The sequence below is a fragment of the Acidovorax sp. 94 genome, from assembly GCF_003634645.1.
Classification (GTDB): domain Bacteria; phylum Pseudomonadota; class Gammaproteobacteria; order Burkholderiales; family Burkholderiaceae_C; genus Acidovorax; species Acidovorax facilis.
The window spans coordinates 5,319,581-5,372,473 of record NZ_RBJA01000001.1; the positions used below are offsets into that span (position 1 = coordinate 5,319,581).

42 protein-coding genes and 1 pseudogene (1 of these 43 running past the window's edge) are annotated in these 52,893 nt (G+C 65.7%); 25 read left to right on the forward strand and 18 right to left on the reverse strand.

What is annotated here, in order from left to right:
• The 3 genes from C8C94_RS24490 to C8C94_RS24500 form a co-directional block, all read right to left on the reverse strand.
• A protein-coding gene (locus tag C8C94_RS24490) for an IS110 family transposase (protein WP_121419543.1) crosses the window boundary here: on the reverse strand, window positions 1–988 show its 5' portion. The gene continues 131 nt to the left of window position 1, outside the view; the window shows 988 of its 1,119 coding nt (coding positions 1–988); its start codon is at window positions 986–988; its stop codon lies beyond the left edge, outside the window.
• 114 nt (window positions 989–1,102) lie between these two features.
• Complete coding sequence (gene recJ, locus C8C94_RS24495; protein WP_121422570.1) at window positions 1,103–2,818, reverse strand: single-stranded-DNA-specific exonuclease RecJ; 1,716 nt, start codon at window positions 2,816–2,818, stop codon at window positions 1,103–1,105.
• Window positions 2,815–3,771, reverse strand: a complete 957-nt coding sequence (locus C8C94_RS24500; protein WP_121422571.1) for a phosphoglycerate mutase — start codon at window positions 3,769–3,771, stop codon at window positions 2,815–2,817. The genes recJ and C8C94_RS24500 overlap by 4 nt, the downstream gene beginning before the upstream one ends.
• Window positions 3,772–4,117: 346 nt before the next feature.
• On the opposite strand from C8C94_RS24500, the gene C8C94_RS24505 reads away from it, so the two are divergent.
• On the forward strand, window positions 4,118–5,371 hold the full coding sequence (locus tag C8C94_RS24505) for a lipoprotein-releasing ABC transporter permease subunit (RefSeq protein ID WP_121422572.1): 1,254 nt from the start codon (window positions 4,118–4,120) through the stop codon (window positions 5,369–5,371).
• Window positions 5,364–6,053, forward strand: a complete 690-nt coding sequence (gene lolD / locus C8C94_RS24510) for a lipoprotein-releasing ABC transporter ATP-binding protein LolD (RefSeq protein WP_121422573.1) — start codon at window positions 5,364–5,366, stop codon at window positions 6,051–6,053. The genes C8C94_RS24505 and lolD overlap by 8 nt, the downstream gene beginning before the upstream one ends.
• A 919-nt stretch (window positions 6,054–6,972) precedes the next feature.
• Here lolD and xdhB read toward each other — a convergent pair.
• Together xdhB and xdhA are read right to left on the reverse strand one after the other, a co-directional pair.
• Window positions 6,973–9,405 carry a xanthine dehydrogenase molybdopterin binding subunit gene (gene xdhB / locus C8C94_RS24515; protein WP_121422574.1) on the reverse strand — a complete coding sequence of 811 codons (2,433 nt, stop codon included), beginning with the start codon at window positions 9,403–9,405 and terminating at the stop codon, window positions 6,973–6,975.
• Window positions 9,402–10,910: a xanthine dehydrogenase small subunit gene (gene xdhA / locus C8C94_RS24520; RefSeq protein ID WP_121422575.1), complete on the reverse strand. Its 1,509-nt coding sequence runs from the start codon at window positions 10,908–10,910 to the stop codon at window positions 9,402–9,404. The genes xdhB and xdhA overlap by 4 nt, the downstream gene beginning before the upstream one ends.
• A 104-nt stretch (window positions 10,911–11,014) precedes the next feature.
• Between xdhA and C8C94_RS24525 the strand changes: the two genes are divergently transcribed.
• From C8C94_RS24525 to C8C94_RS24580, 12 genes are all read left to right on the forward strand, one after another.
• The gene (locus C8C94_RS24525; protein ID WP_121422576.1) at window positions 11,015–11,947 is read left to right on the forward strand and encodes a LysR family transcriptional regulator; all 933 of its coding nucleotides are present in this window, start codon (window positions 11,015–11,017) and stop codon (window positions 11,945–11,947) included.
• 79 nt (window positions 11,948–12,026) lie between these two features.
• On the forward strand, window positions 12,027–13,613 hold the full coding sequence (locus C8C94_RS24530) for an ABC transporter ATP-binding protein (RefSeq protein ID WP_121422577.1): 1,587 nt from the start codon (window positions 12,027–12,029) through the stop codon (window positions 13,611–13,613).
• Window positions 13,606–14,676: an ABC transporter permease gene (locus tag C8C94_RS24535; RefSeq protein ID WP_121422578.1), complete on the forward strand. Its 1,071-nt coding sequence runs from the start codon at window positions 13,606–13,608 to the stop codon at window positions 14,674–14,676. Before C8C94_RS24530 ends, C8C94_RS24535 begins: the two co-directional genes overlap by 8 nt.
• On the forward strand, window positions 14,676–15,596 hold the full coding sequence (locus tag C8C94_RS24540; protein ID WP_121422579.1) for an ABC transporter permease: 921 nt from the start codon (window positions 14,676–14,678) through the stop codon (window positions 15,594–15,596). Before C8C94_RS24535 ends, C8C94_RS24540 begins: the two co-directional genes overlap by 1 nt.
• Before the next feature lie 110 nt (window positions 15,597–15,706).
• A complete protein-coding gene (locus C8C94_RS24545; protein ID WP_055401936.1) occupies window positions 15,707–16,873 on the forward strand; it encodes a BMP family ABC transporter substrate-binding protein in 1,167 nt (388 codons plus the stop codon).
• Window positions 16,874–16,981: 108 nt separating this feature from the next.
• Complete coding sequence (locus tag C8C94_RS24550) at window positions 16,982–17,962, forward strand: aromatic ring-hydroxylating dioxygenase subunit alpha (RefSeq protein WP_121422580.1); 981 nt, start codon at window positions 16,982–16,984, stop codon at window positions 17,960–17,962.
• A complete protein-coding gene (locus tag C8C94_RS24555) occupies window positions 17,962–19,014 on the forward strand; it encodes an adenosine deaminase (protein WP_121422581.1) in 1,053 nt (350 codons plus the stop codon). Before C8C94_RS24550 ends, C8C94_RS24555 begins: the two co-directional genes overlap by 1 nt.
• A gap of 225 nt (window positions 19,015–19,239) precedes the next feature.
• Window positions 19,240–20,814, forward strand: a complete 1,575-nt coding sequence (locus tag C8C94_RS24560) for a methyl-accepting chemotaxis protein (protein ID WP_055401418.1) — start codon at window positions 19,240–19,242, stop codon at window positions 20,812–20,814.
• 158 nt (window positions 20,815–20,972) lie between these two features.
• Window positions 20,973–22,073, forward strand: a complete 1,101-nt coding sequence (locus C8C94_RS24565) for a BMP family ABC transporter substrate-binding protein (RefSeq protein WP_121422582.1) — start codon at window positions 20,973–20,975, stop codon at window positions 22,071–22,073.
• A 112-nt stretch (window positions 22,074–22,185) separates the two neighbouring features.
• Window positions 22,186–23,484 carry a guanine deaminase gene (gene guaD / locus C8C94_RS24570; RefSeq protein ID WP_121422583.1) on the forward strand — a complete coding sequence of 433 codons (1,299 nt, stop codon included), beginning with the start codon at window positions 22,186–22,188 and terminating at the stop codon, window positions 23,482–23,484.
• Window positions 23,485–23,565: 81 nt separating this feature from the next.
• Window positions 23,566–24,138, forward strand: a complete 573-nt coding sequence (gene dcd / locus C8C94_RS24575) for a dCTP deaminase (RefSeq protein ID WP_055401412.1) — start codon at window positions 23,566–23,568, stop codon at window positions 24,136–24,138.
• Between the two features lie 153 nt (window positions 24,139–24,291).
• Window positions 24,292–24,660 carry a hypothetical protein gene (locus C8C94_RS24580; RefSeq protein WP_055401424.1) on the forward strand — a complete coding sequence of 123 codons (369 nt, stop codon included), beginning with the start codon at window positions 24,292–24,294 and terminating at the stop codon, window positions 24,658–24,660.
• Between the two features lie 71 nt (window positions 24,661–24,731).
• Here C8C94_RS24580 and C8C94_RS24585 read toward each other — a convergent pair whose 3' ends face one another.
• The 3 genes from C8C94_RS24585 to pcp all read right to left on the reverse strand — a co-directional run bounded on the left by C8C94_RS24585 (window position 24,732) and on the right by pcp (window position 28,135).
• Entirely contained in the window at window positions 24,732–26,429 is a 1,698-nt protein-coding gene (locus C8C94_RS24585; protein WP_121422584.1) for a diguanylate cyclase, read from the reverse strand.
• Window positions 26,426–27,391 (reverse strand): delta(1)-pyrroline-2-carboxylate reductase family protein, encoded by a 966-nt coding sequence (locus C8C94_RS24590; RefSeq protein WP_121422585.1) that lies wholly within the window; start codon window positions 27,389–27,391, stop codon window positions 26,426–26,428. Before C8C94_RS24590 ends, C8C94_RS24585 begins: the two co-directional genes overlap by 4 nt.
• Before the next feature lie 66 nt (window positions 27,392–27,457).
• Window positions 27,458–28,135: a pyroglutamyl-peptidase I gene (gene pcp / locus C8C94_RS24595; RefSeq protein WP_121422586.1), complete on the reverse strand. Its 678-nt coding sequence runs from the start codon at window positions 28,133–28,135 to the stop codon at window positions 27,458–27,460.
• 144 nt (window positions 28,136–28,279) lie between these two features.
• Between pcp and C8C94_RS24600 the strand changes: the two genes are divergently transcribed.
• From C8C94_RS24600 to C8C94_RS24610, 3 genes are all read left to right on the forward strand, one after another.
• Complete coding sequence (locus tag C8C94_RS24600) at window positions 28,280–29,152, forward strand: neutral zinc metallopeptidase (RefSeq protein WP_121422587.1); 873 nt, start codon at window positions 28,280–28,282, stop codon at window positions 29,150–29,152.
• Window positions 29,153–29,319: 167 nt separating this feature from the next.
• A complete protein-coding gene (locus C8C94_RS24605) occupies window positions 29,320–31,455 on the forward strand; it encodes a SulP family inorganic anion transporter (RefSeq protein WP_121422588.1) in 2,136 nt (711 codons plus the stop codon).
• A gap of 162 nt (window positions 31,456–31,617) precedes the next feature.
• Entirely contained in the window at window positions 31,618–33,108 is a 1,491-nt protein-coding gene (locus tag C8C94_RS24610) for a DEAD/DEAH box helicase (RefSeq protein WP_121422589.1), read from the forward strand.
• Between the two features lie 81 nt (window positions 33,109–33,189).
• Here C8C94_RS24610 and C8C94_RS24615 read toward each other — a convergent pair whose 3' ends face one another.
• The 8 genes from C8C94_RS24615 to C8C94_RS24655 form a co-directional block, all read right to left on the reverse strand.
• Window positions 33,190–33,831, reverse strand: coding sequence for a nitrous oxide reductase accessory protein NosL (locus tag C8C94_RS24615; protein WP_233573559.1), 642 nt, complete (start codon window positions 33,829–33,831; stop codon window positions 33,190–33,192).
• 19 nt (window positions 33,832–33,850) lie between these two features.
• Window positions 33,851–34,435: a nitrous oxide reductase accessory protein NosL gene (locus tag C8C94_RS24620; protein ID WP_121422591.1), complete on the reverse strand. Its 585-nt coding sequence runs from the start codon at window positions 34,433–34,435 to the stop codon at window positions 33,851–33,853.
• Window positions 34,432–35,247: an ABC transporter permease gene (locus tag C8C94_RS24625; RefSeq protein ID WP_121422592.1), complete on the reverse strand. Its 816-nt coding sequence runs from the start codon at window positions 35,245–35,247 to the stop codon at window positions 34,432–34,434. The genes C8C94_RS24620 and C8C94_RS24625 overlap by 4 nt, the downstream gene beginning before the upstream one ends.
• A 2-nt stretch (window positions 35,248–35,249) precedes the next feature.
• Window positions 35,250–36,194 carry an ABC transporter ATP-binding protein gene (locus C8C94_RS24630; protein ID WP_199731344.1) on the reverse strand — a complete coding sequence of 315 codons (945 nt, stop codon included), beginning with the start codon at window positions 36,192–36,194 and terminating at the stop codon, window positions 35,250–35,252.
• Complete coding sequence (locus C8C94_RS24635) at window positions 36,169–37,446, reverse strand: nitrous oxide reductase family maturation protein NosD (protein WP_121422593.1); 1,278 nt, start codon at window positions 37,444–37,446, stop codon at window positions 36,169–36,171. Before C8C94_RS24635 ends, C8C94_RS24630 begins: the two co-directional genes overlap by 26 nt.
• On the reverse strand, window positions 37,446–40,067 hold the full coding sequence (locus C8C94_RS24640) for a NosR/NirI family protein (protein ID WP_121422594.1): 2,622 nt from the start codon (window positions 40,065–40,067) through the stop codon (window positions 37,446–37,448). The genes C8C94_RS24635 and C8C94_RS24640 overlap by 1 nt, the downstream gene beginning before the upstream one ends.
• Before the next feature lie 206 nt (window positions 40,068–40,273).
• Entirely contained in the window at window positions 40,274–42,199 is a 1,926-nt protein-coding gene (nosZ, locus tag C8C94_RS24650; protein ID WP_121422596.1) for a TAT-dependent nitrous-oxide reductase, read from the reverse strand.
• A gap of 21 nt (window positions 42,200–42,220) precedes the next feature.
• On the reverse strand, window positions 42,221–42,577 hold the full coding sequence (locus tag C8C94_RS24655) for a hypothetical protein (protein ID WP_121422597.1): 357 nt from the start codon (window positions 42,575–42,577) through the stop codon (window positions 42,221–42,223).
• A gap of 236 nt (window positions 42,578–42,813) precedes the next feature.
• On the opposite strand from C8C94_RS24655, the gene C8C94_RS24660 reads away from it, so the two are divergent.
• Together C8C94_RS24660 and C8C94_RS24665 are read left to right on the forward strand one after the other, a co-directional pair.
• Window positions 42,814–43,212 carry a cytochrome c5 family protein gene (locus tag C8C94_RS24660; protein ID WP_121423064.1) on the forward strand — a complete coding sequence of 133 codons (399 nt, stop codon included), beginning with the start codon at window positions 42,814–42,816 and terminating at the stop codon, window positions 43,210–43,212.
• A gap of 11 nt (window positions 43,213–43,223) precedes the next feature.
• Entirely contained in the window at window positions 43,224–44,270 is a 1,047-nt protein-coding gene (locus C8C94_RS24665) for an FAD:protein FMN transferase (protein WP_121422598.1), read from the forward strand.
• Window positions 44,271–44,286: 16 nt separating this feature from the next.
• On the opposite strand, the gene C8C94_RS24670 is transcribed toward C8C94_RS24665, so the two are convergent.
• Window positions 44,287–45,129, reverse strand: a complete 843-nt coding sequence (locus C8C94_RS24670; RefSeq protein WP_121422599.1) for a symmetrical bis(5'-nucleosyl)-tetraphosphatase — start codon at window positions 45,127–45,129, stop codon at window positions 44,287–44,289.
• A 104-nt stretch (window positions 45,130–45,233) separates the two neighbouring features.
• Here C8C94_RS24670 and C8C94_RS26095 point away from each other — a divergent pair.
• From C8C94_RS26095 to C8C94_RS24685, 3 genes and pseudogenes are all read left to right on the forward strand, one after another.
• Window positions 45,234–45,461, forward strand: a pseudogene (locus C8C94_RS26095) (hypothetical protein); the annotation flags it as partial.
• Window positions 45,462–45,635: 174 nt separating this feature from the next.
• Window positions 45,636–46,028 carry a hypothetical protein gene (locus tag C8C94_RS26100; protein WP_370449761.1) on the forward strand — a complete coding sequence of 131 codons (393 nt, stop codon included), beginning with the start codon at window positions 45,636–45,638 and terminating at the stop codon, window positions 46,026–46,028.
• On the forward strand, window positions 46,025–46,327 hold the full coding sequence (locus C8C94_RS24685; protein ID WP_055393525.1) for an H-NS histone family protein: 303 nt from the start codon (window positions 46,025–46,027) through the stop codon (window positions 46,325–46,327). The genes C8C94_RS26100 and C8C94_RS24685 overlap by 4 nt, the downstream gene beginning before the upstream one ends.
• Before the next feature lie 276 nt (window positions 46,328–46,603).
• Here C8C94_RS24685 and C8C94_RS24690 read toward each other — a convergent pair whose 3' ends face one another.
• Window positions 46,604–47,485 (reverse strand): helix-turn-helix domain-containing protein, encoded by an 882-nt coding sequence (locus tag C8C94_RS24690; protein WP_121423065.1) that lies wholly within the window; start codon window positions 47,483–47,485, stop codon window positions 46,604–46,606.
• A gap of 114 nt (window positions 47,486–47,599) precedes the next feature.
• Between C8C94_RS24690 and C8C94_RS24695 the strand changes: the two genes are divergently transcribed.
• The 3 genes from C8C94_RS24695 to C8C94_RS24705 form a co-directional block, all read left to right on the forward strand.
• Window positions 47,600–48,007 (forward strand): hypothetical protein, encoded by a 408-nt coding sequence (locus tag C8C94_RS24695; protein WP_121422602.1) that lies wholly within the window; start codon window positions 47,600–47,602, stop codon window positions 48,005–48,007.
• Between the two features lie 215 nt (window positions 48,008–48,222).
• The gene (locus tag C8C94_RS24700) at window positions 48,223–51,162 is read left to right on the forward strand and encodes an aconitate hydratase (RefSeq protein ID WP_121422603.1); all 2,940 of its coding nucleotides are present in this window, start codon (window positions 48,223–48,225) and stop codon (window positions 51,160–51,162) included.
• 160 nt (window positions 51,163–51,322) lie between these two features.
• The coding region (locus C8C94_RS24705) for an MASE3 domain-containing protein (protein ID WP_121423066.1) at window positions 51,323–52,893 on the forward strand (1,571 nt) is incomplete at its 3' end.

Below are 52,893 nucleotides of genomic sequence, written 5' to 3' on the forward strand. Positions count from 1 at the left end.
GTGTCAGTCGCAACTGCGCTGTCCATGCCATCCTTCGTATCGGCTCGGACAGATCTTGTTGCCTGATCTGCGCTTGTTTGCCGATGCGCGCCTTGAAGCGGTAGTTCCAGGCAGCTTCGGTCAGCAGCCGCCGGGCGTGTGCGTTGCCTGTCTTGGTGATGCTGCCCCGGCTCGTGCGCTGACCACTGGAGTGCTCCGCGGGAACCAGGCCGAGATACCCCATGAGCTTGCGGGGATGCGCAAAGCGCCCCAGATCTCCAATCTCTGCCACCAGACCAATCGCCGTGATCGCGGCAATACCACGCAGCGCCTGCAGCGCAGCCACCACGGGCTCAAAGCGCCAGCCAGTGATCGAGGCCTGTAGCGCCTTCGTCAGCCGGTCCACACGGTCATCTGCTGCCGTCACGGCTTGCCAGTATTCGGTAAATGCCGTCTGCGTGGCGCCAGCACCGAAGTTCAGTGTTCCCAGCCAGCGGTAGTAGGCGCCGCACCACGAAGTTTTGCCGGTGTAGCGCACGTCGTGGCGCAGCAAGAACCCCTTGAGTTGGTGGCGGGCCTGCACGCGAGTGTTGACCGCGTCTTCGCGCGCCCGCGACAGGTCGCGGATCGCTTCGTCCTCTGGGTCGGGGATCCACACGGCGCTCAACTGGCCAGCGCGAGAGCACTCGGCCAATTGAACGCAGTCGCGCCCGTCGGTCTTGATCCTGTCTCCCGGGCGGCGCGGGATCTGCGAGGGGGCAATGATCTCGCACAGGTAACCCTTGCTTTGCAAGGCGCGCTGAAGGCCAAAGCCGGTAGGCCCGGCCTCGTACACGATGTGCAGCTGATCGGCGTTGCCGACCTTGGTCAACACCTTGAACAGCTTGTTCACATCGTGCGTGACCTTGCCTATCAGGCGCCCAGGCATGCGCCCGGGCTCGGCCGCTGCGATGCTGATGCTGTCTTTGTGGACGTCCAATCCCACGTGAATCTTGCTACTCTCTTGCATGGTCGGTCTCCTTGTTGCTGACGACGCAAGTCACAGCATGTAGCTCTACGTCCTTGGACGCAACCTACGATGTGGGAGACCGGCCGCCTAGTCGAGGGGCGGCGACCATGATGTCTAGATCTGAGCCCCCTCGACCAAAAACTGCACCTTCCGCTCGCCTTTCCACTCGTTCACATCGAGGCGAAAGGCCAGCAGCACGCGCGCGGGCAGTTGCTCGGTGTGGCCGAACCAGATGGCGTCCACCGGGTTGCCCTGGTGCATGAGCTTGATCGACAGATGATTTTTGGATTCGCCCACCAGGCGCTGGCTCACGATCTGCACCTCTTCGCTGAAAGTGGGGGGCAAAAAGCCCTGGCCCCAGACCTCGCGGTGCAGGGTGTCCACCATGTCGGCGCGGCAGTATTCGGGGGCCAGGGGGCCGTCGGTTTCGATGCGGCGGGTGAGGGTGGCGGCGTCCAGCCATTCCTGGGCGACCTGGGCCAGCGCCTGCTCGAAGGTATCGAACGAGTCTGCGTCCACCGTGCAGCCGGCCGCCATGGCGTGGCCGCCAAATTTCAGCAACACGCCCGGGTGGCGTTTGGCCACCAGGTCGAGCGCGTCGCGCAGGTGAAAGCCGGGGATGGAGCGGCCGGAGCCCTTCAGCTCGTGCTCTTTGCCCGGCGCGCTGCTGGCCGCGAACACAAAGGTGGGGCGGTGCAGTTTGTCCTTGATGCGGCTGGCCACGATGCCCACCACGCCTTCGTGAAAGTCCGGGTCGAACACGCTGATGGCCGGGGGCGGTTCTTCGTCTTCCTGGAACAGGCTTTCGGCCATCAGCATCGCCTGGTCGCGCATGCCGCCTTCGATCTCGCGGCGCTCGCGGTTGATGCCGTCGAGCGTGCCTGCCAGTTCGGCGGCGCGGCCTGCGTCGTCGGTGAGCAGGCATTCGATGCCCAGCGTCATGTCGGCCAGGCGCCCTGCGGCGTTGATGCGCGGTCCTAAGGCGAAGCCAAAGTCGAAGGTGGTGGCCACGGGCGCCTTGCGGCCGGCAGCGGTGAACAGCGCGGCTACCCCGGCGGGCATCTGGCCTGCGCGGATGCGCTTCAGGCCCTGGGCGACCAGGCGGCGGTTGTTGGCGTCGAGCTTGACCACGTCGGCTACCGTGCCCAGCGCCACCAGGGTGAGCAGCGGGTCGAGCTTGGGTTGGGTGGTCGCGTCAAAAATGCCGCGCGCCCGCAGCTCGGCGCGCAGGGCCAGCAGCACGTAGAACATCACGCCCACACCGGCCATGGACTTGCTCTCGAAAGTGCAGCCGGGCTGGTTGGGGTTGACGATGGCATCGGCCGCGGGCAGCTCGGGGCCGGGCAGGTGGTGGTCGGTGACGACGACCCTGAGGCCCAGCGCCTTGGCCTCGGCCACGCCGTCCACGCTGGCGATGCCGTTGTCCACGGTGATGAGTACGTCGGCGCCGCGCTCGGCCACGCGGCGGGCGATGGATGCGGTGAGGCCATAACCGTCCGTCACGCGGTCCGGCACGAGGTAATCCACCTGTTGAGCGCCCAGCAGCCGTAGCCCGCGCACCCCCACGGCGCAGGCGGTGGCGCCGTCGCAGTCGTAGTCGGCCACGATGACGAGGCGCTTGTTCTGCGCCATGGCGTCGGCCAGCAGGCGCGCGGCGGTGTCAATGCCTTTGAGGCCCGCGGGGGGCAACAACCTGCCCAGGCCGTCGTCCAGCTCGTCCTTGGCACGCACACCGCGCGCGGCATACAGGCGCGCCAGCAGTGGGTGCACACCGGCCTGTTCCAGCGCCCAGGCGGCACGGGGAGGAATGTCTCTTGCTACTATTTTCATAGCTTATCGCACATGTCTGTAAAGCGCTGGGGCCTGAAAAGGCTCTGAAAACGCTGGGTCAGGGTCCGGGGGGCGGTGTGGAAGGCCAGCGTGTTGCGCTCGCCGCACAGGGTCAGTTGCACCGGCTCGCCGCCTTCGGACTTGCGCAGCAGATCGGCCACCGGGCCTGCGTCCAATGCGGTCCACGCGGCGGCCCAGGCGCGCCAGTCCTCGTTCAGTGCCGCATCGCGCAAGGTGGTGGGCACCGTCGGCGTGGGGAGGGCAGACGGGGCAGGGGTGGGAATTGGGCCGGTGCCATGCACCCAGAACGAGTTGATCACCGGCAGCCCGCGCTCCGAGCGGTCGTCGTTGAAGGCGTGGGTGTAGAGCAGCATCTGCATCTCGCTGTGCAAACGGTGCAGGGTCCGGGCCGCCTTGGCGTCCGGCATCCAGGCGCGCACATCGCGCTGCAGCACGCGCTCCAGCGAGGCGGTGGCCAGGTCGGCAAACAGGGGGCTGGTGGCCAGCCAGCGTGTGGGCTGGTCGTAGTGCAGGGTGATGCCATCTTCGGCAAACCAGGGTGAGACGATGGCCAGCAGCGCGCGCGACGCGGCGTCATCCAGCGCGAGGTGCTCGGGGTTGCGCAGCGTGACGTGGTCGGTGCTGACCTGCCACTGGCAGGGCGTGACAAACGCCCAGGCGTCACCTTCGGGTGACTGGCCTTGCTGGTGGCGGTGCCAAGCGGCCCAGGGGATGCGCCCGTCCTGCGCTGGCAGTCCCAGCGCGCGCGCCAGGGCGCGTTCGTGGGGGGCGGAGAAGCTGGTCTCCTCGCCGCTGTCACTGTGGGTGGGATGGGGGCTGAGCCGGGCCAGAAGCCGGTCCAGGTGGGGCAGGGCCAGGCCCTGCAGGGCTTGCTGGCATCCGGCGGCTGCGCTGGCGGCGTAGGGAACGAGCAAATGGTTGGTGTCCGACATGGCTAGAGCGAGTGGAACACTTTTACGTGCCCACGAAAGCCGGGGAAAGGCCCGGCAACAAGGCGCAGGACGCGCAGCGGTTGGGATACCGCAAGCGGACTGCAACGCAGTGGCCGGGCCTTTCCCCGGCTTTCCCGAAGGGTTGGGCCTCCAGGCCAGCGCTCGCGGCGTTGCGGACCTTGCCAAGGCATCCAGCCTTGGCAGCGGTCCGCGCCTTGCGATCACTGGCCTGGAGGCCCAACGTGGGTATGTAAAAGTGTTTCACTCGCTCTATTGTCCGGGATGCCACAATCTGGCCGGCCTGTGGCGTGCATTCCGCACTCTGCAGTGCCTTCTTTCCTTATCCATGCAAATCCCCTACGAACTGGCCCTGGGCTGGCGCTACACGCGCGCGGGCCGCGCCACGCGGCGCAATGGCTTTATCTCGTTCATCTCGGGCGTGTCCATGCTGGGCATTGCGCTCGGGGTGGCGGCGCTCATCATTGTGTTGTCGGTGATGAACGGCTTTCAGAAAGAGGTGCGCGACCGCATGCTGAGCGTGGTCTCGCACATCGAGATTTTTGCGCCCCAGGGCGCTGCCTTGCCCGACCCGGCGCGCACGCTGGCCGAGGCGAAGCAAAACCCAAACGTGGTGGGCGCAGCACCGTTCGTGGCCGCGCAGGCGCTGCTGGCGCGCGGCGAGGACATGAAGGGTGCGCTGGTGCGCGGCATCGACCCGGCGCTGGAAGGCGCCGTGACGGACTTGGCCGCCACCAACGAAAAGACACTGAATCTGCTGGTGCCCGGCGAATTCCGCGTTGTGCTGGGGGGCGAGCTGGCCCGTATGCTGGGCGTGCGCGCTGGTGATGTGGTCACCCTGATCGCGCCCGCAGGGCAGGTCACCCCGGCGGGCGTGGTGCCGCGCCTCAAGCAGATGACCGTGGCGGGCACGTTTGATTCGGGCCACTACGAATACGACTCGGCCTTGGTGCTGCTGCACCACGAGGATGCGCAGCGCATCTTTCGCCTGGAAGGCCCGACGGGCGTGCGCCTGAAGCTTAAAGACCTGCACCAGGCGCGCGAGGTGGCCCAGCAACTGGCGGGCAGTCTGAGCGGCCAGTTGCTCATTCGCGACTGGACGCAGCAGAACCGCACCTGGTTTGCGGCCGTGCAGCTCGAGAAACGCATGATGTTCATCATCCTCACCCTCATCGTGGCGGTGGCGGCGTTCAACCTCGTATCGACCCTGGTGATGACGGTGACCGACAAGCGCGCCGACATCGCCATCCTGCGCACCCTGGGCGCCAGCCCCAAGAGCATCATGGGCATCTTTGTGGTGCAGGGCGCCATGGTCGGCGTGATCGGCACGGCCGTGGGCCTGCTGCTGGGCCTGGGCATCGCGTTCAACATCGACGTGATCGTGCCCGCCATCGAGAAGGCGCTCAACGCGAGCTTCTTGCCCAAGGACATCTACCTCATCAGCAAGATGCCGAGTGAACCCCAGAGCAGCGACATCATGCCCATCGGCATCATCTCGCTGGTGTTGGCTTTTGTGGCCACCCTGTACCCCAGCTGGCGCGCCAGCCGTGTGAACCCCGCCGAGGCGCTGCGCTATGAGTGATCAGAAAGTTGGAGTGGTGGTATTGGAGGCCAAGGGCCTCACCAAGCGATTCACCGAAGGCCGCCTTGATGTGACGGTGCTCAAGGGCGTGGATCTTCAGATCCGCGCGGGCGAAACGCTGGCCATCGTCGGCGCATCGGGCTCGGGCAAGAGCACGCTGCTGCACCTGCTGGGCGGGCTGGATGCGCCCACGGCAGGCACCGTGCGCCTCAAGGGTGAAGAGATGTCTTCGCTGTCAGCAGAGCGCCAGGGCCAGCTGCGCAACCAGCACCTGGGTTTTATCTACCAGTTCCACCACCTGCTGCCCGAGTTCAGCGCGCTGGACAACGTGGCCATGCCGCTGCGCATCCGCCGCCTGCCGCTGGCGCAGTGCCATGCCGAGGCTGAGCGGGTGCTCACCTCCGTCGGTTTGAAAGAGCGTCTGATGCACCGACCCGCCGAGCTATCGGGCGGCGAGCGCCAGCGTGTGGCGATTGCGCGTGCCTTGGTGACGCGGCCCGCGTGTGTGCTGGCGGATGAGCCCACGGGCAACCTGGATCGCAGCACCGCCGACGGCGTGTTTGACCTGATGCTGCAGCTGGCGCGCGACCAAGGCACGGCGTTTGTGATGGTGACGCACGATGAGTCGCTGGCGGCGCGGTGTGATCGCGTCTTGCGGCTGGTGTCTGGGGTTTTGGGGTGATTTTGGACCCTGGCGCTTGTCTAGAGAGCGCGGGGTGCTATTGTTTTTGAAGTCTTGTGGTGCCCTCCTGTCCGTTCGGGCTGAGCTTGTCGAAGCTTGTTCTTGCTGGTTGGGACAGCATGCTTGGGTTGAGGGCGGAGGCCGGGAGTCGCCCGGCATGCGAGTAACTTTCTTTTGCTTCGCCAAAAGAAAGTCACCAAAGAAAAGGCGACCCCCAGTCTGCGACCCCTGCGCTTCGCTACGGGGCAAACCTGCGTCGGGGCGGTTGTGGGGTGCGCCGCAGAACTCACTGCGCGCCTGCGGCGCTCCGCTCGAACAACTGCGGCGAGTCAGAGCACGAAGCATGGGCGCTCCGACGCCCATGCCACCCCGCAACCGCCCCGCCGCAGGCGCAGCCAGCAGGGGGTTGGGCACCCGAACATCCAACATCCGAATAGCCACACGGGCCTTTGCTTCGCTCGGCCTCACCTCGCGGGCGCAAGCGCCACGCGCTGCGCAAACTGGGCCGAGCGAAGCAATGGCCCGAATGGATGTCCGCTCCCCGGGTTCCCTTCAGGATGCGCCGAGGAGCACAGCGGCCAGCGGATCAGGGCTCGCGATTGTCTGAGCGCAACGCAGTGGAGCGAGTTCGAGCGAGACCCCGCTGGACGTGAGCACCGCAGGTTGCCCGCAGCGAAGCGAAGGGACGCAGCGTGTAGGGTCGCCTTCTCTTTGGTGACTTTCTCTTGGCGACGCAAGAGAAAGTTACTGCGCCGCCGGGCGCACACCCCGGCTCCCGCCCTGAAACCAGGCATGCGGCAAATCCAGCGCTCAAACCCTGGCTTCGACAGGCCCGGCCCGAACGGTCAGGGTGACGCCCCGGCTTCGACGAGCTCAGCCCGAACGGATCGTGCGGTGAAACGGTCGGGAGGCAGGCCCTTCACGCGCCCAATTTACCCAAGGCGCGCAACACATTCTCCGCAGTCGCCGGTGCCATCAACACCACGGGCTCCGTAGCGTCCCGCCCCTCACGTCCCGCAGCCACCGCATTGCGCAGCGCCTCGTACACACTGATCGCCAGCATGAACGGCGGCTCGCCCACCGCCTTGCTGCCTCCCACGTTGTCTTCCTGGTTGGCCTCGGGCCACAGTTCCACCTTGAAGTGTTGGGGGATGTCCCCCGTCGCCGGGATCTTGTAGGTGCTCGGCGCGTGCGTGGCCAGATACCCTTTGTCGTTCCACACCAGTTGCTCCGTGGTCAGCCAGCCCATGCCCTGCACAAAACCGCCTTCGATCTGCCCGATGTCGATGGCCGGGTTGATGCTGTGGCCCACGTCGTGCAGGATGTCCACGCGCGCCACGCGGCTTTCGCCGGTCAGCGTGTCGATGACCACCTCGGAACAGGCAGCGCCGTAGCTGAAGTAGTAGAACGGCCGGCCCGTGAGCGTGGCCTTGTCGTAGTGGATCTTTGGCGTGCGGTAAAAGCCATCGCTCCACAGCTGGATGCGGTTGGCGTACGCCTCCTTCACCACATCGTCGAACGGGCGCACCTTCTTGGGCGAGATCACCTGGCCGCCCTCGAAGCGGATGGCGCCCGCGCCGCAGCCATCGAGCCCGCACACGAACGAGGCCAGGTTGTCCCGCACATTGCGGGCTGCGAACTGCGCAGCGCGGCCATTCAGGTCGGTGCCGCTGCTGGCGGCGGTGGCGCTGGCGTTGGGCACCTTGCTGGTGTCGCTGGCCGTGACCAGCACGCGGTGCAGCGGCACACCCAGTTCGTCGGCCACGATCTGCGCCACCTTGGTGTGCAGGCCCTGGCCCATTTCGGTGCCGCCGTGGTTCACCTGCACGCTGCCGTCGGTGTACACATGTACCAGCGCGCCCGCCTGGTTGAACAGCGTGGCGGTGAAGCTGATGCCGAACTTGACGGGCGTGATGGCCAGGCCGCGCTTGAGCACCGGGCTTGTGGCGTTCCACGCAGCGATGGCGGCCTGGCGCTGGCGGTAGTTGGCATCGCGCTCCAGCTGGGGCATCAGCGCGTGGAGGATGTTGTCCTCCACCGTCATCTGGTAGTGCGTGACGTTGCGGCCGCTGCTGGCGTCCTGGCCATACAGATTGACCATCCGCACGTCCTGCGCATCGCGACCCAGCGCGCGGGCGATGTCGCCCAGGATGGCCTCGATCACGATCACGCCCTGCGGTCCGCCGAAGCCGCGAAACGCCGTGTGGCTCTGCGTATTCGTCTTGCAGCGGTAGGAGGCGATTTCCACATCGCTCAGGTAGTACGCGTTGTCGGCATGGAACACGGCCCGGTCGGCCACGGGGCCGGACAGGTCGGCGCTGAAACCGCAGTTGGCGGCCATCTGAAGCTTCAGGCCCGTGATGCGGCCGGTGTCGTCAAAACCCACGTCGTACTCGTACGCAAACGGGTGGCGCTTGCCGGTGACCATGAAGTCCTCGTCGCGGTCCAGCCGCAGCTTGATGGGGCGGCCCAGCTTGTTCGCGGCCACGGCGGCCCACACAGCCAGGTGCCCGGCCTGGGTCTCCTTGCCGCCAAAGCCGCCGCCCATGCGGCGGCATTCCACCTTGACCGCGTGGTTGTCGATGCCCAGCGCGTGCGCCACCCAGTGCTGCACCTCGCCGGGGTGCTGGGTGCTGGAGTAGATCCACCACTGCTTTTGCTCCAGCGGCAGCGCGTAGGCGATCTGGCCTTCCAGGTAGAAGTGCTCTTGCCCGCCCACCTCGAACGCGCCTTGCAGGCGTTGCGCCGATTGGGCAAGGCCCGTGGCGGCGTCACCCCGGCGCACGAACACGGGGGGCAGCACGTAGCTTTCGGCTTTCAGTGCCTCATGCACGGAAAGCACGGTGGGCAGTGGGGCGATGTCGAGCTTCACGGCACGCACCGCACGCCGCGCCTGCATCACCGAGTCAGCCACCACCAGGCCGATGACCTGGCCGATGTGCTGCACGGTGTCGACTGCAAAAACGGGCTCGTCGTGCGCAAAGGCGGCCAGCAGCTTGTCGCCGGGCACGTCCGCAGCCAGCACCACGCCGCGTACGCCGGGCAGGGCCAGGGCGGCGCTGGCATCCACGCCGTTCAAGGTGCCGTGGGCCACGGTGGAGAGGATGGGCGCTGCGTACAGCGTGCCCTTCACCTCCGGTAGGTCGTCGATGTAGTGGGCCGCGCCCGCGACCTGGGCGCGCGCGCTTTCATGGATGTGCGACTGGCCCATGGCGCGGGGACTGGCGGGTGCGCTGGTCTGCTGCGGGGCTTGGGGCTCGGCGGCGTGGGCGTCGGCGGTGGCAGCCACCGGGTCGTCCACGGCGTCGCGGCTCACCGGGAGGTCCGTGGGGAGAGATTCGCGCTGGTTCATACCGCAGCCTCCAGTCGGAAGTTCTCCACGCTCACGGCCTCTTCGCCCTGGCTCTCCAGCCAGAAGCGCTGCAGCAGGCTGGCCAGCACCGTGCGGCGGTAGGTGCCGCTGGCGCGCATGTCAGAGATGGGGTTGAACTCGCCTTGCAGCGCTTGCGCAGCGCGGGCGATGGTGTCGGCATTCCAGGGCTGGCCGGTCAGCGCGGCTTCGGTTTGGCGCGCGCGGGCTGGTGTGGCAGCCACACCGCCCGCGCCGATGCTGGCGCGGCGCACCACGTCGGCTTCGATGTCCAGGTTGATGACAAGGCAGACGGCAGAAATATCGTCGTCGAAGCGCTTGGAAATCTTGTAGGCCCGAAGCACTTCCGTGACACCCGGCCTGGGCACCACGATGCGTGCCAGCAGTTCGTCGCGCGCCATCACGTTCTGCCGGTAGCCGGTGTACAGGTCTTCCAGCGCCATGGCGCGTTCGCCGCGCACGCTGGCCAGCACCACCTGGGCGCGCAGTGCAATCAAGAGCGGCATCGAGTCGCCAATGGGCGAGCCGTTGGCCACGTTGCCCCCCAGCGTGCCCGAGTTGCGCACGGGCAGGCCCGCAAAGCGCGTGGCAAAGCTGTGCAGCTGTGGCCACTGCGCGGTCAGTGCCGCAAAGGCGTCGGTCAGCGTGACGGCGGCGCCTATGGTGATGTGGTGTGCGTCCTGCTGGATCTGCCGCAGCTCTGCCGCGCGAGTCACATCCAGAATCTGCGCGTACTGTTTGTGCTGCTTGGTCACCCACAGGCCCACATCGGTGCAGCCTGCCACGACCTGCGCCGTAGGGTGCGCGGCGCGTGCGGCCAGCAGGTCGGGCAGCGTGGTGGGTGAAATATAAGAAGAATTGGCATCTGGCGCTTGATGGTCAAGCGCAAGCAGCTCTAATTTTTGTAGCAAAAGCGGCTCGTTCACCGCCATCGCTGGCAGGGCGGCCATCTGCTGTGCGGCGTCCAGGATGGGACGGTAGCCGGTGCAGCGGCACAGGTTGCCCGAGAGTTCTTCCTGCGCCAGCTCGCGGGTGATGGGTTGGCCATGGCACACATGGTTTTGGTACATGCCAAAGAGGCTCATCACGAAGCCGGGGGTACAAAAGCCGCATTGCGAGCCGTGGCACAGCACCATGGCTTCTTGTGCTGGATGGAGCGTGATGGTTTGACCAGGAGCCGTTGCGGCATCACCCACGGGCTGGATCAGCGGGTCTTCCGCCAGGTCCTCCACCGTCCACAGCGCCATGCCATCCACCGAATGCGCCAGGCGGATGCAGCTGTTCACCGCGCTGTAGTGCAGCTTGCCGTCCCGCGCCTCACCCAGCACGACGGTGCAGGCGCCGCAGTCGCCTTCGCCGCAGCCTTCCTTGGTGCCGGTGCAGCCCAGGTCTTCGCGCAGCACCTCCAGCAAGGTTCGGTCGGGTGGTACATTGCCCAGCGCCACGGGCTGGCCTCGGCGCAGGAATTGCAAGGGTCTTGTTGTCATGACAAACGCCACTTCGATCTTGGATGGAAAGGTTCAGCAGAGGGTAGAACGCAGTACCGTTACCGGCATATGCGCAAGCTTATGGCACCCATGCCCACACCGCTATGAGAGACCACGCCCTTTTCGACAAGATAGACCTCCATCTCATAAGGGTCTTGCACACCGTGCTCACAGAACGCAGCGTATCGAGGGCCGCCGTCCGCCTGGGCATGCACCAGCCGGCGGTGTCGGCTGCGCTCAAGCGGCTGCGCGACCTGGCGGGCGACCCGCTGCTCGTGCGCTCGGGCGCCAGCATGATGCCCACCGATGCTGCGCTGCGCATGGTGGAGCCTGCGGGCGCGATCCTGCGCTCGGCCGAGGCGCTGTTTTCAGACGCACGCGGGTTTGACCCGCGCACGGCCACCCGCACCTTCCGCGTGGCCGCCAGCGATTACCTCGACCCCCTTTTTCTACCCCAGCTCGTGGCCCGCATCAAGGTCGAAGCGCCCTTGTGCCCCATCGAGATCCTGCCCCTGTCGGCCGACACGCACTACCACGCGCACCTGGCGCAGGGTGAGGTCGATGTGGTGATCGGCAACTGGCCGCAGCCGCCGGACGACCTGCACATGGGCCGCCTGTTTGGCGACGATGTGGTGTGCCTGGTCGGCAAAGACCACCCCGCCGTGCGGCGCGGCTGGGACGTGGAAAGCTGGCTGGCCGCTGAACACATCGCGCCCACGCCCACCCACCCCGGCGCGCGCGGCGTGATCGACGCCCACCTGGACAGCCTGGGCATGCAGCGCCACATCACGGCGCGCTGTGCGCATTTCAGCCTCATCCCCAGCATCGTGGCATCGAGCTTGCTTGTGCTGACCACGGGCCGCCAGTACTGCGAGCGGTATGTGGACCAGCTGCCGCTGGCCATCCTGCCGTGCCCGGTGCCCTTCCCCCGGCTCATGTATTACCAGCTGTGGCATGCCCGCACGCACCACTCGGCGGCGGCCGCCTGGCTGCGAGATTGCGTGAAAACCGTGGCTGCTTCGCTACGAAAAGAATAGCTGCTTGAGCATGCTGAACAAGCGCCGTGAGGTATTTTCATTCTTATAACAAGTTGTAAAACTGAGAGACAATCCCCGCATGAGTTCTCCCCCCAATCCTTCAGCGCCTGGTGCGGCGCAGCCACGGCTGCAGCTGGTGGGCATCACCAAGCGCTACCCGGCCGTGGTGGCCAACAGCGGCGTGTCGCTCACGGTGCTGCCGGGTGAAATCCACGCCGTGCTGGGCGAAAACGGCGCGGGCAAGTCCACGCTGATGAAAATCATCTACGGCTCGGTCAAGCCCGATGAAGGCAGCGTGTTCTTCAACGGCCAGGCCGTGCAGGTGCGCAACCCGCAAGAAGCGCGGGCCCTGGGCATTGCCATGGTGTTCCAGCATTTCAGCCTGTTCGACACCCTGACGGTGGCCGAGAACGTGTGGCTGGGCCTGGACAAGAGCCTGACGCTGGCCGATGTCACGCAGCGCATCACTGCCAAGGCCGCCGAATACGGCCTTGACATCGACCCCCTGCGCCCTGTGCACACGCTGAGTGTGGGCGAGATGCAGCGGGTGGAAATCATCCGCGCGCTGCTCACCGCGCCTAAGGTGCTGATCCTGGACGAGCCCACTTCGGTGCTCACGCCCCAGGCGGTCGAAAAGCTTTTTGTGGTGCTGCGCAAGCTGGCCAGCGAGGGTTGCAGCATCCTCTACATCAGCCACAAGCTGCACGAGATCCGTGCGCTGTGCACCGCCTGCACCGTGCTGCGCGGCGGCAAGGTCACGGGCGTGTGCAACCCGGCGGAGGAATCCAATGCGTCCCTGTCGCGCCTGATGATTGGTGCCGAGCCGCCCGCGCTGGAGCACCGCGCAGTGCAGACCGGCGCCACCGTGCTGCGCGTCAAGGGCCTGTCGCTGCCGCGTGCCGACCAGTTCGGCGTGGACTTGATCGACCTGCAGTTCGAGGTGAAGGCGGGCGAAGTGGTGGGCATTGCCGGCGTGTCGGGCAATGGGCAAAAAGAGCTGCTGTATGCGCTGTCGGGGGAAGATCAGCGCGCCGAGCCTGCGAGCATCCAGGTCTCGGGCCAGAACGCAGGCCGCATGGGCCCCGGCCAGCGCCGTGCGCTGGGCCTGCACTTTGTGCCCGAAGAGCGTTTGGGCCGGGGCGCCGTGCCCACCATGGGGCTGGCGCACAACCTGCTGCTCACGCGCACCAACTCCGTCAGCGGCAGTGGCTGGATCAAGGTGGGCGCGCTGCAAAAGCATGCGGTGGACATCATTGCCCGCTTCAACGTCAAGGCGGGCGGCCCCAATGCAGCGGCCAAGTCGCTGTCGGGCGGCAACCTGCAGAAGTTCATCGTGGGGCGCGAGATTGACGCCAACCCGAAGCTGCTCATCGTCTCGCAACCCACCTGGGGTGTGGACGTGGGGGCTGCGGCGCAGATTCGCGGCTCCATCCTGGCGCTGCGTGATGCGGGCTGCGCCGTGCTGGTGGTGAGTGAGGAGCTGGACGAATTGTTTGAGATCTGTGACCGGCTGCACGTGGTGGCCAAGGGGCATTTGTCGCCTTCCGTGCCGCGCGCCGAGGCCACGGTAGAGCGCATTGGCGAATGGATGAGCGGGCTGTGGCATGCCGATGTCCAAGCGCACCTCGCACAACAGGCCAAGGCAGCGGAGGTGCAGCATGCTTAAGCTGGAACCGCGCCCCCAGGCTTCTGGCTGGTGGACCTATGGCTCGCCGCTGCTGGCGCTGGCCGTCACGGTGTTGATTGGTGTGGCCTTGTTCGTGGCGCTGGGCAAAGACCCGGTGCGCGGGCTGCAGGTCTTCTTCTGGGAGCCGATCAAGACGCCCTATGCCGTCGGTGAACTCATGGTCAAGGCCACGCCGCTGTTATTGATTGCGCTGGGGCTGGCCGTGTGTTTTCGCTCCAACGTGTGGAACATCGGTGCAGAGGGCCAGTTTGTCATCGGCGCCGTGGTGGCGGGCGGCGTGGCGCTGCTGGCCGACAAGACCACCGGGCCGTGGATCGTGCCCGCCATCCTGCTCGCCGGGGTGCTGGGCGGCATGGTGTGGGCGGGGCTCACGGCCCTGCTGCGCGACAAGTTCAACGCCAATGAAATCCTGGTGAGCCTGATGCTGGTCTATGTGGCCATGCTGGTGCTGGGCTATCTGGTCTATGGCCCGTGGAAGGACCCCATGGGCTACAACTTTCCGCAGACCAAGACGTTCGAGAAAGTCACGCAGATCCCGCGCCTGATGCAGGGCTCGCGCGTGTCCATCGGGCTGCTGCTGGCGCTGGCGGGGGCTGCGGCCTTGTGGGTGTTTCTGTTCCGCACACGGGCCGGTTTTGCCCAGCAGGTGGGCGGCCTGGCCCCGGCGGCGGCGCGGTATGCCGGGTTCTCGTCGCGCAAGGCGTTGTGGACGGCGCTGTTGATATCCGGTGGCGCGGCAGGGCTGGCAGGCGCGCTGGAAGTGGCGGGGCCGATTGGCCAGCTCACGCCGTACGTGCCCGCAGGCTACGGCTTTGCGGCCATCATCGTGGCGTTTGTGGGGCGGCTGCACCCGGTGGGCATGATTTTGTCGGCCATCCTCATGAGCATGTTCTACATCGGCGGCGAGCTGGCGCAGTCGCGCATGGGCCTGCCCAAGTCGCTCACGGGCGTGTTCCAGGGCCTGCTGCTGTTCACGCTGCTGGCCTGTGACACCTTGATCGCCTACCGCATCCGCTGGGTGGCCGCGAAGGGAGGCAAGTAATGGAATCCTATGCACTCCTGATCGGCGCCACGCTGAGCGCGGGCACCGTTCTGGCCATCGCGGCCTTGGGTCTGCTCATCAATGAAAAGGCCGGCATCGTCAACCTGGGGGCCGAGGGCATGATGCTCTGCGCCGCCATTGCAGGGTTTGCCACCGTGGTGCACACGGGCAACACCTGGCTGGGGTTTGCGGCGGGCATGGCCGCTGGCGCGCTGCTGGCGGCCATCTTTGGTGTGCTGGTGATCTGGCTCAATACCAACCAGTACGCCACGGGGCTGGCGCTCAGCCTGTTCGGCGTGGGTTTTTCGGCCTTTGCGGGCATCAGCTACGTTCAGGCCAAGCTGCCAGAGCTGCCCAAATACGTGATCCCGGTGCTGGGCGATGTGCCACTGCTCGGCCCCGCGCTGTTCCGGCAGCACCCGTTGGTGTACATCACCATGCTGCTGGTGGCAGGGATGATCTGGTTTTTGTACCGCACGCGCGCCGGGCTGGTGCTGCGCTCGGTGGGCGAGTCGCCCGAGTCGGCCCATGCACTGGGCTACCCCGTGCGCCGTATTCGCTTGGCCGCCGTGGTGGCCGGGGGCTCGCTGTGCGGGCTGGCCGGGGCGTACATCTCTACTGTTTACACCCCGCTGTGGGTGGAGGGCATGGTGGCCGGACGCGGCTGGATCGCGCTGGCCCTCACCACCTTTGCCACCTGGCGCCCGGCACGGGTGTTGCTTGGTGCTTATCTTTTTGGCGGCGTGACCATGCTGCAGTTCCACTTGCAGGCCACGGGCGTGCAGGTGGCCAGCCAGTTGCTGAGCATGTTGCCGTATGTGGCGACCATCGTGGTGCTGGCGCTGATCTCGCGCAATCCGGCGTGGATCCGCATCAACATGCCGGCATCGCTCGGCAAGCCGTTTTATCCGGGTTCGTGAACAAGCACTGGTCCCAAGAATTGCTGGTTACCCGGTGGTAGATCGCCCCATAATTAGTGTTTTCGTCCCTCAACCTTTGCAAGTCTTACTTCTTCAATAAGGAAACCGACATGACTGATCTGCAGAAACGCTCCATGCTCAAGGTGGCAGCGCTCTCCGCCGTGGCCGCTGCTGCCCTCGTGGGCTGTGGCAAGAAGGAAGAACCGGCACCGGCCCCCGCGCCCGCACCGGCTCCCGTGGCAGAAGCACCGGCGCCCAAGCCCGAGCCTCTGAAGATCGCGTTTGCCTACGTCGGCCCGGTGGGCGATGGTGGCTGGTCGTTCGCTCACGACAACGGCCGCAAGGCCATCGAGAAGGAATTTGGCGACAAGGTCGTGACGAGCTTTGTGGAAAGCGTGCCCGAGTCCGCCGACGCCGAGCGCGTGCTGCGTGACCTGGCCGGCCAGGGCAACAAGCTGATCTTCGGCACGACCTTCGGCTACATGGAGTCCATGCTCAAGGTCGCGGAAGACAACAAGGGCGTGAAGTTCGAGCATGCCACCGGCTACAAGACGGCCGAAAACATGCGCACCTACGACAGCCGCACCTACGAAGGCGCGTACATGGCGGGCATCATTGCCGGTGCCATGACCAAGTCCAACACGCTGGGCGTGGTGGGCTCGGTGCCGATTCCTGAAGTGATCCGCAACATCAACAGCTTCACGCTGGGTGCGCAGTCGGTCAACCCCAAGATCAAGACCAAGGTGGTCTGGGTGAACGAATGGTTCAGCCCACCCAAGGAAACCGAAGCCGCCACCAGCCTGATCAACGGTGGCGCGGACGTGTTGTTCCAGAACACCGATTCGCCTGCTGTGCTCAAGACCGCACAAGAGAAGGGCAAGCGCGCCTTCGGTTGGGACAGCGACATGACCGCCTACGGTCCCAAGGCCCACCTGGCTTCGGCCGTCATCAACTGGGGCCCTTACTACATCAAAGCCACCAAGGACGCGCTGGAAGGCCAGTGGGCCACGGGCCAGAGCTGGTGGGGCGTGAAGGAAGGCGCCATCGACATCGTCTCCATCGCCGAAGACGTGCCTGCCGACACCAAGGCCAAGGTCGAAGCCGTGAAGAAGGGCCTGGCCGACGGGTCGTTCCAGATCTGGAAGGGCCCGATCGTGGGTCAGGACGGCAAGGAAGTGCTGGCCAAAGACACGGTGGCCGATGACAAGTTTCTGGGCGGTGTGAACTTCTACGTCAAGGGCGTGGAAGGCAAGATCCCCGGCGGCGAGAAGAAGTAAGCACTTCTGACCCGTCATCAGGCAGCCTCTTGGGGCTGCCAGTTCAAAAGGGCTACCTTCCTGGGTGGCCCTTTTTCATTGTTGAGTGCTTTTTTTGGAGCAGGGACGATGGTCGAATCGACGTTGTGGCACCCCGTGGCACTGGCGGGTGATGTGGCGAACACCCCACTGGCCGTGCAGTTGCTGGACCAGCCGCTGGTGCTGTGGCGTGATGGCCTGGGTGGGGTGCAGGCCTTGGCCGATCGGTGTCCGCACCGGGGTGCGCGCTTGTCGCTGGGCCGGGTGACGGTGCAGGGGCGGCTGGAGTGCCCGTACCACGGCTGGCAGTTCGAGGGCTCGGGCCAGTGCACGCATGTGCCCGCACTGCCTGCGTTTGTGCCGCCCACCACGCACTGCGCCCGGCACCATGAGGCCTGCGAGGCCCATGGCCTGGTGTGGGTGCGCATTGCGCCGGGCAGTGCAGCGCTGCCCCCATTCGCCGCCGAAGGGGACTTGCGCTTGCGCAAGCTCAACTGCGGGCCTTACGACGTGGCGGCCAGTGCGCCGCGCATCATCGAGAATTTTCTCGATATGTCGCACTTTGGTTTTGTGCACGAAGGCTGGCTGGGCAGCCGCGACGTCCCTGCCATTGATGACTACCGCGTTGAGGCCACACCCACTGGCTTGCTGGCCACCGGCTGCAAGGCCTGGCAACCCCAGTCCAACCTGCACTCCACCGCCCCGGCCCAGGTGGAGTACACCTACGAAGTCACGGCACCCTACGCGGCCGTGCTGACCAAGGTGCCCGAGGCGGGCACCACGGCCGTGAATGGCTGGCAGGAGTCCATTGCGCTGTTCATCTGCCCGATCACCCCGGTGCGCAGCCGCGTGTGGTTTCGCTTGGCCGTGGCAGATTTCGATTCGCCCGATGAGAAGCTGCAGGCCTTTCAGCACACTATCTTCACGCAAGACCAGCCCGTGCTGGAGTCGCAGACGCCACAGTGTCTGCCGCTGGACCTGCGGGCGGAGTTGCATACCGCCGCCGACAAGGCATCATCTGCCTACCGCCGCTTCTTGCGCCAGAGCGGCATCACCTTTGGAGTCTGCTGATGTTTAAAGTGCCCCCCATTTCCGCCGAGCGCCTGCCCACGCTGCTGCGCGCCATGCCCAAGGCCGAGCTGCATATCCATATCGAGGGCTCCCTGGAGCCTGAGCTGATCTTTGCACTGGCGCAGCGCAACGAATTGACCTTGCCCTATGCCAGTGTGGAGGCACTGCGCAGCGCCTATGCGTTCACCAATCTGCAAAGTTTTCTGGACATCTACTACGCGGGTGCCAGCGTGCTGCTGCACGAGCAGGACTTTTATGACATGGCGCGCGCCTACCTGGGGCGAGCAGCGCGCGACAACGTGCTGCACGCCGAAATCTTCTTCGACCCGCAAACCCACACCGCACGCGGCGTTGCCATGGAGACGGTCATCAACGGCCTGTACCGGGCCTGTGAAGATGCACGCAGGGAGCTGGGCATCAGTGCCACGCTCATCCTGTGTTTCCTGCGGCACCTCAGTGAGGAGTCCGCCTTCGAGACCCTGGAGCAGGCGATGCCCCTGCTCGACAAGATCGTTGGCGTAGGGCTGGATTCCAGCGAACTGGGCCACCCGCCCGAAAAGTTTGCCCGCGTGTTCGCCCGCTGCCGCGAACTGGGCCTGCACCTGGTGGCCCATGCTGGCGAGGAGGGCCCCCCTGCCTACATCTGGAGTGCGCTCGATGTGCTCAAGGTCGAGCGCATCGACCACGGGGTGCAGGCGGTGCACGACGCGGCCCTGATGCAGCGCCTGGCGCAGGACCGTATTGCGCTCACGGTGTGCCCCCTGTCCAACCAGAAGCTGTGCGTGTTTCCCAACCTGGCGGACCACAACCTGGGCAAGCTGCTCGACGCCGGGCTGGCCGCCACGGTCAACTCGGATGATCCCGCTTACTTTGGCGGCTACATGAACCAGAACTTCACCCAGGTTTTTGCCGCCACGGGCCTCACGGCGAAACACGCCTACCAATTGGCGTTCAACAGCTTTGAGGCGAGTTTTGCCAGCAATGCCGACAAGCGTGTGTGGGAGCACAAGCTCAAGGAAACCTTTGAGCGGTGCGTGGAGCACGACTACTGAGCTTTGTGCGGCGGGCATAGCGCGGATTGCCAGTGCGAATCGATGGGTTGGTGCGCTGTCACCCGCGCGGCAGGGCGGCGGCGTGGGTAAACCCTTAAAATAGTAAGTATTCGTTCGAATTGCGTCCGGCCCAGGCCCACGGGGTGATCCACCACCATGGCCCTTATCCAGCGCTCCCTTGCGGAGTGCACGGGTGCCGTGTAGCCCCCTTTTTTGGAGCCTTCCATGTTTCTCAGTCAAATCTCCATTGGCAAGCGCCTGACCCTGGTGCTCGGCCTCATCCTGGCGCTGTTTTTTGCCAGCAGCGTGGTGGCCGTGGTCAAGCTCAGCCAGTTGGGCAAAGAGATCGACGCCATGGTCAACGACAACATCAAGACCGAGCGCGCTGGCTCGGACTGGCTGCGCCACACCACATCGGGCGTGCAGCGCGCGGCAGCCATTGCCAAGAGCAGTGATGCCAGCCTGATCCCCTACTTTGCGCCCGCCACGGCCGCGTCGATCCGCGATACCAACGAGCTGCAGAAATTCATCGAGTCCAAGATGGACACGCCGGAGAAGAAGCAGCATTTTGCCAAGGTGGGTGACCTGCGCAAGGACTACCTGGCGGCCCGCGAGGAAGTGAGCAAGTTCAAACAGGCAGGTGATGCCGAGAACGCCAACAAGGTCTTCACCGAGCGGTTTGAGCCCACCTCCCGCAGCTACCTGGCGGGCGTGCAGCAGATGGTGGATGGCCAGCGCGCTGAACTAGACGCTGCCGGCAAGCGAAGCGAGGAGCTGCGTGCCCAGACCACGCTGCTGCTGCAGATCTGCACCGGGGTGTCGCTGCTGCTGGGCGCCTTGCTGGCCTGGCTGCTGACCACCAGCATCACGCGCCCGCTGCGCAAGGCAGAGGCCATTGCAGAGACCATTGCCAACATGGACCTGACGGGTGCCCCCCAGGCGAGCTACGCCAATGACGAAACCGGCCACCTGCTGCGCGCCCTGGATGCCATGCGCAGCGCTCTGCACCGCTCGCTCCAGCAAGTGCGTGGCGTGGTGGACAGTATCTCCACCGCCAGCACCCAGATCGCCATCGGCAACCAGGACCTGAGCGCACGCACCGAGCAGACCGCCAGCAGCCTGCAAGAGACTGCCAGCTCGATGGAGGAGCTGACCAGCACCGTGCGCCAGAGCGCCGATTCGGCTGTGCAGGCCAACCAGCTGGCGGTGTCGGCCGCACAAGTGGCCCAGCGCGGCGGTGAAGTGGTGGCGCAGGTGGTGACCACCATGGACGAGATCAACACCAGCAGCAAGAAGATTGCCGACATCATCGGCACCATCGACGGCATCGCGTTCCAGACCAACATCCTGGCCCTCAACGCCGCGGTGGAAGCCGCCCGTGCAGGCGAGCAGGGCCGAGGCTTTGCCGTGGTGGCCAGCGAAGTGCGCTCACTGGCCCAGCGCTCGGCCCAGGCGGCCAAGGAAATCAAGACGCTGATCGGCGTGTCGGTGGAGAAGGTTGAGTCGGGTGCTGCCCTGGTGCAGAACGCCGGCACCACCATGGGCGAGATCGTGAGCTCGGTGCGCCGCGTGACCGACATCATTGGAGAGATCAGCGCAGCCGCGTCGGAGCAGAGCCAGGGCATTGGCCAGGTGAATGTGGCGGTAACCCAGCTGGACCAGATGACCCAGCAAAATGCTGCCCTGGTGGAAGAGTCCACCGCTGCGGCCGAAAGCCTGAAGGACCAGGCGTCGCGCCTGGCCGAGGTGGTGGGTGCCTTCCGCCTGGGCGCAGGCCCGCAGGCGCTGCGGCTGAACTGAGTTCCTATGGTGGGCTTTGCGCACTGCAGCAGAGCCTACCCTCCGGCTTCAATCCATACAGTTCCAACGTAGTTTCAGCGCAGTTTGATTCCCCTCGGCAGCACCGTCGTCCTGCGGTGCTGCCGTTCCATTTCATCAGGGCCATGTAGAGGAACACCATGTACAAAAACCTCGCTGCCACGCTCGTGGCCGCCTGTTTTTTCTCCCCCGCTTTTTCCCAGACCACGCCCGCCAAGGGGAGTCCGGCCGATCCGGTCAAAGCCGGTTTTGTCTATGTCTCGCCCATCACCGAGGCAGGCTGGACGCGCCAGCATGACGAAGGCCGCAAGGCCGTCGAGGCCGCGCTGGGCAATCAGGTGAAGACCACCTTTGTCGAGAACGTGGCCGAAGGCGCCGATGCCGAACGCGTGATCCGTGATCTGGCGGCCACGGGCCACCAGATCATCTTCACCCCCAGCTTTGGCTACATGGAGCCCACGCTCAAGGTGGCGCAGGACTATCCGCAGGTGAAGTTCGAGTCCATCACGGGCTACAAGACCACGCCCAATGTGGCCGCTGCCAACGCGCGCTACTACGAGGGGCGTTACCTCGCCGGTATTGCAGCGGGCCGCATGAGCAAGACAGGCGTGGCCGGTTTTGTGGCGGGCTTCCCCATCCCGGAGGTGCTGCAGGGCATCAATGCCTTCACGTTGGGCATGCGCTCGGTCAACCCGCAGGCCGCGGTGAAGGTGGTGTGGCTCAATGTGTGGTTCGACCCACCCAAGGAGCGTGATGCGGCCATGGCGCTGTTCAACCAGGACGTGGACGTCATTGCGTTCCACACCGGCTCCACCGCCGTGATGGCGGCTGCGCAAGAGCGCGGCAAGATGGCCGTGGCCTACCACTCCGACATGCGCAAGACCGGGCCTGACGCCCAGATCGTGGCCGTGACGCACCAGTGGGGCAGTTACTACACCGAGCGCGTGCGCGCCGTGCAGAACGGCACCTGGAAGAGTGCCAACCTGTGGGGCGGCGTGCGCGAGGGCATGATCCGCGTCGGCGACTTTGGCCCCCGGGTGCCAGCCGCCGTCCAGCAGGAGGTGCTGAATGCCCAAAAGGCCGTGGGCGCGGGCAAGCTGCACCCCTTCCGTGCGGGCAAGGCACCGGTACGCGACAACGAAGGGCAGGAGCGCATTGCTGCGGGCCAAGCGCTGTCGGATGCGCAGATCCTGCAGATGAACTGGCTGGTGGAAGGTGTCGTGGGCAAGGTGTCCCGCTGATCCTGCAAGGCATATCGCCCGTCGTTATCACCTGTCGGCGCTCCCCCAACCCCATAGCCACTATGGGGTGCTGCATATACAAACGGCGCCCCCTGCCGCTAAGCTTGCCGCCATGCCTGTTTACCGTTCCGCCCTTTTGCGTTTTGCCGACGATGGCCACGCCCTCTATGACGAAGATGGCCTGCTGGCCATTGGCCCGGATGCCCAGGGCCGCCAGCGGGTGCTGGCAGCCGGTGCCTGGCAGGCGCTGTCGCCGCAGTATGCCCACGAGCCCGTCACGCACCTGCCGGGTCGCATCCTGGCCCCTGGGTTTGTGGACATGCACATCCACTTTCCGCAGACCGACGTGATTGGCTCGCCCGCGGATGGTCTGCTGCCCTGGCTGGAGAACTACACCTTTCCCCATGAATCGCGCTTTGTCGCATCCGGCTACAGCGCGCAGGTGGCAGAGTTCTTTGTGGCCGAGCTGCTGCGCCATGGCGTGACCACGGCGCTGGCTTTTGCCACCTCGCACCCCGCCTCAGTGGATGCCTTGTTCACCGAGGGGCAACGCCAGCACATGCGCTTGATCACCGGCAAGGTGCTGCAGGACCGCCACTCGCCCGATGGAGTGCGCGACGATACTGAACAAAGCCTCATCGACACCGAGGCGCTGATCCAGCGCTGGCACGGCGTGGACCGCCTGGGCTATGCCATCACCCCGCGTTTTGCGCCCACCAGTACCCATGAACAACTGCGCGGCGCGGGCGAGCTGGCTGCGCGCTACCCCGATGTGTGGATTCAGTCCCACGTGGCCGAGAACCGCGACGAGATTCGCTGGGCGCGCGAGCTGTTCCCCGCCGCACGCAGCTACCTGGGCGTGTACGACGACTTTGGCCTCATGCGCGAACGCGCGGTGTACGCGCACTGCATCCACTTTGACGATGACGACCGCGCGCTGATGCGCGACACCGGTGCGGTGGCGGCGGTCAGCCCCACCAGCAATCTCTTTCTGGGCAGTGGCTTTTTTGACTACGCCAGCGCCGACCGCGTGGGCTTTGGCTACGGCCTGGCCAGCGATGTGGGCGGGGGTACTAGCTTTAGCCCGTTCCACACCATGCTGGCGGCGTATTACGTGGGGCGTGAGGGCCAGACCAAGCAGGGTCTGAGCCTGTCGCCGCAGCAGCTGTGGTGGCAACACACGGCCGGGGCGGCCAAGGCGCTGGGTCTGGTGGGTGTGGTGGGCAATTTGCAGCCGGGCTGCGAGGCCGACTTTGTGGTGCTCAACCCTCGGGCTACGCCTCTGCTGGAGCGCAAGACCTGCCAGGCGCGCAGCCTGGACGAGCTTTTGTTTGCGCTGATCGTGCTGGGCGATGACCGTGTGGTGGAGCAAACGGTGATTTCTCAAGCAAAATACGGCCCCAGCGCTTGATCATCAAGCGCTAATAGCTACATATTTAATAGCGCCCGGCTGTTTGCCGACGGCCAGGGCCACAGCGCAGGAAATTCAGCCATGAGCATCAAGAGCGACAAGTGGATCCGCCGCATGGCGGCCGAGCACGGAATGATCGAACCCTTCGAGCCGGGCCAGGTGCGCGAGGTGGAGGGCCGCAAGATCATCAGCTACGGCACCAGCAGCTACGGCTACGACATCCGCTGCGCACCCGAATTCAAGGTGTTCACCAACATCCACAGCACGGTGGTGGACCCGAAGAATTTCGACGAGAAGAGCTTTGTGGATTTCGAGGGTGACAGCTGCATTATCCCGCCCAACAGTTTTGCGCTGGCGCGCACGATGGAGTACTTCCGCATTCCACGCAACGTGCTCACCATCTGCCTGGGCAAAAGCACCTATGCACGCTGCGGCATCATCGTCAACGTGACCCCGTTCGAGCCCGAGTGGGAAGGCTATGTGACGCTGGAGTTCTCCAACACCACGCCGCTGCCGGCCCGCATCTACGCAGGCGAGGGCTGCGCGCAGGTGCTGTTCTTCGAGAGCGACAAGGACGATGTGTGTGAGGTCAGCTACCGTGACCGGGGCGGCAAGTACCAGGGGCAGGTCGGCGTGACACTGCCCAAGGCCTGACCTCCCGCCCGCCGGACCTTCGGCATGCGCTGGAACGTGTTCGCAGGGGCTGCGTCCTACAGCGCCAGTGCCCATTGGCTGAAATGCAAGCGCAGGTAAGGTTCTTAGCATGGTGTCATGCCGCCGGGCCCTCCGGTGGCCACGGAGTCCACCATGCTGACCTTTGCTGCGATGACCACACCCGCCAAGGCCCGGGGTGCTGCGCTTTCTCTACATGACCCTGCAGGTGCCACAGGCGACTTGGCCTCGGACCACGGCGCATTGCGCCCGGCAGCCGTGTCCCACGCCCACTATTGGCCCTGCGAGCTTCTCAACGCTTTCGTTCTGAAGATGGCCGCCACGGGCCACTGTGTGAATACCGCCATGATGCTGGGGCACCGGCCCTACGCGCTCGAACAGCTGGCCGTGGCGCGGGCCATTCAGGACCACAGCCTGAATGCGCTGGCCTTGCGGCTGCAAGCCTATTTTGATGTTGCCGCGCCCCAGGGCTGCGCCGTGGTGGCCGAGATCAGCGAGGTTTAGAACAGGTTACTGGCGGGTTTCTTGCACGCCGCTGGCCTTGCTGTGCGCTGACCGCTGTTCATGGACTGTGGTCATGCCTCCACGCAGACCCTGTTGCGCCCCTGCCCCTTGGCTTCATAAAGCGCCGCATCGCCCCGGCGCAGGATATCGAGGCCGTTGTCCTGCAGGCCGCGCATGCTGGCCACACCCGCGCTCACGGTGATGCGGCCCACGACCGGGTCGTGTTGTTCGGCCATGGCTTCGACCAGGGCCTGGGCGATTGCTTGGGCCCCCAGAAGGTCGGTGTCGGGCAGCAGCACCACAAACTCTTCACCCCCCAGCCTTGCGATCACATCCGAGTTGCGCAGGCGCATTTCCAGCGTGCGGGCCAGCCGGCGCAGGACTTCGTCGCCGGTTTCGTGTCCATAGGTGTCGTTCACGCGCTTGAAATGGTCCACATCGACTGTGATCAGGCTCAACGGCCGGCCGCTGCGCCGCGCCAGCGCCAGGGCAAACGCCATCTGGGTTTCAAAACCCCGGCGGTTGAGCAGGCCCGTCAGAGCATCGGTGCGGGCCTGCAGGTCCAGGGCGCGGTTGGCAGCCTCCAGCTCCAGCGTGCGCAGGCGCACTTTTTCCTCCATGGCTTCGTGGGCTGTCAGAAGCCGGTGCGTCATGCGGCCCAGTGCGCCTGAAAGCTTGCTCACTTCCCGGCTGCTGTCGGCTTGGGGAATGCGGGTGCCGGGCTTGTCGGCCTCCACGGCGCTGGCGGCATCGGCCAGCGCGTACAGGTCATCGCTCAGGCGGCGTGCCGCCAGCCACGCCAGCACCGAGGCCAAAAGCGCGGCGCCGAGCCCGATGGCCAGTGCCAGTTGCACGGTGCGGTGGGCCTCGGCGAAGGCCAGTTCCACGGGTTCGCGGGCGACAATGCGCCAGCCGAGGTCGCTGGTGCTGTTGCGTGCCTGCATCGCTGCGGTGGCCGTGAGGTAGCTGCGGCCATCCAGCCACCTCGCCACGACGGCCCGGCCTGCGGCGCGGTCAGACGCTACCGGGTTGTTGGCCTCGACGGGCAGGCGCTGCCCGGCTACTTGCAGGGCCCGGGTCTGGCCCCCAGGGGCGTAGATAAGCTCGCCTTTGCGGTCGAAGACAAACAGTTCTACAGCCCTGTCGTCCGTACGTGCCGGGGTCAGGCTTTCCATGACCTCATGGGTCCATTCCCAGCTGCCGTGGATAGCCACCACGCCGATGGTGGTCGGGCCCAGGCGAATGGGCGCCGCAAAATCCACAAACCGGTAGGGCTCGCCCGAAGGCGGTGGGGCCAGCAGCTGCTCCAGCAGCTGGGCCGGGTGGACATCTCCCACGTACAGAGTTTGCAGGCCCTCCTTGAACCACGGGCGCTCTGCCACGCTCTGGCCCACCAGCAGCCCGCCGGTGGCGGCGCGCACCACGCCCTGGGCGTCGGCCACACCAATCCAGACGCTGTGGGGGTGGGTGGCCTGGCTGCGTGCCAGCATGTGGTGGGCTTCGGCGCTGTCGAGCCCTTTGGTCCAGACGGCCTCGGCGGCGGCCAGGACCTCGGCCTCGCGGCTGCGCTCCTGCAGGCCGTTGGCCAGCAGCTTGCCTGCATTTTCGGCAATGACCTGCAGAGCAGTCCCGGCATCGCGCTCGATGCGCAGCTTGAGCAGCTCGCCAAATCCCAGTGACAGCAGCACCGCCAGGCCCACCACTAACGTACCGAACACCAGCGCGATCTGCGAGCGCAGGCTGTGGTCCGAGAACCGGAGCAGGCTCATGGCGTGGCCTGCGTGGGTGGGGCACCCTCTGTGCCCAGGCGCATCGCCAGGCGGGCCGCAGCCAGGTCCCAGCCCGCCCAGCCGCAGCTCTTGAACAGCACCGGCCCTGCGGACGGAGCGCGCTGGCGTTGCAGAGCTTCCCGCAGTGTGGGCAGCATGCCCACGTCGAGGCCCGCCTGCAGCAGATCGCCCGCCTCGTGGCGTGCGTCTTCACTGTCCACCACGATATGCCCGTGTGCTGCCACATGGCGGCAGAAGGCGGGGGCCAGTTCTGCCATGGCCGGGGTGAAGGCCCCAACCGCTGCCACAAAGGCGTCGGGCCTTGGTGGCGCGCTCAGCACCACGCTGTGCGCCGGGGTGCAGACGGCAATCAGCGGGCAATGGGGCACCGCAGCGTCTGCATCGGCCACCGTGCGTGCCTGGGCGCCCAGCGCCTGGGCCCGCAGGACCAGGGCCTCGGCGCTGGCGGCACTGCGCGAGGCCACCCACACATCACGCACCCCCAGGCCCTGCACAAAGGCTTCCAGGTGGGCCAGGCCCTGCACGCCCGCACCGACGATGAGCAGAGGTCCCCGTGGCTGCGGCGCCAGATGCTGTGCAGCCAGCAGCGACACCGCCGCTGTGCGCCGTGCAGTGATGGTGGGGCCGTCCAGCACCAGGCGGCGTTCGCCCGTGGTCACGTCAAACACCACGACGTCGCCCTGGATCGCGGGGCGGCCGGTGCCCGTGTTGGCAGGGGTCAGCGTGATGAGCTTGGCCATCGCCACGCGGCTGTCGGTGGCAGGCATGACAAACAGGCTGCCGCCCTGGGGCAGTGGCAGCACCGTGCGGGCAGGCACCGAGACGGTGCTGTCCTGCAAGAGGGCCGCGATCTCGGTGGCCAGCGCGTCCCATGGCAGACACGCCGCTGTGGCTGCTGCGTCCAGCGTGCCGGGGGCCGGGGAGAGGGAGGTGAAGGACATGCGCCGACTTTACACAGCGAGGGCGGAGCCGGGGAGCGGGCAAGCCCCCAGTCCAAGGCCATGATTTCAGTGCGTGGCACCCGCCCCGAGCGCTATGTCGCTCTGGTGAAGCACAGCGGCCCACAGGGCTGCGTGGATGCCGCGCACCATGTCCCGCAGTGCCAGGGAGGGTGTGCCTTGCCCGGGCAGCCAGGGCACGTGCACAAATCCGCCCCGGGCGCCCGCAGGGCCAACGCCTTGTGCCTGCAGCATGTGCATCAGTCCGTACAGCACATGGTTGCAGACAAAGGTGCCCGCTGTTTGTGAGACCTCGCAAGGCACGCCAGCCTGCTGTACGGCGCGCAGCATGGCCTTGAGTGGCAGGCTCGCAAAGTAGGCGGCAGGCCCGCCGGGCACCACCGGCGTGTCGATGGGCTGGGCGCCCACGTTGTCGGGAATGCGGGCGTCGTTGATATTGACCCCCACCCGCTCCAGCGACAGCGCGCTGCGCCCTCCTGCCTGGCCCAGGCAGATGGTCAGCGCGGGCCGGTGGGCCGTGGCCAGCGCCCGCAGCTGTTGCAGCGATTCGCCAAACACGGTGGGCAGTTGCGCGGCCACCACGCGGTGGCCCGCGATGCGCTGCCCGTCCAGCGCCTGGGCCACCAGCCAGCTGGGGTTCAGGCTGTCGCCGCCAAAGGGATCAAAGCCGGTGATCAAAATCACCTTGTCGCCGATGGGGGCGTAGTGCGAGGCGTCGTGGAGCATGGGGCGGTTCGGGTGGGGCGTGGAAGGGTGGAATCGTGCCAGCGGGCGCCGACAGGCAGGCCATCGTAATCGGCCCCTCCGGTTCCTGCACCGCGCGTAATATGCGCCATGCCCTCCGCACGTTGAGGGCGCTGGAGATACGGCATGAAATGGGAAGGCAATCGCGAGTCGGACAATGTGGAAGACCGGCGCGGTGGGGGCGGCGGCTCGCCGATTTTCGGAGGGCGCAGCATTGGCATCGGCACCATCGTCATCGCACTGGTGGGCGGGTGGGTGCTGGGCATCAATCCGCTGACGATCCTGGGGCTGCTCAGTGGCGGTGGGCCGCCCGCGCAGGTGCAGTCGCAGGGGCCTGCCCAGCGCCCCCCGGCCGACGACACCATGGCCCGTTTTGTATCGACCGTTCTGGCCGATACCGAAGACGTGTGGCAGGCCGTGTTCCGCCAGGGTGGCGGCACCTACCAGGAGCCGCGCCTGGTGCTGTTTCGGGGCGCTACGGCCACGGCTTGCGGCACCGGGCAGGCGGCGATGGGCCCGTTCTACTGCCCGGCGGACCAGAAGGTCTACATCGACCTGGGCTTTTATGAAACCCTCAAGAACCGCCTGGGCGCGCCCGGCGATTTTGCCCAGGCCTATGTGATTGCCCACGAGGTGGGCCACCATGTGCAGAACCAGCTGGGCATCAGCGGCAAGGTGGACCAGATGCGTGGCCGCGTGAGCAAGGCGGAGTACAACGCGCTCTCGGTGCGGCTGGAGCTGCAGGCCGACTGTTTTGCCGGGGTGTGGGCACACCATGCGCAGAACGCGCGCCAGATTCTGGAGCAGGGCGATGTGGAAGAGGCCATGAACGCAGCGGCCAAGATCGGTGACGACGCCCTGCAGCGCTCGAGCGGCGGGGCGGTGGTGCCCGAAAGCTTCACCCACGGCACCAGTGCTCAGCGGCAGCGCTGGTTTCACAACGGGCTGCAGAATGGCAGCGTCAAAGCCTGCGATACCTTCGCGGCGCGGAGTCTTTGAAACACCGCCTGAGCCGCTTCGCGGCTTCCCCCCGCTCTCGCAACGCTGCGCGTTGCGGGCAGGGGGACGCAGCCAGCGCGGCGGGGCCGCCCTTGCGCGGCTGCCCGGGCATGGGCCGCGCCGGTTTTGTGGGGTGTGGGTGACCTACGGCGCTATGGAGAACCGAGATGTCCCCTGCTGAGTCCCTGCAGCCTCTCCGGTCGCCGGGCATCGCCGCCGCGTGGTCGGCGGCGGCGGTCACGGTGCCGCATGCCGTCGGCCTGGGCCTGCTGGCTTTTGCACCCCTGGCGGCCGACCATTCCCTCGCAGCGCTGGCGCTGTGGTCGGCGGCCCTGCCGGGCCTGCTGCTCACGCTGGTGGTGCCACGTGCCGGGGTGGTCTACGCGCCCACCACGGTGGTGGCGCTGCTGTTTGCGGCCGTGCTGGCGACCGCCCATGGTGCGGCCCCTGCGCTGGGCCTGAGTGCGCGCCAGGTGTTGGCCGTGAGCGGGGCCACGGTGGCGCTGGCGTTTGTTTTTCAGTGGCTGCTGGGGGTGCTGCGGCTGGCCTCGGTGGCGCGGTTTCTGCCCGTTTCGGTGACGCATGGTTTTGCGGCCGGGGTGGGGCTGTCGATGGTGGTGGGCCAGGTGCGCAACGGCTTTGGCGCGGGGAGCGACGCCCTGTGGAACGCCCGCACCGGCTGGCACCTGCTGGCGGCGCTCGCCGTGGTGGGGCTGGCCTGGGCGTTGCGCTGGCGCTGGCCCCGCATGCCGGGGCTGCTGTCGGCTGTGGTCCTGGTGGCGCTGGCCGTGGCGGTGGCGGGGGTGTGGGGGGGTGGCCTGGGGGATGTGTTTGCACCCGCCGTGCAGCCCAGCCAGTTTGCCGGCCCGCTGTGGCCCGACTGGACGGGGGTTCCCTGGATGGCGCTGGCGCAACAGCACGGGTCGGACCTGGTGGTGCTGGCGCTGTTGATGGCGCTGGTCAACAGCCTGGAGATACTGGTGTTCAACCAGGAGCTGGAGCTGGACCACGGCCTGCGCGGCAACGCCAATCTGACCCTGCGCCGCGAGAGCCTGTTGGGCGTGTTGTGCGGGCTGGCCGGGATGATTCCTGCATCCACCAGCGCATCGCGCTCGCGCATTGTGCTGGCGCAGGCGGGCCCCTCTCGCGACGCTCCGCGCTGGCATGCCGGCATCATGCTGGGCGTGGCAGTGACGGGCGCCTGGTGGCTGCACTGGGTGCCCATGGCCTGCCTGGCGGGGGGGCTGGTGCTGGCCGGGCTCATGCAGGTGCCGGGTCTCATGTGGTCGCTGCGCTACGCGCAACGCTCGCGGGTGACCTGGGCGCAGAGCTGGCTGGTGGCGCTGGTGTTTGCCGTGATGGGCGGCGTGGGGGCTCTGGTTGCGGGCCTGGTGGTGGCCACCTTTGTGTTGCTGCACGACTCCGCCGCCAAGGTGCTGCGCCATGTGCGGCTCGATGGCGAACTGCGCTCGCGCCGGCTGCGGCGCGCGGGCTCGGACACCTGGCTCTCGCCGCGCATGAACCAGGTGGCTGTGTTTGAACTGCAGGGCGTGATGTCGTTCGGCGTGGCGGCCCACTTGGCCGAGCAGGTGCGTTTGCTGCTGCAGCCGCGCCACCGCTGGGTGATTCTGGATGCGGGCCGCGTGCCCGCCTGGGACAGCACGGCACTGGCGCAACTGCGCGCGCTGGTGCGCGACCTGGGCCAGCAGGGCATTGCCGCTGCCGTGGCCGCGCTCGATCCTGTGGCCGCTGAACATGCAGGCGACCAGGTACGCGCCTTTGCCGACCTGGACCGCGCCTTGGAATGGGCCGAGGCCGGCATCCTCTCGCAGCGCCCCATTGAGCAACGCCCCGCGCGTCCCGAAAGGGATCTGCTGGGCGAGATCGGCGAGGGCGTGCCCCGGGCGGCGGCCAATGCCCTGATGGCCGTGCTGGAGCCTCTGGCCGTGCCGCCCCACGGGGTGGTGTTCAGCGCGGGAGACACCGACCACGACCTGCTGGTGGTGAAGTCGGGCCACATCACGCTGGTGACCCAGTGGCCACCCGACAAGGGGCTGCGCTTGGCCACGGTCGGGCCGGGCATGGCGTTTGGCGAGATGGCGTTCCTCAACGGCGCTGCGCGCAGCGCTTGTGCGGGGTCTGAGCGGGGGCCTGCGCACCTGGTGCGCCTGTCGCGGGCGCACTTTGATGCCTGGGCCCGGCAATACCCCGAGGCAGCGCTCACCGTGATGAATAACCTCGCCCAGATCGGGGCGAGGCGTCTGGCGGTGACCACACGCCAATTGCGGGCGGTGTTGGAGTAATATTGGATATAAAGTGCCACTAGCGCTCGATGGATAAGCGCTGATAGCTATTAAAAATGTAGCTTATTGCTGTGACTTGCTCAATGAATAAATGCGCTCTGTACCACGCCCCCATGGTGAAAAATCGCTTTTTGGGCCACCGGTGCGACAATAGAGGGCTAAATGACAAGTTCCTTTTCCAATCTATCGCTGGCTGAACCGCTCGCGCGCGCCGTAGCCGAAATGGGCTACGAGTCCATGACGCCCATCCAGGAGCAGGCCATTCCGGTGGTGCTCACAGGGCAAGACGTGATGGGCGCAGCCCAGACCGGCACCGGCAAGACGGCGGCTTTCTCGCTGCCCCTGCTGCAACGCCTGCTCAAGCACGAAAGCAGCTCCACATCCCCGGCCCGCCATCCTGTGCGCGCCCTGGTACTGTTGCCCACGCGCGAGCTGGCCGACCAGGTGGCGCAGCAGATCGCGCTGTACGCCAAGTACACCAAGCTGCGCAGCACCGTGGTGTTTGGCGGCATGGACATGAAGCCCCAGACCATCGAGCTGAAAAAAGGCGTCGAAGTGCTGGTGGCCACACCAGGCCGTCTGCTGGACCACATCGAAGCCAAGAACGCCGTGCTCAACCAGGTCGAGTACGTCGTGCTCGACGAGGCCGACCGCATGCTGGATATCGGCTTCCTGCCCGACCTGCAGCGCATCCTGAGCTACCTGCCCAAGCAGCGCACCACGCTCCTGTTCAGTGCCACGTTCTCGCCCGAGATCAAGCGTCTGGCCAGCAGCTACCTGCAAAACCCCATCACCATCGAGGTGGCCCGCCCGAACGAAACAGCTTCCACCGTGGAGCAGCGCTTCTACAGCGCCAATGACGACGACAAGCGCCGCGCCATCCACCAGGTGCTCAAGACCCGGGGTATCAAGCAGGCGTTCATCTTCGTCAACAGCAAGCTCGGTTGTGCCCGTCTGGCGCGCAGCCTGGAGCGCGAAGGCCTCAAGACCACCGCGCTGCATGGCGACAAGAGCCAGGACGAGCGCCTGAAGGCGCTCGAAGCCTTCAAGAGCGGCGAGGTCGATCTGCTGGTGTGTACCGATGTGGCCGCGCGCGGCCTGGACATCAAGGACGTGCCTGCGGTGTTCAACTTCGACGTGCCATTCAACGCCGAAGACTATGTGCACCGCATCGGCCGCACTGGCCGTGCTGGCGCCTCAGGCTTGGCGGTGACGCTGGTGTCGGGCAGCGATGCCCGTCTGGTGGCCGACATCGAGAAGCTGATCAAGAAGAAGATCGATCTCGAAGCCATCGAATACGAAGAAGACCAGCCCCGTGGCCGCATCAACGACGGCCGCCGTGCCTGGCGCGAAGCCGGTGAGACGGGCGACGGGCGCGATGCGCTGCCGGCCGCCCCCGCCGCGCCACGGCGCGAGCGTGACCAGCGTGTCGGGCGCGAGGGGCGCGAACAACACCGGGGCTTTCGCCCGGCCGTGGCATCGCGCGACCCCTTCTTCGAGAAGCCGTATGAGGCCAGCGCAGCTGCCGACGCAACCCCCGCCTGGGAAGCTGCCAAGTCGGCCCCGCGCAGCAGCGTGTCGGCCAACATCAAGCCCAAGCGCAAGGTGGCAGCGCTGTTCAAGGCTGCCCAGCCAGAGACTTCAGTGCAGTGATGAAATACAGGCCTTTTTAGGCCTGTAGCGCTTGATGGATAAGCGCAAGAAGCTATATTTTCAATAGCAACTGAGGCCCCGTCAGTCTGAATGCAAACGGTGGTCGGCCCGGAGGTTCGGGGCCAGCCTGCGCAGCAAGGCCCCATCGATGGCGCCGAAGGGGACCGCCCGCCCCCCACGCTGCTGCACAAACTCCTGTGCAGCCTCCGCATGGGCAAACGCGGGCAGATTGCCCGCCCGCATCGGCCCCATGGCCGAAGACCCTGTCACATACACCGCCTCCTGCGCGTTCAGCCAACCACCCGTATCGGTATCGGTGACATACCGCGCCACGATGGCGTCGGCCGTGCGGCCCCGCGTGTAGTGGGCCACGTTGCCCAGGTACAGCATGAGGCTGAGCGGTGAGTCAAAAAAATACGCATCCCCGTCCGCAAAAATGACCTGCGCTGCCCACGCCCGTGCGCGGGCCGGGTACATGCCACACACCGGGCAGCGTGCGTCGGCGGGCACCTCGCGGGCGGCGGTCAGGGGCTGGCCCAGCACAGGGTCGTAGGGCGTTGGCGGCGCCACCACGCACACATCGTCGCCGATGCCCTCCAGGGCGGCGTTGCCGGATGGACGGGGCGGAGTGCGCTGGGGCCATTGCCATGCCACCAGGCCTGCCGAGCCCAGCAGCAGAGCTGCAAGGGCTGTGCGCCGGGTGGCTGCGTGTGGGCGGGGCATCAGCGCAGGCATGGGCGGCTCACATCCGCGTGTCGTGCAGTGCCCCGCCGCTCAGGTCCACCATGGCGGGCGTGATCTCGGCAAAGCGCAACACTTTGCCGCCATATTCAGCAGCAAACTTCTTCGCGTCGGCCTCTTGCGCAAAGCTACCGATGGTGGGACCCATGGAGCCGTGGCGCTTGCCGCCCACCACATAGATCGCACTTTTGCCGTCGATCCAGTGGCCCTGCGGTGCATTCCAGTCGGCCTGGCCCATGTCCTGCACATACACGGCCTGCACGGCACGCACCTGTTCGCCCGCCAGCAGGGTGCTGAACAGCTCCACCGTGTCGCAGAAGAACGAAGGGTTGTCCTGCCCCGCAAAGCGCACCTGCGCCTTGGGGCCTGGGTAGTCGGCCAGCAGCATGCCGTCGAGTTCGCAGCTGGTGGTGCGGTCGATCTCCTGGGGCTGGAGAGATTGCGCGCTGTTGTCCGCCTGGCTGCAGCCCGTGAGGCCAGTCAGGCCAGTCAGGCCCGTGAGTGTGCCGAGCGAAGCGAGTGCGGCCCAGCCCAGCAATTGCCGGCGCGTGGTGCAGCCGCACCGGGGTTGGTAAGAATGGTTCATGGTTTGAATCTCCAGCTTGCAAGACCGAGCGGCACCACGATCCAGCCCGCCATCACCGCGCCCATCAGCCATGGCTTGGCCAGGACAGGGGGCACGATGCTGGTCAGGCCGTACAGGGTGCGCACGTCGTCGAGCGAGAACACGTTGAGGATGCGGAAAACGTCGGCCGGGTTGAGCAGCAGCAGGTAGGCCATGGCTTCGCCGCCCACGCTGCCGCCCGTGGCCACCAGGGCGCCCAGCAGCAGCAGGTCAAACACCAGCACAAAAAAGAACCAGGCGGCAATCGCCAGGCCGGAGGCGCGTGTGCGCTCGTGCGTGAGCACCGATAGCAGCACCGCCATGCTCAAAAAGGCCAGCCCCAGCAGCACCGAGCTGATCATGAAGCCGCCGTAGTGGAACAGGGCAGCCCCGCTGAACTGCTGCACCAACAGCACGGCCACCAGCCCGAACCCCGCAAGCGTCGATAGCGTGAGCGCCGCCGCCAGCCCCAGGTACTTGCCCAGCAGCAGCTCCAGCCGCGTGATGGGCAGCGACAGCAGCAGGTCGAGCGAGCCGCGCTCGCGCTCGCCCACGATGGCGTCAAAGCCCAGCAACAGCGCGATCAGCGGGATGAGGTAGATCACCAGGCTGACCAGGCTGGCGATGGTGAACTCGATGGAGCGAAAGCCCACCGTGCCCTGCTGTGCGCCGCCAAAGTAGGCGATGGCCAGCGAGAACACGGTGAACACCAGTGCCACGGCCAGTACCCAGCGGTTGCGCATGCGGTCGCGGAACTCCTTGCCCGCGATGGTGAAGATTTGTTGGAATTCCATGGCTAGCCCTTGCGCAGGTCAAAGTACACATCCTCAAGCGAGGGTTCCTGGATCTGCAGGTCCTGCAGCGCCGCGCCCAGCGGTACCAGCACACCCAGCACGGCCATCTTGCTGCCGCGTGGGCAGTCCACGTGCAGGCCTTCCGGCGTTTCCGTCCCCGTGACGCCGGGCACGGCAGAGAGCAGCCCCAGCGCGGCAGGCCGGTCGGTCGCAGCCAGGGTGAGGTGGATGGTCAGCGGCATGTGCGCCTGCTCGCGCAGCGCCTGCACGCTGCCCAGGGCCTGCAGCTTGCCCGAGGCCAGGATGGCCAAGCGGTCCACGCGCTCCTGCAGTTCGGCCAGGATGTGCGAGGTGATGACGATGGTCACGCCACCCGCCTGCAGCTCGCGCAGTGTGGCGTAGAAGTCGCGGATGGCCTGCGGGTCCAGGCCGTTGGTGGGCTCGTCGAGCAGCAGCACCTGGGGCTCGCCCAGCAGGGCTTGCGCAAACCCCAGGCGCTGGCGCATGCCCTTGGAGTATTCGCGCACGGCGCGGTTGCCCGTGTGGGCCAGGCCCACGCGTTCCAGCAGCGCGGGGCATTGCGCGAGGGGCGCACCCTTGAGGCGGGCGAAGAAACGCAGCGTCTCCAGCCCGTTCAGGTTGTCGTAGAGCACCACGTTCTCGGGCAGGTAGCCCAGGTGGCGGCGGGCGGCGCGAAAGTCGCGGCCCTGCACCGTGGCGCCGCCCACCCGGATCTCGCCCGAGGTGGCGGGCGTGAGGCCCAGGATCATCTTGAACAGCGTGCTCTTGCCCGCGCCGTTGTGGCCGATGAGACCGAAGATTTCGCCGCGCGCAATGCGCAGGTCGATGCCGTCCACGGCGTGCAGTGCGCCGTAGTGCTTGTGCGCGCCCCGCACCTCGATGGCGGGGGGCTCGCTCAGGTCAATGGGGGGAGGGTTGCGTGTCACGCTGAAAATTCCGTTGGGGTTGGTTCGGTTGCATGCGGGGCTTGGGGTCCACCACGGTGGGCACGCGCAGCACCGGAAACTGCTGGCCCACCAGGCGCAGTGCCTGCACGGCGGGGCTGGCCAGCAGCAGCTTGATGGCGGGGTGGCGCCAGGTCAGGCGGTCCACCATGTCGTTGGCCTCATAGGGCACGTCGCCCACGCCGTTGCCGTCGCGGTCCCAGCCCAGGTAGTTGCTCCAGTGGTTGCCGCCTTCGGTGCCCCAGCGCTCGTCGCGGGCGCCCACATAGCGCACCTGCTCGCGGTTGCCGATGAAGTCGTTGCCTTCGACCTTGTTGTTTTTGGAGCCGGCCGACAGGTGCACGCCCACCGTGTTGCGGGTCACCAGGTTGCCGCGCAGGGTGATGTACTCCACGTCGTAGATGAAGAAGCCCCGGGCGTTCTCGGCCACCACGTTGTTCTCGATCACCGAGTCCTGCAGGGTGCGCAGCATGATGCCGTGGTCGCTGTTGCCCCACGCGCGGTTGTTGCGCACCACCTGGTCGCGCACCTCCATCAGCGCCAGGCCGCCACGGTTGAGGTAGGTATCGTTGCCTTCCCACAGGTTGTAGTAGGAGTTCATGTAGTGCGTGCCGTAGCGGCTGTGGTGCAGCCGGTTGCCGCGAAACACCGCGTGGTGCGACACGTCTACATACAGCGCGTCGCGAACAAAGCTGATGTGGTTGCCCTCGATGCGTGCGCCCGTGGTGTTGTACAGCTGCACGCCGTTGCCGCGTTGCGACGAGTTCACATCGCGCAGGCCTGTGATGGTGTTGTGCAGCACCTGTACATCGTTGGCCTTCTCGATCCACAGGCCAAAGAGGTTGTAGGTGAGGTCGTTGTGGCGCACCACGGCGCGGTGTGCTCCGGGGTAGATGTAGATGCCTGCGTTCTGGTCCTTGAGGCTGGTGCCCGAGTCGCGCACGATCAGGCCTTCGATCACCACGTCGGGCGCGGTGACGCGGATGGTGTCGCCCGTGTGGCCGCCGCTGAGCGTGGGGCGGTCGATGCCGCGCAGGGTGAGCTGCTTGTCGATGCGCAGGTTCACGCGGTAAAAGCCCCGCTGCACCTCCACCGTGTCTCCCGGTGCCGCTGCCGTGATGGCGGCCTGCAGGTCCTGGCCGGGGCGCACCAGCACGGTGGCAGCCGCCGCAGGAAGCGCGATCCACAGCGCCAGGGCCGTGGCGACCGCAGCGAGTGCAAGGGGGGACTTCATCACGCCAGTCCCACCAAGGCCTTGATGGCCAGGAAGAGTGCTGCGCCGATCAGCAGGTTCTTGAAGCCCACGTAGCTCAGCATGTCCATCACGCCCGCCCGGCGGTACTGGTCGCGCCACCACGGGCCGTCCTTCACATAGCGCTTGCCCGACAGGCGGATCAGCACCTCGTACACGCTCCAGCCAAACCACCAGCCGATGATGGCGCCCGACGACAACGTGCCCAGGGCGGTCATCACCCAGGCCACGCTGGCAGCCAGGGCGAGCGAGAAGCCCGCGATCTGCAGCGCGCGCCGCGACGCCCAGCCTTCGCGGCTCCAGGGCCACAGATGGTCCACCAGCTCCTTCGCCATCCAGCGCAGGCCGCGCGAGCCTGCCTTGGTCTGCGGCAGCACTGGCGCCGTAGGCCAGCGTGGGTCCGGCCCCTTCGCGGCCTTGGCCGAGATCTGGTCCTGCACCGTGGCAGGGTGGATCGGGATGAAATAGCCGTTCTTGCCGATGGGCGTGATTTCCAGACCATCTTTCTCGCGGCGCTTGCGTTCCTTGGCCAGGGGCGGGCAGCCCTTGGTGTCGGTGTACAGAATCATGCAGTCGAGGCAGTGCAGGCATTCGCGGTGGTCGATGCGGCCGTCGGCGTCGATGGCCTGTGCACCGCAGCCCACGGCGCAGGCCTTGCAGCTGTTGCAGTCCTGCTTGCGCTTGAGGCCAAACCAGCGGAACGTGCTGGGCATGGCCAGCGAGGCTCCCAGCGGGCAGATGTATTTGCAGTAGGGTCGCTCGATGAAGATCGAAACGCCCAGGATGGCCGCCACAAACAGGCTGTAGGGCCAGGCGCGATTCATTACACCGACCAGGAAGGTCGTCTTGAACGGCTCCACCTCGGCCAGCTTCTCAGCCAGGCCCATGGAGAACATCGACACCGCGAGCAGCCCGAAGAACACCGCGTACTTGACCCACTTGAGCCGGTCGTGCCACTTCTGCGGCAGCTGCGTCTGAAAGCGCTTGAAGCCCACCGCACGCGCGATCTTGTAGATGCCCTCCTGCAGCGAGCCAAACGGGCACATCCAGCCGCAAAACAACCCGCGCCCGAACAGGAACACGGTGACGATGATGAAGATCCAGAACAGGAAGATGAACGGGTCGGACAGGAACAGCGACCAGGTCCACTGGAACAGCAGCGCGTGGAACCAGGTCAGCACCTGCGTGATGGAAGGCTGAGCCATGGCGCCAAAGCCGATCCAGCCAATGCTGAGGGCCCAGAAGCTGTACTTGAAGGCGTTGACCGGCCACTTGTTCTTGTGGGTGGACAGGCGCGTGAGCTTCTCGCGCAGGGCATACACCACGGTGACGGCGATCAGCAGCACGGCGAACAGTGCAATCTCTACCGCACGCGACTTCCACACGCGCACCCAGGGGGCGTCGGGCTCGTTGATGGTCGGGCGCCCGCCTTGCAGCATGGCGGCGGGCAGCCAGTAGGGCGTGTCGAAGCTGGTGAAGCTGCGTGTGCCCGTGGCCCGGTCCACGCGGTTGCCCAGAAAGCTCAGCTTCCACGGATAGGCGGCCGAGAACGCACTCGAGCGGATGATGAAGATGACCGACTCGTTGTAGCTGGGTGCGCCTGCGGCCTCGATGCCGTACAGGTTGAGCGCGTCCAGGTCGCGGAAGGTGAACGAATCCGCGCCTTGGCGCACCTGCACGCGGTCGTAGATGCCGCCGCGCACAAAGCCCGAGCCCTTGAACGATTCCTTGCCGCCGGTGCGGACGATGAAGAAGGCGTGTTCGCCCTCCTTGAGCTGCAGGCGCAGGTTGTTCCAGCCGTTCTCGCCCAGCAGGCTCTTGCCAATGTCGGGGTGGTTCAGGTCGCCAAACCACAGCTCGATGAATGGGTCGGGGCCTTTGTCCAGGCCCACCTGTTCGGGCTGCACGCGCAGGCGCTGCACGGTGCCTTGTTGCACCAGTTCGGCCCAGCTCAGGCGTTTGCCGGTTTCGGCATAGCGTGCGGGCTCGCGCACCGTGGGCGCGAGGATGCCCACCTGCCGCGCCACGGCGGAGCCCGAGGCCATCATGACCTGGTTCTGCGCGATGACGGTGACGGTGGCGCCCGAGATGGCGTCGAGGCCCAGCACGTTCTCATCGGGGCGCGACTGGCCCACCTCGATCTTGTCGGCCACCGACTTGCCCAGGTACTGGGCGTTGAACTTGAGCAGTGCGGATTCTGGGATGCCCAGCAGCAGGATGGGCTCGGAATGCTTGAGCACCTTCACGCCCACAAAGCGGCCCTGTGTGTCCATGCCGATCAGCGTGACCACAGGCTTGCCGGAGTAGGCGGGGGTGTCTGTGATGTCGGTGGAGAGCATCACATAGCCCAGCAGCTTCTTTTGCGCGGAGTCGTTGTCGTAAGCCTCTACGTAGGGCGGCTGACCCTTGCGTTCTGAGAAATGGCGGGCGCCGGGAAACACTTCGGCGCAAGGCACCAGTGCGCACATGTCGCGCGCGGTAGAGAGTTCCGCAGGCAGCTCGGCCTCGTAGGCGCCTGCCGCAGCATGCGCGCGCGACGCCAGCCAAAGTGCTGCCAACAAGACCAGAAGAAGCGTGGCGAACTGCCGACGGAGGGAAATCATGGGACTATCTTTTTGATAGCTGCTAGCGCTTATTCATCAAGCGCTAGCGGCCAATATGATGCGAAGTGGAGCGCAGTCGTCGCAACTGGCGCGCCCCAGGCCAGGGATGCAGAGCAAGGGCCGCCCCGCAGCGAGTGCATCGTCCCCCTTCCCGGCGAAGCCGAGAGAAGGGGGAAGGCGCGCAGCGCCTCAGGGGGATCGCCCTATCACCCCTCCACGATCATCCGAGTGCGCATTTCCAAATGCAGCGCATGGCAGAAGTGCGTGCAGTAGCACCAGAACACACCGGGCTTGTCGGCCACGAAGCTCACCGACTTGGTCTCCAGCGGGTTCACGATGAAGTTCACGTTGTAGTTCGGGATCGCAAAGCCGTGCGTCAGGTCTTCGATCTTGTCCAGGTTGGTCAGGATCAGCGTGACCTCGTCACCCTTCTTGAGCTTGAACTCGCGCAGGCTGAAGGCCGGTGCTTGCGAAGTCATCTTCACAGTGACCTTCTTGCCGTTGCGGAACACGCCGGACTCCTTGGGGTCCTTGACCGCCAGCGGGAACTCGTCGAGCGTATAGACCTGCTTGGGGCGCACCAGGTCGCGCTTGAAAATGATGAAGTCATGGGGCTCGCCGCGCACGGGGTGGTCGGCCAGCAGCACCATCTTCTCGCCCGAAATGTCGATGAGCTGTTCGTTCTCGGGGTGCAGAGGGCCCACGGGCAGGAAGCGGTCCTTGGAGAACTTGCAGCCCACGGCCAGGTACTTGCCGTCGGCGGCCTTGGTCTCTGATTGCGATGCATTCAAGTGGCCCGGCTGGTATTGCACGTCCAGGCGGTCCACCACGTACTTAGCGGTCTTGTCGCCCGCGTGGAACTTGATGGCGGCCTCCACGTTCCACTTCACGACCTGGCTGTCCAGGAAGAGGGTGGTGTAGGCATTGCCACGGCCGTCGAAGGCGGTGTGCAGCGGGCCCAGGCCCAGCTCCACCTCGGCCACGATGGCGGAGTCCAGCTTTTCGAGCTTGCCGTCGAAATAGTCCAGCACCTTGGCCAGTTCGATCACGGTGCCGGTGGGCGACAGCTTGCCGGCGCAGATGAAGTATTTGCCATCGGGGCTGGCGTTCACGCCGTGGGGGTTCTTGGGCACCGAAACGTACGCAGTGAGTGCTGTCTTGGGGTCCTTGTTGGCCTCGTGCGTGCCGTCCACCACGGGCACCTTGCTGGTGCCGATGGTCTTGAACTTGCCAGCCTTCACGGCAGCCTCGATGCGGCCCACGTTGAAGAACAGGCAGGCATCGCGTTCGGCGGACATCATGTCCTCGTACTTCGCGCCCATTTCCACGTTGTACTGGTTGGTGGCGGCCAGCTTGCCGTCGTATGACGTGGCGACCAGATCGCAGTTGCCGTCGATCAGCACCTGCCAGCGCACTTCCATGGTTTCTGCGTCCACGCAGGTGAACATCGAGCGGTATTTGCTGATGTCTTCGGTGCCGGTGTTGGGCAGGGGAATCGCAAACTCACCGCCGCAGAACACGCGCGTGGTGTAGTTGATGGCAGGGTCCACCGGGTCGGCCTTGTCCGGGAAGATGCCGTGAAAGCCCTGCACGTTGGGCAGCTCGGTAATCTTGTCGCACACGAAGTAGTCGAGGCGGATGCGCGCGATGCGGCTGTTGATCTTGTCGTTGATCCAGGCGTAGCGGCCGTCGTAGTTGCCGTCCTTGTACGAGGCATGTGTGTGGTGGGTGTCGGCCACCGTGTACTTCAGGCTGCCATCGGCCTTGGTGCCCATCACAGCTTTGGATTCATTCGTGATGCCCCAGCCCACCAGGGCGTCGGGTACGAAGCAGGGGATGCGGGTGATCTCGCGGCCCGAGGGCAGGCCCAGCACGCGCATGTCGCCCGTGTGGCCGCCGCTCCAGAGGCCGTAGTAGGTGTCCAGCTCGCCGGGCTTGAGGTGCACGTTGGCGCCAGCGGCGGCATGGCTGGCCGCAGGTGCTGCAGGGGCGGGGGCCGCAGGCGTTGCAGCGCTGGGCTTTTCGTTGCATGCGGCAACGCCTGCAGTCAGCCCGACCAGGGCCGCCGTGTTGATGAAGCTGCGTCGGCCCAGGCCAGCAGCGGGAAGGGGACTGTCTTTTCTCTCGGTCATGGTTTTCCTCTTTGGGATCGCTCAGTTGAAAAGGGGTGGTGCGCGTGCAGGGGGGCTGAACGCCACCCCTGTGCGTGGGGAAAGTGGTGTGTGAAAACGGGGCTGGAAGGTGGGGGCTGCGGCAGTGGTTGCCGCTGCGAGATGGGTGGTGGGTGGCGTGTCGGCCGCGAGGCACACAGGGCAATCGAGGCCCGTGGCCTCTGCTGCTACCAGGCCCTCGGCGGTCTTCACCACCAGCTTGGCGCTGCCTGTGCCGGAGCAGACCAGCTCCATGCTTCGCGGTACTACCAGCGGTGAAGCCACCGCAGCAGCCAGCGCCATGACAAACCACGCCAGCACCCAAAGGCGCAGTGTTCGCAGGTTGTGATGGCTTTGCATGGCACGGATAATAGATTCACGTAATATGAATCAATTTGATCTGGATCATGCTTTGGCGGCGCTCGCCTCTGCCCAAAAGTGCCTCTTGCACCTACAGTCAATGCACCGGTCTGAAGCGGGCCTGTGCAATGCCCGTGGGTTTTTCAGGCCAGGTGCTGGACGCATTTCTTCGCGTTTCTCGCGCAGCCACAGGCCCTCTCAGATATTTTTAAACCCCCAAGAACAGGATGTATGCGATGCAAAAGAAAACCGTGATGGTCGCCGTAGCGATCTTGGCCGCACTGCTGGCCGGTTGTGGCGACAAGAAGTCGGAGCCCACACCGGCTGCGGTGACGGCCCCAGCGCCCGCAGTGGCCCCCGCCGCTCCGGCTGCCGCAGAAAATGAACTGGGCAAGAGCGTGTTTGGCAAGACTTGCGCCATGTGCCATGCCGCTGGCGTGGCCGGTGCCCCCAAGCCGGGCGACAAGGCCGACTGGGGCCCGCGCATTGCCCAGGGCAAGGACACGATGTACAAGCACGCGATCGAGGGCTTTACCGGGGCGAAAGGCATGATGCCTGCCAAGGGGGGCTCCGCCAATCTGACCGACGCCGAGGTCAAGGCCGCCGTGGATTACATGGCCGACAAGTCGCTCTGAGCGGAGGCGCCATGCAGCAAGCTTTTCTGCCCCCTCAGGGTCTGTCGCGCCGTCGCATGGTGATGGCATTGCCCTTGCTGGGTGGTGTGGTCTGGGGTGGTGGCGCGTCAGCGGGCGCACGGGTGGTGTCTGAACGCAGCTCGCGTCCCCTGATGGGAACGCAGGTGGATATGGCCGTGGAGGGTGTTGATGGCCCGCAGTTGCGCCGCGCCATGGACCGGGCCTATGCAGAGATGCTGAGGCTGGAAGCGCTCATGAGCCGCTACCAACCCCGCAGCGTGGTCAGTCGCATCAATCTGGCTGCAGGCGTGACGCCAGTGATGGTTCCGGCCGAGGTCATGGCGGTACTGCAGAGTGCACAGCGTGTGTCGGCAACAAGCCGTGGGGCCTTTGATGTGACCGTGGGGGCTTTCAAGTCCTGGAACTTCGGCCCTGGCGACAAGGTGGTGCCAGGGGCCAGCGAGATCGCGCGGCAACTGCCCCTGGTGGATGCGCGCGGCCTGGTGCTGGACGTGGCCGCTGGCACGGCCTTCCTGGCCCGCCAGGGCATGGCGCTGGACCTGGGCGGCATCGCCAAGCTACCGATCCTGGAAGCCGGCATGAACATGCTGCGCTCCGAAGGGGTTGAGAACGCCATGATCAACGGGGGTGGCGACGTGCTGACCCACGGGCTGTGGCAAGGCAGGCCCTGGCGTGTGGGGCTGCGCGACCCGCGTTCCCCCGAGCGCCTGCTGGGTGTGGTGGCCGTGGCGGGCGCCGGTGTGGTGGCCTCGTCGGGCGACTATGAACGCTTCTTCTTCCACCAAGGCCAGCGCCAGCACCATGTGCTCAATCCGCGAACAGGGCGCCCGGCATCGGGCGTGCATGGCGTGAGCCTGGTGGCGCGCGACGTGGCGGCCGTCAACGGACTGGGCGCCGCGTTGATGGTGCAGGGCCCGCAGGCGGGCAGGGCACTGGCGCAGCGCATGCCGGGGCTGGCCGTGCTGATCGCTGGGCAGGACGGTGGTGTCTGGCAGTCCACCGCCATGTCGGCGTTGCTGGAGCCAGTGCCGTCCTGAACCTGCTGCGGTTTAGTCAGCCCGGGGCCTGGGCCTGCTCGCAATGCACCTGCAGCAGCTCACGCTCGGCCAGCGTCGCGCCAAAACGCACGGCGCTCAGGCAGCCGCCCCACACGCAGCCCGTGTCCAGTCCGAGCAGATCGCTGCGGTTGAGCCAGCCCAGCGTGGACCAGTGACCGAAGGCCATCAGCGTGCCCGCTGTGCGCCGCCCTGGCACGTCGAACCAGGGCATGAGGCCGGGCGGGGCGGCGCTGGCGCTTTCGGTGCTTTCAAAATCCATCACGCCGTCGGCGGAGCAAAAGCGCAGCCGGGTGAGCGCATTCACGATCACCCGCAGGCGATCCGTGCCGGTCAGATCGTCACTCCAGTGGTCGGGGATGTTGCCGTACATGGCGTGCAGAAAATCGGGCAGTTCCGGGCCGCGCAGTACTGCATGGACTTCGTCCGCGTACGCGAGAGTCTCTGCGGCCGTCCAGGTGGGCAGCACACCGGCATGCACCATCAGCAGCGTTTGCCCCGCATGCGTGTGGGTGCGGGCCAGGGGCTGCTGGCGCACCCAGTCGAGCAGGGCAGCGCGGTCGGGGGCGTCCAGCACCGTGCCCAGCGTGTCGCGCCGCGAGGGCTTGCGCGCACCGTGTGCGGCGGCCAGCAGGTGCAGGTCGTGATTGCCCAGCAGGCATCGGATGGCGTCGCCATGGCGCATGCAGCGGCGCAGCACGGCGGCCGAGTCAGGCCCTCGGTTGACGAGGTCACCCAGCAGGTAGACCGTGTCGCGGCTAGGGGAAAAGCCGATGGTGTCCAGCAGGCGGTCCAGCGCGGCGTCGCAGCCCTGGATGTCGCCGATACAGTAAAGCGCCATGGTGATCTTTATGAGTGAAGCACGGATTTTCTGCTGATCGCGTCGCCGACCTTGCTCAGCATGTGCCGGAGCTGGGCGTTGAGGCCGAGGACGCGCGGTGTCCGCATGGACGGGCGGCGAAATTTCTGCCCGAAACCCTCAATGGGGTGGAGTTGCTGGAGCAGTTACGGGCCCGTTCTGGGCGCATGGTGGTTGTGGGCGATGAATATGGTGTGGCGCAATGCATCATGACCCGCGCCATTTACTGAAAGCCATTCCCGTTGAATTGCAGCCCGGGGGGCCTCGATGCCTGGGCCCCGCAGCGCGATGACGGAAGCTGGCTGTTGGATGGCTGGGGATGTCCTGCATAACCCTCGCGAGGCGGTGGTAGTGCGGATCGGGATGGGACGCAAGGCGTCTTTTCTTGCCAATAGCCCAGCTATTGGCAAGAAAAGCAACGCAGCGAACCGCCCGAGGCCGCGCTATCACAGACCGCGGGGAGTTATGCAGGTCATCCCTGGATACCGGTGTCGGAACTCAAGGCGCGCCTGGATATTCGCAATTTACCGGGTGAGGGCCGTGGTCGCTATAACACGCGGGCGGCCCGTTTGAGGGAAGAAACGGGGCATTTGATGGAAGTGGGCGACCGCATTCGGTGCATGGGCTGGGTATTTGAGGTGCTGGCGCTGGAATGCAAGCGTATCGACAACGTATTGCCCCAGCCAGAAGACGGAACCCCGATCGCCTCCAGCAAGCATCAATACCCCGGTTGTTCAGCCAGACGCAAACCATGCATCAATGGGTGTTGGGGGTTAATGCCAAGAATTTTTAATGAAATTCTGAAAGTGGTTGCACAAAAAAGGCACATTATTCTTATAATTCGCGGGTCTTCACCCTTATCCAAAATTCAGACACCATGACCAGCTACAAAGAACTGTTGAAGCAGCGCGAAGCCCTTGAGCAACAAATCAGTGAAGCCCGGCGCCGGGAACTGTCGGACGCTGTGTCGCAGGTCCGTTCACTGGTGGCCGAATATGGGCTGACTGCCCAGGACGTGTTCCCCACCGGCAAGGCGTCTGGCAAGACAGGTCGCAGTTCTACGGCCGGCACCAAGGTGGCGCCCAAGTACCGCAACCCCGCCACCGGCGAAACCTGGACAGGCCGTGGCAAGGCTCCCAAGTGGATTCAAAACGAAAACCGCGAAAAGTTTGTGATTTAAGGGTCTTTGCCCTGCATTAAAAAAGCCCGCTGATGCGGGCTTTTTTAATGGGCTACTCTTGGCCAGGACAAAAGGTGCTCAGACGGGTGGCGCCTCGACAACGGTACGCACTGTGCGACGAACAGGAAATGCATGTGCGGTAACTTCGTGCGCAGTGTCTGCGATTTATCGGCAGCGCAATGCGCTTTGTGGAGCCATTTTGTGAATCGGATGGTCATCGTTTTAATTTTGAACTGCGCGCATTGATTGCACCCTCACAGTGCACAGGCATTACGTTCAGCCTTCTGCAACCCCGGGGTTTTCCTGCGCAATCTTGCGCAATACCTGTGCCGTGAAATCGTCCGCCGGAAAGAAGGATTCCACAGCCAGCTCCTGCAAGGTCACATCCACCGGCGTTCCGAATATCGTGGTGGTGCTGATGAGGGAGAGCATTCCATGCACGCTTTCAAAGCAGAACGGCATTACCACGCCCAGCATTTCACCTGCCAGTACCAGGGCATCGGATTCCGGCGGGGCGGGATATTGCAGCAGTTCTGCCTGCAGTGCGATCAGTGCCGGGTCGGCCGTGGCCTGTATCTGCTGGCGCAGGCGTTCAAACAGGTGCGCCCGCCACTGCGCCAGATTGGCGATGCGCGGCGCCAGCCCCTGGGGGTGCAGGCTCAGCCGGAACACGTTGACAGGTGGCACCAGCAGTTCGGGACTGACGTGGGCAGACAGCAGGGCCAGCGCGGCGCGGTTGGTGGCCACCACGTTCCAGCAGCGGTCGAGGGCAATGGCGGGGCAGGGTTCGTGGCCCTTGAGCACCAGTTCCACCGCCTGGCGCGCCGCGGCCAGCGCAGGGTCGTCCAGCGCGCGTTCGCGGTACATGGGGGCGTAGCCGGCGGCCACCAGCAGGGCGTTGCGCTCACGCAGTGGAATGGCCAGGCGCTCGCACAGGCGCAGCACCATGTCGCGGCTGGGGTTGGTGCGGCCGGTTTCCATGAAGCTCACATGGCGCGTAGAGATGTCCGCCTCGTCGGCCAGCTCCAGCTGGCTCAGGTGCCGCTGCTGGCGCCAGGTGCGCAGGTGGTCGCCAAACGAGGTGGGCCCCGCCGGTGCCACGCGGTGCGGCAAAGGATGGCGCGGAGAGCGGTGAGAGGACGGTGCGGTGGAGGTCATGGCCGCCATCCTAGGCGCTAACCGCACACGGGCCATTACCTGGCAGGTCATCGACGCGGTGCGCCAGGGCGGGAACGATGGAGCCTTCTTTCTTCCTCAACCAAGGAGCTTTCCATGTTCAAGCTGATGTCCTCCCCCCGATTCCTGCGCGCCGTGGTCTGGTTCGATGCCTCCACGGGGGTTCTGCTCGGCGCCCTGCACCTGCTGCTGACAGCGCCCCTGGCCGAGTGGCTGGGCCTGCCGCCCGGGCTGCTGCAGGTGACGGGCGCCATGCTGCTGGGCTATGCCGCCCTGGCCATAGCGATTGCCCGGTCTGAGCCCATGCCGCGTGGCTGGCTGTGGGTGCTGATCGTGGGCAACTTGGCCTGGGCGTTGGCCAGCCTGTTGCTGCTGCTGGGCTCCACGCTCACGCCCACCTTGCTGGGCCAGGCCTATTTGCTGGTGCATGTGGTCTCGGTGGCCATGCTGGCCGAGCTGCAGTGGTTTGGCGTGCGCCGCCTGCCAACCTGGGCTGCGGCGTGATGGAGATCGGTTGTTTGCTCCTGAAAATATAGCTGCTTGCGCTTGTCCATCAAGCGCCAGGGGCATTTTTTTTGCCGATATCGGGCACGGGTGGCGTGGATCGGGCGACCCGACCACGCCGCACAGGGTTGGGGGCCGCGTTTGCATAGCCCCACGATTGCACCGCCATGCAGGACTGCCAGAATAGGCTTTGTTGCCTTTCACAGGAGTTTGCCATGGCCGTATCACGCAAGTTGTCGCCCAAGCCCGCCCGCCACGCGTTTGCCAACACCCTCAAGAGTTTCAAGACAGCGTCTGGCAAAGAAGGCCAGTTCTACTCGCTGCCCGCGCTGGCCAAGCAGTTCCCCCAGATCCAGCGCTTGCCCGTGTCGATCCGCATCGTGCTCGAATCGGTGCTGCGCAATTGCGATGGCCGCAAGGTGACCGCCGAGCATGTGCAACAGCTTGCGCACTGGGCGCCCAATGCCGCGCGTACGGACGAGATTCCGTTTGTCGTCTCCCGCGTGGTGCTGCAGGACTTCACCGGCGTGCCGCTCTTGGCCGACCTGGCCGCCATGCGCAGCGTGGCCGTGAAACTGGGCAAGAACCCCAAGAAGATCGAGCCGCTGGTGCCCGTGGACCTGGTGGTAGACCACTCCATCATGGTCGACCACTACGGCAAGAAGAATTCGCTCGACCTGAACATGAAGCTCGAATTCCAGCGCAACCGCGAGCGCTACGAATTCATGAAGTGGGGCATGCAGGCCTTCGACACGTTTGGCGTGGTGCCGCCGGGCTTTGGCATCGTGCACCAGGTCAACCTCGAATACCTGGCGCGCGGCGTGCACAAGCGCAAGGACGGTGTGTACTACCCCGACACCCTCGTGGGCACCGACAGCCACACCACCATGATCAACGGCATTGGCGTGGTGGGCTGGGGCGTGGGCGGCATCGAGGCCGAGGCCGCCATGCTGGGCCAGCCGGTGTACTTCCTCACGCCCGACGTCGTGGGCTTTGAGATGACGGGCCAGCTGCGCGAGGGCGTGACCGCCACCGACCTAGTGCTCACGGTGACCGAACTGCTGCGCCAGCACAAGGTGGTGGGCAAGTTCGTGGAGTTTTTTGGTGAAGGCACGCGCACCCTGGCGTTGCCCGATCGGGCCACCATCGGCAACATGGCGCCCGAATACGGCGCGACCATGGGGTTCTTCCCGGTGGACGAAAAGACCATCGACTATTTCAAGGGCACGGGCCGCACCAAGGCCGAGATCGAAGCGTTTGAGGCCTACTTCAAGGCCCAGGGCCTGTTCGGCGTGCCGCTGGCGGGCGAGGTGGACTATTCGCAGGTGGTGAAGCTCGACCTTGGCAGCGTCACCCCCAGCCTGGCTGGCCCCAAGCGCCCGCAAGACCGCATCGAACTGGGCAAGGTCTGCAGCCAGTTTGCCGACCTGTTCAGCAAGCCCAACGCACAAAATGGTTTCAACCGCCCGGCCGAGCTGCTGCACACGCGCCACCATGTCCGGGCCAGTGATGCTCCTGTCGATGTGGGCGCTCCGGCAGAGGTGCCAGCGCCATCGGGTGCACCGCGATTCATCGTGGAGATGGAGCAGAACAAGCCCACGCTGGCGGCCGCGCATGCCGAAGTCCCCGCGCAGCAAGCCAGCCGCACGGGTGACGTGACCGTGGGCAATGGCGACGTGCTGATTGCCGCCATCACCAGCTGTACCAACACCAGCAACCCCAGCGTGCTGCTGGCCGCAGGCCTCTTGGCCAAGAAGGCAGTGGAGGCGGGGCTCAAGGTCAAGCCGCACATCAAGACCTCGCTCGCCCCTGGCTCGCGCATCGTCACCGAATACCTCACGCAGACCGGCTTGCTCCCTTACCTGGAAAAGCTGGGCTTTGCGCTGGCGGGTTACGGCTGCACCACCTGTATCGGCAATGCGGGCGACCTCACGCCCGAGCTGAACGAGGCCATCACCAGCAACGACCTGGTGTGTGCCGCGGTGCTGTCGGGCAACCGCAACTTCGAGGCGCGCATCCATCCCAACCTCAAGGCCAACTTCCTGGCCAGTCCGCCGCTGGTGGTGGCCTATGCCATCGCCGGCACGGTGCTCAAGGACCTGATGACCGAGCCGGTGGGCAAGGGCAAGGGTGGCAAGGACATCTACCTGGGCGACATCTGGCCCAGCAGCGAAGAGGTGCACGCCCTGCTCAAGTTCGCCATGAACGGCAAGGCCTTCCGCGAGAACTACGCCAAGGTGGCTACCGACCCTGGCAAGCTGTGGGAAAAGATCAAGGGCGTGAGCGGCACCGCCTACACCTGGCCCGCCAGCACCTACATTGCAGAGCCTCCGTTTTTTGCACAGTTTGCTCTTGAAAAAGGAGCTGCTAACGCAGATACATCAAGCGCTGGAGGCCAAAATGATGCCAAACTTCCATCGGTGATCGGTGCCCGCATCATGGCGCTGTTTGGCGACTCCATCACCACTGACCACATCTCGCCCGCAGGCTCCATCAAGGAAAGCTCACCCGCTGGCCAGTGGCTGCGGCAGCATGGCGTTCAAAAGGCTGACTTCAACAGCTACGGCGCGCGCCGGGGCAACCACGACGTGATGGTGCGCGGCACCTTTGCCAACGTGCGCATCAAGAACCTCATGATCCCGCCCACCGCCGACGGCTCGCGCGAAGAGGGTGGGGTGACGGTGTTCCAGAACGAAGGCGCGCTGCAGGGCGAGAAGATGTTCATCTTCGATGCCGCCATGCAGTACATGGCGCAAAGGACGCCCACGGTGATCTTTGCGGGCGAGGAATACGGCACCGGCTCCAGCCGCGACTGGGCCGCCAAGGGCACGCAGCTGCTCGGCATCAAGGCCGTGGTGGCGCGCAGCTTTGAGCGCATCCACCGCTCCAACCTGGTGGGCATGGGGGTGCTGCCGCTGCAGTTCAAGGCGGGCGAATCTTGGGAGACGCTGGGCCTCACGGGCAACGAGGTGATTGATGTGGTGCCTGATCCGGCGCTCACGCCACAAAGCGACGCGCAATTGGTCATCCGCCGCGCGGACGGCTCGCGCCAGGAAGTCACCGTCACGCTGCGCATCGACACGCCCATCGAGGTGGACTACTACCAGGCCGGCGGCATCCTGCCGTTTGTGCTGCGCCAGTTGTTGCAGGGGTGATACTGCTATGTCGGCGGTGCAGGGCACCGGCATCGTCGGCAACGGGGCTTCGGCCCCGTTTTGCATGGAGCCCGATGGTGGGGGGAAACACGCACCCCCGCGCCTTACTCGTCGATACACTTGTGACGCTATGTAGAACCCGGTAGAAACACTCCAGACCATGCCGCTGTCGTCCTCACCCACCCGAACCCCGCCTGCGCGTTCACCGTGGGCGGATGCGCCCGCCTTCACGGTGGTGCTGGTGGTCGCAGCATTGACGCTGGTGATCGTGCCAGTGGCCCAGATGCTGGGGCCAGGGGCGGGCTCCCAGCACGGCCTGGAGCCGTTCATGGAACTGGTCGCTGTGCTGTTGGGGCTGCTGGTGGTGTCGGTGTCCCTGCATACACTGGACCCGTCCGAGCAGGCCCGGGCCAATGTGCTGGTGGCGGGCTTTGGCGTCGCGGCGGTGTGCAATTTTTTGCATGGCGTGCTGGCACATTCCACGCCCGTGCACATGCCATCGGGCACGGCCCACATCTCTCTGTGGCTGAGCAGCTGGGCGCGGGTGGTCGAAGTCATCACCCTGCTGCTCACAGCCGCGCGGCTGGCAATGCCCGGCCCGGCCAAGGTTTGGCTGGCCGCCTCTGGCGTGGTGGCGCTGCTGCTGGTGGGTTCGGCCATGGGGCCTCTGCCAGGCTGGTTTGCTGCTGCAGCGGGCGGAGCATTGCGGCAATACCTGGCCTTAGTGCTCGTGGTGGCGCTGGGCGTAGCCGCAGTGTGGCTCTACAGGAGTCCGGGCCGGCGCGAGCGAGTGTTTGCCTGGGCGGCCGTGGCCTTTCTGGGGGGCGAGCTGGTGGTGGGCCTGCTGGGTGGGCATTCGCCCATCGGAGGGCCGTTGTCGCACGGTCTGCGGGTTTTGGCGTATGCGTTGTTGTACCAGGCCGTTTTTGATGCGGGCATACGGGCGCCGTTCGCCCGAGTGCAGGAGGCGGAGCGACGCCTGCGCGAGAGCGAGGGGCGTCTGTCGCTGCTTGGGCGCAACCTGCCCCACAGCGTGTTGTTCCAGGTGGTGCGCGAGCTGGATGGCAGCTCGCACTTTGTGCACATGGGCGATGCGATCGAGCGACTCAATGGGGTGACGGTGCAAGAGGTCATGGCCGATTTCCGGGTGTTGTATCGCCAGGTGTTGCCCGAAGACATCGACCGCCTGCGACAGGCCGAGCGGCAGTCTTTTCTGACCATGACCAGCATGGAGGCCGTTTTTCGCGTGCGCCGCACCGATGGCCAGATACGCTGGATGCACCTGAGTTCATCGCCCCGTCTGCTCGACGACGGGCGTGTGCTGTGGGATGGTGTACAGACCGACATCACGGCCCACCGCCTGGCCGAGGAGGCTGCGCATGCCCACGAAGCGCTGATGGCCAACATGCTGCGCCAGGTGCCCGGCGGTGTGGCGCGCTTGGACCGGGATCTGCGCGTCTTGTATGTCAATGCGCAGCAGGCCAGCTGGCTCTACCGCAAGCCCGAGGAGCTGCAAGACCGCCTGCTGCAGGAAGTGATCCCGGCCGATGTTTTCGCCCGCATGCAGCCCCATTTCGCCAAGGCCTTTGCGGGCGAGACGGCCGTGTTCGAGAACCGCATGGACGGGCCTGACGGCCTGCAGGTTCGCCACACAACCATCGCGCCCGAGAGCGTTACCGAGCAAGGCGTGCCTGCCGTTGTGCTGTTTGCCTACGATCTGACCGGGCTCAA

Coding starts and splice junctions, on each gene's coding strand:
- C8C94_RS24635 (WP_121422593.1), bottom strand. CDS start 37,446: ATGAAGTCCCCCCTTGCACTCGCTGCGGTCGCCACGGCCCTGGCGCTG.
- C8C94_RS24690 (WP_121423065.1), bottom strand. CDS start 47,485: ATGACCTCCACCGCACCGTCCTCTCACCGCTCTCCGCGCCATCCTTTG.
- C8C94_RS24605 (WP_121422588.1), top strand. CDS start 29,320: ATGTCCCCTGCTGAGTCCCTGCAGCCTCTCCGGTCGCCGGGCATCGCC.
- C8C94_RS24600 (WP_121422587.1), top strand. CDS start 28,280: ATGAAATGGGAAGGCAATCGCGAGTCGGACAATGTGGAAGACCGGCGC.
- lolD (WP_121422573.1), top strand. CDS start 5,364: ATGAGTGATCAGAAAGTTGGAGTGGTGGTATTGGAGGCCAAGGGCCTC.
- C8C94_RS24505 (WP_121422572.1), top strand. CDS start 4,118: ATGCAAATCCCCTACGAACTGGCCCTGGGCTGGCGCTACACGCGCGCG.
- nosZ (WP_121422596.1), bottom strand. CDS start 42,199: ATGACCGAGAGAAAAGACAGTCCCCTTCCCGCTGCTGGCCTGGGCCGA.
- xdhA (WP_121422575.1), bottom strand. CDS start 10,910: ATGACAACAAGACCCTTGCAATTCCTGCGCCGAGGCCAGCCCGTGGCG.
- C8C94_RS24555 (WP_121422581.1), top strand. CDS start 17,962: ATGTTTAAAGTGCCCCCCATTTCCGCCGAGCGCCTGCCCACGCTGCTG.
- C8C94_RS24585 (WP_121422584.1), bottom strand. CDS start 26,429: ATGAGCCTGCTCCGGTTCTCGGACCACAGCCTGCGCTCGCAGATCGCG.
- C8C94_RS24540 (WP_121422579.1), top strand. CDS start 14,676: ATGGAATCCTATGCACTCCTGATCGGCGCCACGCTGAGCGCGGGCACC.
- C8C94_RS24535 (WP_121422578.1), top strand. CDS start 13,606: ATGCTTAAGCTGGAACCGCGCCCCCAGGCTTCTGGCTGGTGGACCTAT.
- pcp (WP_121422586.1), bottom strand. CDS start 28,135: ATGCTCCACGACGCCTCGCACTACGCCCCCATCGGCGACAAGGTGATT.
- recJ (WP_121422570.1), bottom strand. CDS start 2,818: ATGAAAATAGTAGCAAGAGACATTCCTCCCCGTGCCGCCTGGGCGCTG.
- C8C94_RS24640 (WP_121422594.1), bottom strand. CDS start 40,067: ATGATTTCCCTCCGTCGGCAGTTCGCCACGCTTCTTCTGGTCTTGTTG.
- C8C94_RS24550 (WP_121422580.1), top strand. CDS start 16,982: ATGGTCGAATCGACGTTGTGGCACCCCGTGGCACTGGCGGGTGATGTG.
- C8C94_RS24700 (WP_121422603.1), top strand. CDS start 48,223: ATGGCCGTATCACGCAAGTTGTCGCCCAAGCCCGCCCGCCACGCGTTT.
- C8C94_RS24660 (WP_121423064.1), top strand. CDS start 42,814: ATGCAAAAGAAAACCGTGATGGTCGCCGTAGCGATCTTGGCCGCACTG.
- C8C94_RS24530 (WP_121422577.1), top strand. CDS start 12,027: ATGAGTTCTCCCCCCAATCCTTCAGCGCCTGGTGCGGCGCAGCCACGG.
- C8C94_RS24655 (WP_121422597.1), bottom strand. CDS start 42,577: ATGCAAAGCCATCACAACCTGCGAACACTGCGCCTTTGGGTGCTGGCG.
- C8C94_RS24615 (WP_233573559.1), bottom strand. CDS start 33,831: ATGCCCCGCCCACACGCAGCCACCCGGCGCACAGCCCTTGCAGCTCTG.
- C8C94_RS24525 (WP_121422576.1), top strand. CDS start 11,015: ATGAGAGACCACGCCCTTTTCGACAAGATAGACCTCCATCTCATAAGG.
- C8C94_RS24500 (WP_121422571.1), bottom strand. CDS start 3,771: ATGTCGGACACCAACCATTTGCTCGTTCCCTACGCCGCCAGCGCAGCC.
- C8C94_RS24670 (WP_121422599.1), bottom strand. CDS start 45,129: ATGGCGCTTTACTGTATCGGCGACATCCAGGGCTGCGACGCCGCGCTG.
- C8C94_RS24610 (WP_121422589.1), top strand. CDS start 31,618: ATGACAAGTTCCTTTTCCAATCTATCGCTGGCTGAACCGCTCGCGCGC.
- C8C94_RS24565 (WP_121422582.1), top strand. CDS start 20,973: ATGTACAAAAACCTCGCTGCCACGCTCGTGGCCGCCTGTTTTTTCTCC.
- C8C94_RS24665 (WP_121422598.1), top strand. CDS start 43,224: ATGCAGCAAGCTTTTCTGCCCCCTCAGGGTCTGTCGCGCCGTCGCATG.
- C8C94_RS24560 (WP_055401418.1), top strand. CDS start 19,240: ATGTTTCTCAGTCAAATCTCCATTGGCAAGCGCCTGACCCTGGTGCTC.
- xdhB (WP_121422574.1), bottom strand. CDS start 9,405: ATGAACCAGCGCGAATCTCTCCCCACGGACCTCCCGGTGAGCCGCGAC.
- C8C94_RS24625 (WP_121422592.1), bottom strand. CDS start 35,247: ATGGAATTCCAACAAATCTTCACCATCGCGGGCAAGGAGTTCCGCGAC.
- C8C94_RS24695 (WP_121422602.1), top strand. CDS start 47,600: ATGTTCAAGCTGATGTCCTCCCCCCGATTCCTGCGCGCCGTGGTCTGG.
- C8C94_RS24685 (WP_055393525.1), top strand. CDS start 46,025: ATGACCAGCTACAAAGAACTGTTGAAGCAGCGCGAAGCCCTTGAGCAA.
- C8C94_RS24620 (WP_121422591.1), bottom strand. CDS start 34,435: ATGAACCATTCTTACCAACCCCGGTGCGGCTGCACCACGCGCCGGCAA.
- C8C94_RS24580 (WP_055401424.1), top strand. CDS start 24,292: ATGCTGACCTTTGCTGCGATGACCACACCCGCCAAGGCCCGGGGTGCT.
- C8C94_RS24590 (WP_121422585.1), bottom strand. CDS start 27,391: ATGTCCTTCACCTCCCTCTCCCCGGCCCCCGGCACGCTGGACGCAGCA.
- guaD (WP_121422583.1), top strand. CDS start 22,186: ATGCCTGTTTACCGTTCCGCCCTTTTGCGTTTTGCCGACGATGGCCAC.
- dcd (WP_055401412.1), top strand. CDS start 23,566: ATGAGCATCAAGAGCGACAAGTGGATCCGCCGCATGGCGGCCGAGCAC.
- C8C94_RS24545 (WP_055401936.1), top strand. CDS start 15,707: ATGACTGATCTGCAGAAACGCTCCATGCTCAAGGTGGCAGCGCTCTCC.